The sequence below is a fragment of the Paraburkholderia sp. EG287B genome (assembly GCF_040965595.1).
GTDB lineage: Bacteria > Pseudomonadota > Gammaproteobacteria > Burkholderiales > Burkholderiaceae > Paraburkholderia.
In genome coordinates this window covers 1-49,494 of the sequence record NZ_JBFRCG010000037.1, presented here as the reverse complement: position 1 = coordinate 49,494, position 49,494 = coordinate 1, and the positions used below count along the sequence as shown (strand labels likewise).

The 49,494-nt window shown below is 59.6% G+C and carries 41 protein-coding genes and 2 pseudogenes; 28 read left to right on the top strand and 15 right to left on the bottom strand.

What is annotated here, in order from left to right:
* Positions 1–127: 127 nt before the first annotated feature.
* A pseudogene (locus AB4Y40_RS40450) lies at positions 128–220 on the top strand (peroxiredoxin); the annotation flags it as partial.
* A 458-nt stretch (positions 221–678) separates the two neighbouring features.
* On the opposite strand, the gene AB4Y40_RS40445 reads toward AB4Y40_RS40450, so the two are convergent.
* Complete coding sequence (locus tag AB4Y40_RS40445; RefSeq protein WP_368692625.1) at positions 679–1,131, bottom strand: MarR family winged helix-turn-helix transcriptional regulator; 453 nt, start codon at positions 1,129–1,131, stop codon at positions 679–681.
* 257 nt (positions 1,132–1,388) lie between these two features.
* Positions 1,389–2,051, bottom strand: a complete 663-nt coding sequence (locus tag AB4Y40_RS40440) for a GntR family transcriptional regulator (RefSeq protein WP_368692624.1) — start codon at positions 2,049–2,051, stop codon at positions 1,389–1,391.
* Between the two features lie 108 nt (positions 2,052–2,159).
* Between AB4Y40_RS40440 and AB4Y40_RS40435 the strand changes: the two genes are divergently transcribed.
* The 8 genes from AB4Y40_RS40435 (at position 2,160) to AB4Y40_RS40400 (ending at position 14,002) form a co-directional block, all read left to right on the top strand.
* Complete coding sequence (locus AB4Y40_RS40435; RefSeq protein WP_368692623.1) at positions 2,160–3,362, top strand: MFS transporter; 1,203 nt, start codon at positions 2,160–2,162, stop codon at positions 3,360–3,362.
* Between the two features lie 34 nt (positions 3,363–3,396).
* Positions 3,397–3,990 carry a cysteine hydrolase family protein gene (locus AB4Y40_RS40430; protein WP_368692622.1) on the top strand — a complete coding sequence of 198 codons (594 nt, stop codon included), beginning with the start codon at positions 3,397–3,399 and terminating at the stop codon, positions 3,988–3,990.
* A 1,159-nt stretch (positions 3,991–5,149) separates the two neighbouring features.
* Positions 5,150–6,079 carry an IS110 family transposase gene (locus tag AB4Y40_RS40425; protein ID WP_368692621.1) on the top strand — a complete coding sequence of 310 codons (930 nt, stop codon included), beginning with the start codon at positions 5,150–5,152 and terminating at the stop codon, positions 6,077–6,079.
* Between the two features lie 527 nt (positions 6,080–6,606).
* Positions 6,607–7,860: an MFS transporter gene (locus tag AB4Y40_RS40420; protein ID WP_368692620.1), complete on the top strand. Its 1,254-nt coding sequence runs from the start codon at positions 6,607–6,609 to the stop codon at positions 7,858–7,860.
* Between the two features lie 602 nt (positions 7,861–8,462).
* Positions 8,463–9,584 carry a porin gene (locus AB4Y40_RS40415; protein ID WP_368692619.1) on the top strand — a complete coding sequence of 374 codons (1,122 nt, stop codon included), beginning with the start codon at positions 8,463–8,465 and terminating at the stop codon, positions 9,582–9,584.
* Positions 9,585–10,034: 450 nt separating this feature from the next.
* Positions 10,035–11,036 (top strand): alpha/beta fold hydrolase, encoded by a 1,002-nt coding sequence (locus AB4Y40_RS40410; RefSeq protein ID WP_368692618.1) that lies wholly within the window; start codon positions 10,035–10,037, stop codon positions 11,034–11,036.
* A 328-nt stretch (positions 11,037–11,364) separates the two neighbouring features.
* On the top strand, positions 11,365–12,831 hold the full coding sequence (locus AB4Y40_RS40405) for an NAD-dependent succinate-semialdehyde dehydrogenase (RefSeq protein ID WP_368692617.1): 1,467 nt from the start codon (positions 11,365–11,367) through the stop codon (positions 12,829–12,831).
* A gap of 244 nt (positions 12,832–13,075) precedes the next feature.
* On the top strand, positions 13,076–14,002 hold the full coding sequence (locus tag AB4Y40_RS40400) for a pyridoxal-phosphate dependent enzyme (RefSeq protein WP_368692616.1): 927 nt from the start codon (positions 13,076–13,078) through the stop codon (positions 14,000–14,002).
* 361 nt (positions 14,003–14,363) lie between these two features.
* Here AB4Y40_RS40400 and AB4Y40_RS40395 read toward each other — a convergent pair whose 3' ends face one another.
* From AB4Y40_RS40395 to AB4Y40_RS40385, 3 genes are all read right to left on the bottom strand, one after another.
* Entirely contained in the window at positions 14,364–14,474 is a 111-nt protein-coding gene (locus AB4Y40_RS40395; RefSeq protein WP_368692615.1) for a hypothetical protein, read from the bottom strand.
* 117 nt (positions 14,475–14,591) lie between these two features.
* Positions 14,592–14,789, bottom strand: a complete 198-nt coding sequence (locus tag AB4Y40_RS40390) for a hypothetical protein (RefSeq protein ID WP_368692614.1) — start codon at positions 14,787–14,789, stop codon at positions 14,592–14,594.
* 371 nt (positions 14,790–15,160) lie between these two features.
* The gene (locus tag AB4Y40_RS40385) at positions 15,161–15,913 is read right to left on the bottom strand and encodes an SDR family NAD(P)-dependent oxidoreductase (protein WP_368692613.1); all 753 of its coding nucleotides are present in this window, start codon (positions 15,911–15,913) and stop codon (positions 15,161–15,163) included.
* 119 nt (positions 15,914–16,032) lie between these two features.
* On the opposite strand from AB4Y40_RS40385, the gene AB4Y40_RS40380 reads away from it, so the two are divergent.
* Positions 16,033–16,632, top strand: coding sequence for a TetR/AcrR family transcriptional regulator (locus tag AB4Y40_RS40380; protein WP_368692612.1), 600 nt, complete (start codon positions 16,033–16,035; stop codon positions 16,630–16,632).
* A gap of 747 nt (positions 16,633–17,379) precedes the next feature.
* Positions 17,380–18,552: a branched-chain amino acid ABC transporter substrate-binding protein gene (locus tag AB4Y40_RS40375; RefSeq protein WP_368692611.1), complete on the top strand. Its 1,173-nt coding sequence runs from the start codon at positions 17,380–17,382 to the stop codon at positions 18,550–18,552.
* A 124-nt stretch (positions 18,553–18,676) separates the two neighbouring features.
* Here the strand turns inward: AB4Y40_RS40375 and AB4Y40_RS40370 are convergent, their stop codons facing one another.
* The 7 genes from AB4Y40_RS40370 to AB4Y40_RS40340 all read right to left on the bottom strand — a co-directional run bounded on the left by AB4Y40_RS40370 (position 18,677) and on the right by AB4Y40_RS40340 (position 27,040).
* Positions 18,677–19,429, bottom strand: coding sequence for a FadR/GntR family transcriptional regulator (locus tag AB4Y40_RS40370; protein ID WP_368692610.1), 753 nt, complete (start codon positions 19,427–19,429; stop codon positions 18,677–18,679).
* A 178-nt stretch (positions 19,430–19,607) separates the two neighbouring features.
* Complete coding sequence (locus AB4Y40_RS40365; RefSeq protein ID WP_368692609.1) at positions 19,608–20,360, bottom strand: SDR family NAD(P)-dependent oxidoreductase; 753 nt, start codon at positions 20,358–20,360, stop codon at positions 19,608–19,610.
* A 32-nt stretch (positions 20,361–20,392) separates the two neighbouring features.
* The gene (locus AB4Y40_RS40360; RefSeq protein ID WP_368692608.1) at positions 20,393–21,133 is read right to left on the bottom strand and encodes an SDR family oxidoreductase; all 741 of its coding nucleotides are present in this window, start codon (positions 21,131–21,133) and stop codon (positions 20,393–20,395) included.
* Positions 21,134–21,166: 33 nt separating this feature from the next.
* The gene (locus tag AB4Y40_RS40355) at positions 21,167–22,363 is read right to left on the bottom strand and encodes an NAD(P)/FAD-dependent oxidoreductase (RefSeq protein WP_368692607.1); all 1,197 of its coding nucleotides are present in this window, start codon (positions 22,361–22,363) and stop codon (positions 21,167–21,169) included.
* A 38-nt stretch (positions 22,364–22,401) separates the two neighbouring features.
* Complete coding sequence (locus AB4Y40_RS40350) at positions 22,402–23,232, bottom strand: NAD-dependent epimerase/dehydratase family protein (RefSeq protein WP_368692606.1); 831 nt, start codon at positions 23,230–23,232, stop codon at positions 22,402–22,404.
* 10 nt (positions 23,233–23,242) lie between these two features.
* Positions 23,243–24,925: a hydantoinase B/oxoprolinase family protein gene (locus AB4Y40_RS40345; protein ID WP_368692605.1), complete on the bottom strand. Its 1,683-nt coding sequence runs from the start codon at positions 24,923–24,925 to the stop codon at positions 23,243–23,245.
* Between the two features lie 3 nt (positions 24,926–24,928).
* On the bottom strand, positions 24,929–27,040 hold the full coding sequence (locus AB4Y40_RS40340) for a hydantoinase/oxoprolinase family protein (protein WP_368692604.1): 2,112 nt from the start codon (positions 27,038–27,040) through the stop codon (positions 24,929–24,931).
* 514 nt (positions 27,041–27,554) lie between these two features.
* Between AB4Y40_RS40340 and AB4Y40_RS40335 the strand changes: the two genes are divergently transcribed.
* The 5 genes from AB4Y40_RS40335 (at position 27,555) to AB4Y40_RS40315 (ending at position 32,313) form a co-directional block, all read left to right on the top strand.
* Entirely contained in the window at positions 27,555–28,304 is a 750-nt protein-coding gene (locus AB4Y40_RS40335) for an electron transfer flavoprotein subunit beta/FixA family protein (protein WP_368692628.1), read from the top strand.
* A gap of 23 nt (positions 28,305–28,327) precedes the next feature.
* Entirely contained in the window at positions 28,328–29,272 is a 945-nt protein-coding gene (locus AB4Y40_RS40330) for an electron transfer flavoprotein subunit alpha/FixB family protein (RefSeq protein ID WP_368692627.1), read from the top strand.
* A 78-nt stretch (positions 29,273–29,350) separates the two neighbouring features.
* Entirely contained in the window at positions 29,351–30,133 is a 783-nt protein-coding gene (locus tag AB4Y40_RS40325; protein WP_324161257.1) for a class II aldolase/adducin family protein, read from the top strand.
* A 273-nt stretch (positions 30,134–30,406) separates the two neighbouring features.
* Positions 30,407–30,811 carry a hypothetical protein gene (locus AB4Y40_RS40320; RefSeq protein ID WP_368692603.1) on the top strand — a complete coding sequence of 135 codons (405 nt, stop codon included), beginning with the start codon at positions 30,407–30,409 and terminating at the stop codon, positions 30,809–30,811.
* 197 nt (positions 30,812–31,008) lie between these two features.
* Positions 31,009–32,313: an amino acid permease gene (locus tag AB4Y40_RS40315; RefSeq protein ID WP_368692626.1), complete on the top strand. Its 1,305-nt coding sequence runs from the start codon at positions 31,009–31,011 to the stop codon at positions 32,311–32,313.
* A 99-nt stretch (positions 32,314–32,412) separates the two neighbouring features.
* On the opposite strand, the gene AB4Y40_RS40310 is transcribed toward AB4Y40_RS40315, so the two are convergent.
* A complete protein-coding gene (locus AB4Y40_RS40310; RefSeq protein ID WP_368692602.1) occupies positions 32,413–32,607 on the bottom strand; it encodes a hypothetical protein in 195 nt (64 codons plus the stop codon).
* Positions 32,608–33,014: 407 nt separating this feature from the next.
* On the opposite strand from AB4Y40_RS40310, the gene AB4Y40_RS40305 reads away from it, so the two are divergent.
* The 4 genes from AB4Y40_RS40305 (at position 33,015) to AB4Y40_RS40290 (ending at position 34,922) form a co-directional block, all read left to right on the top strand.
* The gene (locus tag AB4Y40_RS40305; RefSeq protein ID WP_368692601.1) at positions 33,015–33,320 is read left to right on the top strand and encodes a hypothetical protein; all 306 of its coding nucleotides are present in this window, start codon (positions 33,015–33,017) and stop codon (positions 33,318–33,320) included.
* A 1-nt stretch (position 33,321) separates the two neighbouring features.
* Entirely contained in the window at positions 33,322–33,645 is a 324-nt protein-coding gene (locus tag AB4Y40_RS40300; RefSeq protein WP_368692600.1) for a hypothetical protein, read from the top strand.
* A 504-nt stretch (positions 33,646–34,149) separates the two neighbouring features.
* The gene (locus AB4Y40_RS40295) at positions 34,150–34,350 is read left to right on the top strand and encodes a hypothetical protein (RefSeq protein WP_368692599.1); all 201 of its coding nucleotides are present in this window, start codon (positions 34,150–34,152) and stop codon (positions 34,348–34,350) included.
* 2 nt (positions 34,351–34,352) lie between these two features.
* On the top strand, positions 34,353–34,922 hold the full coding sequence (locus AB4Y40_RS40290) for a hypothetical protein (RefSeq protein WP_368692598.1): 570 nt from the start codon (positions 34,353–34,355) through the stop codon (positions 34,920–34,922).
* A gap of 105 nt (positions 34,923–35,027) precedes the next feature.
* Here AB4Y40_RS40290 and AB4Y40_RS40285 read toward each other — a convergent pair whose 3' ends face one another.
* Positions 35,028–36,851, bottom strand: a complete 1,824-nt coding sequence (locus AB4Y40_RS40285) for a phage integrase family protein (protein WP_368692597.1) — start codon at positions 36,849–36,851, stop codon at positions 35,028–35,030.
* A 2,496-nt stretch (positions 36,852–39,347) separates the two neighbouring features.
* Between AB4Y40_RS40285 and AB4Y40_RS40280 the strand changes: the two genes are divergently transcribed.
* From AB4Y40_RS40280 to AB4Y40_RS40250, 7 genes and pseudogenes are all read left to right on the top strand, one after another.
* A complete protein-coding gene (locus AB4Y40_RS40280; RefSeq protein WP_368692596.1) occupies positions 39,348–40,169 on the top strand; it encodes a hypothetical protein in 822 nt (273 codons plus the stop codon).
* A gap of 72 nt (positions 40,170–40,241) precedes the next feature.
* Complete coding sequence (locus tag AB4Y40_RS40275; RefSeq protein WP_368692595.1) at positions 40,242–42,992, top strand: Mu transposase C-terminal domain-containing protein; 2,751 nt, start codon at positions 40,242–40,244, stop codon at positions 42,990–42,992.
* Between the two features lie 22 nt (positions 42,993–43,014).
* On the top strand, positions 43,015–43,650 hold the full coding sequence (locus AB4Y40_RS40270; RefSeq protein ID WP_368692594.1) for a Mu transposase C-terminal domain-containing protein: 636 nt from the start codon (positions 43,015–43,017) through the stop codon (positions 43,648–43,650).
* A 238-nt stretch (positions 43,651–43,888) separates the two neighbouring features.
* Positions 43,889–44,587 carry a hypothetical protein gene (locus AB4Y40_RS40265; protein ID WP_368692593.1) on the top strand — a complete coding sequence of 233 codons (699 nt, stop codon included), beginning with the start codon at positions 43,889–43,891 and terminating at the stop codon, positions 44,585–44,587.
* A gap of 72 nt (positions 44,588–44,659) precedes the next feature.
* Complete coding sequence (locus AB4Y40_RS40260; protein ID WP_368692592.1) at positions 44,660–45,772, top strand: hypothetical protein; 1,113 nt, start codon at positions 44,660–44,662, stop codon at positions 45,770–45,772.
* Positions 45,699–46,205, top strand: a pseudogene (locus AB4Y40_RS40255) (TniQ family protein); the annotation flags it as partial. The gene AB4Y40_RS40260 and the pseudogene AB4Y40_RS40255, both read left to right, overlap by 74 nt.
* 174 nt (positions 46,206–46,379) lie before the next feature.
* Positions 46,380–47,081 carry a hypothetical protein gene (locus AB4Y40_RS40250; RefSeq protein ID WP_368692629.1) on the top strand — a complete coding sequence of 234 codons (702 nt, stop codon included), beginning with the start codon at positions 46,380–46,382 and terminating at the stop codon, positions 47,079–47,081.
* Between the two features lie 38 nt (positions 47,082–47,119).
* Here the strand turns inward: AB4Y40_RS40250 and AB4Y40_RS40245 are convergent, their stop codons facing one another.
* The gene (locus AB4Y40_RS40245) at positions 47,120–47,884 is read right to left on the bottom strand and encodes a metallophosphoesterase (protein ID WP_368692591.1); all 765 of its coding nucleotides are present in this window, start codon (positions 47,882–47,884) and stop codon (positions 47,120–47,122) included.
* Positions 47,885–47,981: 97 nt separating this feature from the next.
* Here AB4Y40_RS40245 and AB4Y40_RS40240 point away from each other — a divergent pair, with 97 nt between their 5' ends.
* Positions 47,982–49,262, top strand: a complete 1,281-nt coding sequence (locus tag AB4Y40_RS40240; protein WP_368692590.1) for a TniQ family protein — start codon at positions 47,982–47,984, stop codon at positions 49,260–49,262.
* The last annotated feature ends 232 nt before the right edge of the window (positions 49,263–49,494 follow it).

Below are 49,494 nucleotides of genomic sequence, written 5' to 3'. Positions count from 1 at the left end.
ACCGTCGACGACTACGACGCGTTGCTTCCCTGGAAAATGCCGGCCGACCTCCGCTGACCCGCATCACTACCACACCTCACGCGCTCCGCCACCTTACTCTGAGGGGCGTCGTTCGTGGATCGCATACGTTGAAGATGCCGTGGTCAAGACGCTCAACGTCGAGGCACCCGGCAGGTTTGACGTCAGCGACGCTCAGAGTATCCTTGCGACATTGCGCTGATCAGGAGGGCGCGCGAGCCGCCGGCGAAGGGCGCCGCCAACGCCTCGCTATCTGCAACGACATAGCGTCGATGACCGAAAAACACCTTCATTCCGGTCGTCAGCGCTTTGAGATCCAGGGCGGGCGATTCACCTGGTCGGCAGCTCACATTGCTTCCTGATGCCTGAAGCAGCGTAGTGGACTGGCAAATCCAGCACGGTCTATTACCATGCCAGGAGTCATCCGAGGCCGGGAACGTTCGGGCACCAGCGCGCTTCGCAATACGCCTGTCCTCAATGCTCGTGAGGGCTGGAACCGCGTGAATAAGGGGCGACCGGACATCTGGATAGCGGCTACCGGACTAGCGCGTGTAGCCTGGACCAGCAGGCGGATTTGAAAGGCTTTAGGCCGGCGCGGAGACTATTCCGGCCGCACTCGAGGATGCCTTGGCGAGCTACTCACCAAGGCATCACGACGAACTATTCACGCGTGTTGATAATTCTTTTGATAAGCGACAGCCCTCGCTGCAGATCCTGACGATCATCGTCGCTCAGCTTTTCAAGGATCACTGACGTCAACCAGTCCTCCCGCACCGCAAAGATGCTATCCAGAGTCTTGCTACCTTTGCGAGTCAGCTGAACAAGCTGTGCCCGCCCATCTGTCGGATGCGGGCGACGCCCCACCAGTCCGGCCTTTTCTAGCGCCTGGACGGTGAGTGACATCGATTGAGGGCGCACGCGCTCGGCAGCTGCAAGGTCATTCGTGCTCATCGCACCGTTGCGTTGGAGGTGACCAAGCACCGTGAGCTGCGATAGCGGCGGACCGGACTCGACCCGTATAAGTCTCGCCCCCCTTCCCAGAGTCTCGCGAAGGTCGAATGCGAGCTCTGCTACGGAAGAAACCTCGGCAACGGAATTTCGATCAACGTTCATATGTGGTGAAATCTACGCTGTAGGTGCCGTCATTCTTCAACACGGCTAACGCTCTAAATGTAACATAACGCGCCGCACCCAAACGGCCTCAATGCGATCATGGATAGCGATATCACTGCCGCTATGGTCGCTGCGCGACTCAGGTCGAGGGCTGCGTCTTTTTGGCTCGAATCTATCCTGGCAACGCCGCGACACGACGCGAAAGATTGTGCAGCTTGTGTCTGAGCCTCTGGGCAAGCGTCAGTAGTAAGCGATCCTCAACTCTCTCCCGAGACAACGATTCCGCGAGCACGCAAGCTCCGCCGCCGCGCAGTCAGTGCATCCAGCAGCCTCTCCCGCGCCGCGCTGATATGCCCCCTTGTCAGCTCAATTGCACGTCCGACGTCGCCGTCCCTGAGAGCTTGCAACAGGGCACGGTGTTCGGCCCATCCCTCGTGCGCGGCGTCGATCTCAAACCAGCGCGCGCGAGTCAGTCGGGTCATGCAATCGGCGATGCCTCGACTCACAAATTCATTTTTTGCGAGACTCCCGATCCGCATGTGAAATTGACGCGCCGCATTGTCGCGCTGCTCAAGCTCGGAGTCCGGCCTGATGGAGTCGAGGATGGCCTCCATTTCAGCAAGCTCAGCCTGACTTACCGTGCTCCCGCCGAGCTGGATCGCCGCAACCTCAAGGATTTCACGATAGACAAACAGCTGCTTGACCTCGTCGGGATCGATTGGCGGAACGATCCAGCCGCGGTCATTTCTGCTGACAAGTCCCTCTGCCTCAAGTCGGAATAATGCGGTGCGCACGGACGTCCTCGATGTCTGGAACTGTCCTTCGAGCCAGCGCTCCGTTAGCCGCTCGCCGGGACCGATGTCCATGTCGAGAATCATCCGGCGAAGCCGATCCTCAACCAGCTGTGTCTGCGTCGTCAAATTTCGTCTCCGTTCGTTCGGTGGCATCCCGCCCCTTTGGGAAGTTGTTGCACCGAGTTGGTATACCGAGTTAGTATACCAACGTTGGTCACTAGTGCAAGGTTGTTTATGGATTCCGACGCTAACGGATACTGGCGACGTAACCTCGCTATTTGCCTGTTCGGGTCATTTTCGACCGTCTTCGCAATGACGCTGGTCCTGCCGTTTCTGCCGATTTACGTCGGCGAACTCGGTGTGAAGGGGCATGCGGCGGTCGTGCAGTGGTCAGGGATCGCCTATGGCGCCAATTTTCTTGCGGCCGGGCTGGTTGCTACCCTGTGGGGCCGATTGGGGGATCGATTCGGTCGTAAGCCCATGCTGGTGCGTGCCAGCCTCGGAATGGCGTTGACCATGCCTCTCATGGGCCTTTCAACGAATATATGGCAGTTTGTCGGGCTGCGATTGCTGGCTGGAATTGCCGGGGGGTACTCTTCGGGCGCCACCATCCTGATCGCTGTTCAGACTCCAAGGGAGCGCCTGACGTGGTCGCTTGGCGTGCTTGCTTCGGGAGTAATGGCCGGAAATCTGCTCGGGCCGCTCGCTGGTGGTTCGCTGCCCTCGCTGATTGGCATTCGGGCGACATTTTGGGCGTCTGGCGCGCTGATCTTCATCGCCTTCATTGCGACAGCGCTTTGGGTTCGTGAGGCGCCGCAGGAAAACCGGACTGCGGCTGAGAAGCACAAAGGCGGGTGGTCGCAGATACCGAACCTGGGCGTAGTGATCACCATGCTCGCCACAGGGCTGCTCCTGATGGTTGCGAACATGTCCATTGAGCCGATTATCACGGTATATGTTGCGACGCTGGTTCCGGATCAGGCTCATGTCAGCTTCGTCGCCGGTCTCGTGATGTCAGCCGCCGCGCTCGGCAGCATCGTCTCGGCCTCGCAACTCGGCAAGCTTGCGGATCAGCTTGGCCCTTCGACCGTGATCATCCTGGCGCTCACGGCCGCCGGACTGTTGCTGATACCACAGGCGTTCGTGACCTCCTACTGGCAACTGATTGTGCTGCGTTTCCTGATGGGGCTCGCCCTTGGCGGCCTCCTCCCGTGCATTGCCGCAGTGATTCGACGCAACGTGCCAGATCATTTTGTCGGGACCGCCATGGGCTATTCGCTGTCTGCGCAATTTGCAGGGCAGGTGGCGGGGCCCTTGATAGGCGGTTTCGTTGGCGGCCAGATCGGCATGAAGGCGGTGTTTTTTGGCACCTGCGTGCTGCTGCTGATTGGTGCGGCATGCAACTGGAAGGTCGTTGGCTTTCCAAAACGCGCCTAGCGCGTAATCTTTAATCACCCGAACCGAGTACGCAATGTCCCAACCGCTATCTCACAACCCGAAGAAGTCCGCACTGCTGTTGATGGATTTTCAGTGTTTCATTCTCGACAATTTTCTGTCACCTGCGGCGGCCGCCACGGTGGTGAACAATGCGTCGAAACTGCTTGGCGCCGCGCGTGCGGTCAACATGCCGACGATCCACGTCAACGTATCGTTCCGCCCTGGCTATCCCGAAATCAGTCCCCGTAACGCATTGTTTTCCCAGTTGAAGGAGAGCGGCCTGGTCGCTCCCGGCAGCGAAGGCGCGAAGATTCACGCGAGCCTGGCGCCGCTGGATTCGGAACCCGTCGTCGCCAAGCACCGTATCGGCGCTTTCGCCGGCACCGATCTGGAGCGGTTGCTGCGTGCGCAAGGCATTGAGACGCTGATCATCGCTGGCGTGACGACTGCTGGCGTCGTGCTGTCCACAGTCAGGCAAGCTTTTGATCTTGACTACGCGCTTGTGGTGGCAAGTGATGCATGCGCAGACCCAGACGACCAGGTCCATTCCGTTCTGATGGAGAAAGTACTTTCCCAGCATGCGAGTGTCGCTCTGACCAAGGATATCGAGAGCACCTTCCGGCAGTAACACCGAAGCCGGCTGAAAGTCTGCGCCGGACCGGAGTGATGTGCCACAGCGGACGTACGTCACTGCCTACTGGTGAACGACCCCGGTGGGCGTGCCGGGGGCGCTCCAGCACGTTTGATTCAGTATCCGTCGACGATGCGGCGTGTCAGGGAGCGACGAGCCTTGCAAACGCTAACTTTTCGCAGCACAGCGAATATTGTGCGTTGCTCGCGTTGCTGGCGAACAATTGCTGCTCGCGCTATGTCCGTGACCGATGTGGCTTGATTCACGTAGATGCGCGCATGGTCGAGTTTTCCCCGCGCCTCGCGCCCCGCCGAGCCACGGCGCACGCCGCTTTCACTGTGTATCTGACAGACGTCGCGGACTCCCGCAGCATTGTGGATGCCACATGACATGGCTCTCCTCGAGCTCTAGGTAAATCTACCTACATACCACGCAAATTTAAACAGGCAGACTGATCAATATGAGCAGTCTGCCTGTACATTCTGTTCGCCGTATCGCTGGCGCCACATTCCTGATGGAAATGACGCGCAGCCGATCCAGTTGAATCACGTAGTCGATGCAGGTCAGGTGCTACCGGCAGTTGCACTGCCATTAGCCAGGGGAACGACGATGAGTACCCACCAGGCTTCCTTGCGATCAGTGGTAGAGAAGTGGCTAGGTGCCGAATCAACCTCCACAGCGCGGGTGACGCACTTTTGCCACACCCGACGCAAGCCGTGGCGATATGTCTGCGTAAAGGCGACACGGCCGTCCGGCACTTTCGAGCTTGTCTTTTTCCGGCACGAGGATGGTTCATGGTGTGTGTTTCCGCCTGATAACCGACGGCCAACTATGAACATCTCCAGAATGGAACCAATAGCAACGCTATCTGCGCAAAATAATAAGGAATTCGAAATAGCTGGGTAGTGGTGACAGACCTGATCCTGGTCACATCGATGTGATCTCGTGAGGCGCGAAAGGTTTCCCTGCGACCGGAGAGCGAAGTTGCGTCTGTCTGTGGAAGTCACGCAAGCGGGCCTGGGTTGTGTGCGTGGCGCGACTGCAACGAAACAGGGGCGAGCCCGCACCCGAATTAGTAAGGACTTTCCCGATCTCATGGCATAGCGATATGCCAGGATGGTTGGTGCTGGACAACCCATCTGAGAAGGGGAAAGTCATGGACAAGATTACTCGTATCGGCGTGGATCTGGCCAAGAACCTGATCCAGGTGCACGGCGTGGACAGCATGGAACGCGTGGTGGTCAAGAAGGCCATCTCACGGCAGAAGTTTCTCGAATGGTTTGCCAACATCGAGCCGTGTCTGGTCGCAATGGAAGCGTGCAGCGCAGCCCACTACTGGGGGCGCAAGCTGCGCGAGCTTGGTCACGAGGTTCGCCTGATTGCGCCGCAGTTCGCCGCGCCATACCGCAAGGGCGGCAAGCACGTGAAGAACGACAGGCTGGATGCCGAGGCCATCTGCGAGGCCGCGGGGCGGCCGCATATGCGCTTCGTGGCCATCAAAACGGCAGACCAGCAAAACGTGCTGTTGCTGCACCGGATGCGGAACGGTTTCGTCGAGGAGCGTACCGCGCTGGTCAACCGGCTGCGCGGTGAACTGGTCGAGTTCGGCATGTTCTTGCCGCAAGGCATCAATGCATTTCGTGCCCGCTTCGTCGAGGCACTGGAGGATGGGGCCACTGAACTGAACGGTGTCGCGCGCACTGCGTTGGCGCGAGGCTGGGAGCACCTGCAGGCCCTCGACCAGCAAATCGCCTCGTGTGACGCGCAGGTCGCCACGCACGTGAAGCACGACAGCAGCGCGCAGCGCGCCATGGCGGTCATCGGCATCGGGCCGCTCACCGCGTCGGCCGCAGTGGCCACCGTTGGCGACGCGAGCGTGTTCAAGAATGGTCGCCAATTTTCCGCCTGGCTTGGCTCGGTGCCCAGGCAGGCGAGCAGCGGCGGCAAGACCCGCCTGGGCCGCATCACCAAACAGGGCAACACGTATCTGCGCACGCTGCTGTTTCAAGGCGCACGCTCGGCCGTAACGCTTGCAAAAAGGGAAAGTCCTTATAGGTTGTACTGGCTCACAGAAACGGGCTCCTAAGAGGAGGGCAACACCGTGCCTCGTTGCCCACTGCGATCCACGCGGACTATGGGCCGGCTGCTCGTTGCGAACCTCGCCATCTGGCTCGACGGGGCAAATCGAACCCGTGACTCCGAAGCTGTCGCGTCCGGCAGCGTCGTGAGCGCTACAACGTCGATGCTTCGATAGAACGACGGCGACGTACACCGGACTTAAGTAGATTCCCTTACATACGCGCGTATTTTATGCAGGCAGACTGAGTACATTATGAGCAGGCAGCCTGAGTATCGAAAAGGGTGTTGAATCATCGTAGCTCTTCCGAACATATCAAGTACTAGAAAATATGGCACGACACCACGCTACACGACTTGCCGATCTTGGTTCATTTCGTGTGGCGATGAGCGGCTAGTTCGGAGGGGTTAGGCGAATGCCTCAACGTGCTTTTTTAGAGTTCCGCGTAGCGCGTGTCGGTGGTATCCGCACTGTGCGAGCCGGGTTGATCTGCAACGGATTTTATTAGTTGATTAGAGACAAAGGAGACTTTTCAAATGAGCGACCCTGCAGCAACCAATCATCAGAAGATCGAGTCTGTGCTCCTTGATCCTCCTGCAGGCAGCGGAAAGCAGCGCGTGGGCATCTGGGCAGCGTTGCCTGTGATTGCGATCGTGATGATCGGCGTCGCCGGACATGCCGCCGGCTCTCTTAAGCCACTGATCATTCAAGCGTTCGTCCAGTCTGTCGGCTTCGACAAGGCAACCTCCGGTTATCTCCTGGCGATCGAAATGATCTCAACGAGCGCCGGGACTGTTGTAGCGACGGCTTTTCCTTTCGCGCTGCGTCGGCGTGAGTATTTGTTCGTTGCTCTCGCGTTGATGATGTTGGCCAACCTGGTGAGCATGTCGTTCAAGAGTGATCCAGGGCTCGTGCTATACGCGCTGCGCAGTTTGTCGGGGCTAGGCGCTGGCTTTGGCCTGGGACGCCTCGGGATCCTGATTGCGCTCTCGGGACGTCCGGGGAAGACCGCTGCTCTGTACTCGACAAGTACCCAGTTGTACGGTGCCGCCGCAGCCTTCGCGATGCCATTCATTGATCGGCTCTGCGGTGCGAATTCCATTTTTATCATCCTTGCCGGGACGGTTCCGCTCGGCCTTGTACTCATCGGGTGGATTCCGGAGAGCCATGAGCAGATCGTAAAGAAGAAAGCGATCGCGGTCGAGAATGGACACGCGCTGGGCCTGGGAGAGAAGGTCATACTCGCTACAACCTTCGGCGTATTTTATCTTGGCGTCGGAACCTTCTGGCCGTTCATCTCAGTTCTGGGCGAGACCGCCGAGATTGGCCATGCGCAAATGTCAGCGCTTCTAGGGTGGGGCGCCCTCGCCAGCGCGCTGGGATCGGCGATGGCGGTCTTCGCAGGCGATCGGAAGGCGTCAGCCCCAATCATCACCCTGTTCTTTTTCGCACTGTGCCTCTCGGTTGCGATGCAGCTTGTCGTTCCGCGGTCGCTGTTCGTCTTTGTTGCTTCCGTCCTGCTCTTTGCCTTTGCCTATTGGGTTATCAACCCGATGATCCTGGGGGTGATGTCCAAGCTTGATACGACGGGACAGATGAACGGGGTTTACTATATCGTCGCCGTCGCTGGCATTTCGGCGGGTCCCGCCTTGGCTGGCTGGGTACTTACTCACCAAGGCGACCGGTTCGTGGGTGCTGAGTTTCTCCGGGTGCTCAGCATCGGCCTGCTTGGCGTATCCTCGGCGGTCCAGGTCTACTACGCTTACCGCGCGCGGCGCCTGCCGGACTAGTCCGCCTCATACGGTGGCCGGAAACCCACATCGGATTGCCGGCCCTATCCAGAAACGGATGGTTGTGCAGATAGTGATAAATAAATCAGGATAACGAATTTTATGCCATCCGTCACGGCAGACAGAGAGCCTGCAGTACTGTGTCTCGCATAGAGCGCGTGGGACTAGGGCGATATATCGGGTTGGTCGCCCTCCGTTTGACAGGTAACTTCCGGCGAACTGGCGGGGTTGAGTGGGCGGATTTTCACGTTGCGACGTGACTGAGCCTCATAGAGGTGCATCGACGGTTCGCCCATACTGGAGTTGCGTGACCGACCATTAAACATTCACGCAAGTTCTGAACAGCCCACTGTTTTCCAGCGGAAATCTGCTCGGATTTCCTCCTCGTTTGCCGGCTTGAGACTGAGCGGTTCATTGGAATTGTCGGTCTTGACAATATTGTGAGGCGACCGATCCGCTCGCGAGCGAGTTACTCTCGAATCCGAATTGCGAGCGTTCGTAGAGATTCATTTGTTTCATTGGCAGGTGTTGGAAAGGGCAACATATAGATTGCCCGAACGGGTTTTTTACCGCAATTTGGTTATTTTGGAAATCTAACGAAAATGAAGGCGAAAAAGAGTCTTGTGGCACTCGCGGTCCTCGGCACACTGTCTGGTGCTTCATACGCTCAAAGCAGTGTCACGCTGTATGGCATCGTTGATGCCGGACTCCTCTATACGAGCAATGTGAAAACCGCAGAGGGTGGCAAGGCTCTGCTGCAACTCGCAAGCGGAAATTTGAACGGCTCACGCTGGGGCCTGCTGGGTTCGGAGGATCTGGGCGGAGGGCTGAAAGCAATCTTCCGACTTGAGAACGGTTTCAATGTGAACAACGGTACGCTTGGTCAAGGCAATCGCCTGTTCGGTCGTCAGGCGTATGTCGGCCTGGCCAGCAACACGTATGGCACGTTTACGATGGGTCGCCAATATAACGCGCTCCAGGACTACGTCGCGACTCTCCAGCTCGTTTCGGCACTTACCCAGTTCTCGACGCATCCGTATGACAATGATGACCTGAACAACACGTACCGGACTGACAATACGGTAAAGTACGCGACGCCGAAGCTCGCGGGCTTCCAAGCGGAGGCTCTGTACGGATTTTCGAACTCGACCAACTTCGCGAACAACCGCGCATATAGCCTCGGTGCGAACTACAGCAACGGCTCGTTCAATCTTGGGGCAGGTTACGCACGGTCACAGAGTCCTGGGGCAATTGGCGGAGCCATTGTCGGGAATCCGTCGTCAGCCACGCCATCGAATCCGCTTCTCGATGCTGCGCGTGTGGACCAATGGGGCGTGGCCGGTACGTATGTGCTGGGCTCGTTGACTCTCGGCCTCCTGTACAGCGGCTCGCTCTACACGAATTCGACCTTCACGTTGGCTGCGCCGCGAGGCACGATCCACTTCCAGAACTACGAAGGCAGCGTTCGTTATCAGGTGTCGCCAACGCTGATGCTTGTGCTGGGTGAAACATATACGACCGTGCATCAATCCGGCGAGTCGGGGCACTACCTGCAAACCAGCGCCGGAGCGGACTACTATCTGTCGAAGCGCACCGACCTCTACCTGAACGCGTTCTATCAGAAGGCATCGTCGAACCTTCAGGCGAATATCGATGGCGCCGGCGGTGCAGCGAGCGGCTCATCGCAGGCTGTTGTCGTCGCCGGCATCCGCCACAAGTTCTGACCTGTCGTGCGGATGGCTGGCCAGGCTCGCAGGGTTGCATGGATGAATCGATTCAGATCGTCCGCGCGAGATTTGCCGATTGTTCGAACCTGAGTGAGCGACATGCATTCGCTCGACACCTCGCGTCTTGGGGGCGACCGCCAACGCGGTCGCTGACCAACGGAGGAACACGGAACTTTTATCGTGTCATCTGCATGGTTCTCCGGCGATGGAGGTGTCCACACGGCTTGGCACACGCTACGTCACGCTTTCCTCGTTTGGGAGCGAGCGGCTTGTCAGACTTGCTGCCGTGCTGACAAGAACCTGGTTACGGTGAAATGTGCAGCCGGACTGTACCGGCCGCGCTATTGGTGCATCCCAACGCAAGATGCGGCGACGCACGACCGCCTTGATGCAGCACTTTTAGTTTTGGTTAGTTCGTTCGCATTTTTAGCACTAAAGGAGCCAAAAATGATTGCAGATGTAGCGGCCGATGCGCAGTCCCTTTCGTCACTGTTCCGAGCCGAACTTCGGCTCGAGGTTGCAGAGGAATCGAAAGTATCGATCGCAGCGACCATCGTGGCGCCGACCAATACTTCCGAATGCAGCACCGTAGTGTTTGCTTTTCCGGGTGGCGGATACGGACGCCATTACTTCGATCTTCGCCACCCGCTGCTCGAGGGAGAAACGCAGGCGGAATGGCATGCGCGGCGCGGGGTCGCTTTTATTGCGCTAGACCCCTACGGCGGGGGCGACAGCACCGAACTCGATCCGTCTCGTTGCGGGATCGCTTCAACGGTCGGCGCTGTCCACGGAGTGGTGACCGAGGCGATCGAACGGCTCTCCAAGGGCACGCTAGCCTCTGGACTGGGACCTGTTTCCGTGGAAAAGAGCATCGGTATCGGGCATTCCCTCGGCGGAATGCAGCTCATTGTGCAGCAGGCCGAGTATGCGTCATTCGACGCCATCGCGGTGCTCGGATTCAGCGCGATCCAGACCGTAGTGCCGACCCCCGACGGAATGATTGCACCGCATTCATCGTCTGAGGACGATTCGAAATCGTTGGAGGAGGCGTGGTCGGGTCCATTCGTCGACGAATTGGCCAATCTTCGATACGCGTACCATTGGGAGAATGTCCCTCGCGCGCTTGTCGACGAAGACATGAATGTTGGCTTTCCGGTTCGGCGGTTGTCGGCACTTCCCGCATGGATTACCAGGACGTTCCCGCCTTTTGCAAAGATCTGCCTTCAGGAAGGCATTGTTGCGCGTGAGGCAGCGAATATTAGCGTTCCTGTGTTCTTGTCAGCCGGTGAACGTAACGTTCTGCGTGACCTTAGACAGGAGCCAACTGCCTATCGTAAGAGCGTCGACATTTCGCTTTTTGAGATCACCGAATGCGCACATATGCATAATTTTTCGCCAAGAAGGGAAGCGGCCTGGCGGAAGCTCCAGACCTGGATGGACGGCATTTGATCGAAGCCGGAGCCGCAGTCCGGGATGCTTGTCGGCGTGATGGGGCATCGTAGTGCATTCATATCTTTCGTTAGCCGCCCGCTTTCGGGGAAGGTTTGCATGATTTCGCGAACATTTTAAGCCAGACCTACCGTCGTCCCGAATTGCCAAACCGCGAGCTACTGCTTGCTCAAAGTGCTCTCCGACTGCGTTACGCACCGCGGGTCACGCTAGGTGGACCGAGCGGGCAATAGCAACACTGCGGGGGATCTTGCGAGCAACCGTGATCGCGACGCTTCGTGTCCCAACTGATATTCGAGTCGCTGTATGTAGCATTATGGATCGAGGAATGATAGTGGAATTGAAAACCGTCTTGAAGGACGCGACTCTCTTACGCCGTGAGGCTTATATCGATGGGCGGTGGTGTGCCGCCGATTCTGGCGCGAGTTTCGACGTGTTCGACCCGGCGACGGGTGCAACGCTCGGCAGCGTACCTTTGATGGGCGAAGCCGAAACGACGCGGGCCATCGAGGCAGCCAATGCCGCGTGGCCAGCATGGCGAGCGCGCACGGCCAAGGAGCGTGCGGCAGTCATGCGCCGCTGGTACGAGCTGATGATCGAGCACGCCGACGACCTCGCGCTGATCCTGACGGCGGAACAGGGCAAGCCGCTCGCGGAAGCGAAAGGCGAGATCGCCTACGGCGCGTCGTTCATCGAATGGTTCGCCGAGGAAGGCAAACGCGTGGCGGGCGACACGCTCGCGACGCCCGCTTCGGACAAGCGGCTCGTTGTCATCAAGGAGCCGATCGGCGTTTGCGCCGCCATCACGCCGTGGAATTTCCCCACGGCCATGATTACCCGCAAGGTGGGCCCGGCGCTCGCGGCAGGCTGCCCGATCGTCGTGAAACCTGCAGAAGCCACGCCGTTCTCCGCGCTCGCATTGGCGGTGCTGGCGGAGCGGGCCGGCGTGCCCAGGGGCGTGCTCAACGTTGTCACTGGCGATCCCAAGGCGATTGGCGGCGCGATGACCAGCAGTCCCGTGGTTCGCAAGCTGTCGTTTACCGGTTCGACGGGCGTCGGGAGATTGCTGATGGCGCAAAGCGCGCCCACAGTGAAGAAGGTGACGCTCGAGCTCGGCGGCAACGCGCCGTTCATCGTGTTCGACGACGCCGATCTCGACGGCGCGGTGGAAGGCGCCATCGCCTCGAAGTACCGCAACAACGGACAAACGTGCGTCTGCACGAATCGCTTCTACGTGCATGAACGCGTGTACGATGCGTTCGCCGGGAAACTGGCGACTGCCGTAAAGGGGCTGAAGGTCGGGCACGGTACGGAGGGCGGCGTCACGCTCGGACCGCTCATCAACGAGGCAGCGGTCAGAAAGGTCGAAGCGCATATCGCCGATGCAGTGGGCAAAGGCGCGACGCTCGCCACGGGCGGAAAGCGCCACACGCTCGGCTACGGCTTCTTCGAGCCCACGGTGCTGACTGGCGTCACCGCGCAAATGGATGTAGCGAGAGAAGAGACGTTCGGCCCGCTCGCGCCGCTGTTCCGTTTCTCGAGCGACGAAGAAGGGGTGAAGCTCGCCAACGACACGGAGTTCGGCCTCGCCGCCTACTTCTACAGCCGCGATATCGGCCGCATCTGGCGCGTGGCCGAGCAGCTCGAATACGGCATGGTGGGCATCAATACCGGCTTGATCTCGAACGAGGTGGCGCCGTTTGGCGGCGTGAAGCAATCGGGTCTGGGCAGGGAAGGGTCGCACTACGGCATCGATGACTATCTCGTCATCAAATATTTGTGCATGGCGATCTGAGGTCCCCCCTTTTCTGAAGAGAGTGTCCACACCGTGAATAAGCGGTTTTTTATGCTGAAATGGGGATTTTCCCCGTGAACAGGGTCGGGCCGGGAATCCGGACATGTCGGAGGGACGTGAGTTCGGCATAGTCGCTGACCCGCAGACTCTCCGATTTTTTATAGGTTAGCCTTCCTCCGACACTCTTAGATCAGCACGAGCTTGAAGTCTGTTGTCGCAGTCGCAACCCCGAAAGTCCATCGCCATGAAACTGCACTTTGAAACCCCATTGATGGAGTCTCGTCCCTTGAGCGTCATTACGGGCCATTCCGTATGGCTTAAGCTCGACGCCCTGCAACCGTCCGGATCCTTCAAGATCCGGGGCATCGGCCACGCTTGCACGGTCTACAAGAGTCAGGGAGCTCAACGCTTTGTATCGTCCTCTGGGGGCAATGCCGGTCTTGCCGTTGCTTACGCGGGACGCCGTCTGGGCATCCCTGTAGTGGTGGTGGTGCCGGAAACGACCACAGAGCGCGCCAAGGAATTGCTCCGCCAGGAGGATGCTGAGGTCGCGGTGCACGGCAACTCGTGGCAAGAGGCAAATCAGTTCGCGCAAACATTATTGGGGACGACGGATGCTTTTCTGCATCCTTTCGACGACCCGCTGCTTTGGCACGGACATGCCTCAATGATTGACGAAGTTGCCCGAGCAGAATTCAAACCGGACGCCGTACTGCTTTCGGTTGGAGGAGGCGGTTTGCTTTCCGGTGTGGTAGAAGGCCTGCAGCGCAATTATTGGCACGATGTGCCGGTCCTAGCTGTCGAGACCGAGGGCGCCGCTTCGTTTCATGCAGCCGTTGAGGCCGCTCATCCAGTGGAATTGGAGCGCATTTCTAGCGTTGCCACTTCACTCGGCGCCAAGCAAGTGTGTGAACAGGCATTTCATTGTGCACATGAACACCCTGTGCGTAGCCTCGTTGTGTCGGACCACAACGCCGTCGTTGCCTGCGAGCAGTTTCTCGCGGATCATCGCATTTTGATTGAACCGGCCTGCGGCGCAGCACTCTCCATCGTTTACGACAGGAATCCGGCGTTGGCCGACTACAACAGAATTCTGGTTATCGTATGCGGTGGTGCCACGGCAACAATCGATCAGATACGTGCCTGGGCAGATCAACTAAACGCCAAGTAGTGGCGTGCCGAGGATTTGGCCGCGCTGCGCAGGCGCTCCTCGCTGCGCAGCGAGCGTATGGCCGCGATCGATCAGCGCGACTGTTCCTTCGGCCGACAGTTCAAGGTGTGCCTTTGATTTTCGTGCAGGGTTCCGGCCAGACGGACCCAAGTGTGGCGGGGGTTTGCCTTGCGGTCCTTATTAAATTGTCTTTCGAATCAAGCATCTGCTAACTCCCTGCTGCACGCGACTGATCGGAAGGGATCCGATGCCTCGCGTTCTTGCCTTCGGTATTGCCGACGGGCGCGCCGAGGCATCTGTGCAGGCTGGTCACGAAGAAATCGCATCAGAGCACACAAACGCTGACGGGCAACTGCGCGAATCATTGTGCCGCGTCAACGATGGTCACGATGCCGCACTGTCGCGCGAGCGCGGTAAGGTGCGCGATAGGCAGCACGCTGCCTGTCCGGTGAATCATGTGCGTCAGGTGCATGATGCTCCTGGCGGGACGAGTCGCGGATGAATACGCTGCGACGATGGCTTCATCGCTTGCCACTAGATCGAACGTCACCCGTTCGACGACGATGCGCTACCGCATTTCGCGTTGCTGTCAAACTGCCAATGCACTCGGATAGCCCCGGGGCGACATAAGCGCGCGGTCGTCGGCCGACAACGGGATGCCGGAGATTGCAACGCTGAGTCCTTCGCTCGCATTGCGATTCGGTGCGATTTCGTCGGCGGAGCAATCGGCACGCGTCGCCAACTGCCGCTTGATGTTCGGAAGCCGCGCATCGAGGCCGCTGCGCATGTTGACGTCCGGATTTTTGCCGACGAAACGGTATGCGTCGATGACCGCCTGCTCGACGACGAGCGAGGGGCGGACTTACGGCTGCGTTGTTTAGCGGGATATGACTCGCGCGAGTTTGTCGCCGATTGACTTCGACGCTTGTTTCGCAGGAGATACGGTCGAGCATGCCTCGCTCGGTTCCAAGTTCGATGCGGCTCGCAATTGCAAGCCGAAGACAAATTTTCGAGGCAACAGGCAGCCTGCATAGTCATGGTGGCTCAGCAAGCCACACGAACACCGGGCCTTTAGCAGCGCTGCCGCTAGCGACTCACATGCTCGCTGTCGCGCTTCTTAATCGAGTGTGACAGCGAGCAATATATACGCCCGTCGTCTCACCAGGGAAGGCGGCCGGCGGCGTTGGTGAAAGTTCCCGTCGGGCCGCTTGCGTCAAGCAGGGCGAGGCGAACGGGTTCTCGTGCGGCATCCTCGACCGATCCGGCGCCAGGAGCATAGTTGCTCAGATCCGTTGCGGTGAACCCCGGACAGACCGCATTGACCTTGATGCTGGTTCCCTCCAGTTCAATGGCAAACGCTTGCGTCACCGCATTGAGTGCTGTTTTCGACGCTTGATAAACCCCAACGTACTGTCGCGAGTAATCCGACGGGTTGTCCTTTAGCGTGAGAGAGCCACCTGCGCTCGAAACGTTGACAATGCGGCCGGCCGGTGCTTTTCGAAGAAGCGGCAGCAGCGCCTGCGTGACTGCGACGACCCCAAACACATTGGTCTCAAACACGATGCGCATATCGTCGACTGACACACGGCTCACCTTGTCACCCTCTCTCATCTGTTCGACAGACGTCCCCGGCTTGATCGGACGTGAGATCCCCGCGTTGTTGACGAGCACATCGAGACGTCCCAACGTGCCCTCGATCTGCCTCGCCGCGGCGACAATCGACGCCTGATCCGTCACATCGAGCTGGATGGCCTGCGCGGCTGCTCCAACGCTGTTCGCTGCCGCGACGCCCAGGTCCAGCTTGCGTGCCCCGACGAGTACCGTGAAGCCTTCCGAAGCAAGTTCTTTCGCAATCTGAAGACCGATTCCCTTGTTTGCCCCGGTAACGAGTGCCACGGGTTTGCTGTGCATGTTTGCTCCGTTCAATGTGATGGGCGAGAGCAAGTCGCTTACGGTAGAATCAAAAGCGGAACTTCGCTCCGGTTACGGACTATACGGAACCACGTTCCGGTTAGCAAGGAAAAAATGAATTGAGCATCAAGACGAACAAGCCCATCAGCAAAGCCGCACCGCGTTCCGTGCGCGCTGACGCGCAGCGGAACATTGATACGCTCCTGCGAACGGCACTGGCGGTTTTCGAATCTTCGGGGATCGATGCACCGGTGCGCGAGATCGCGCAAAAGGCGGGAGTAGGCATCGGCACGATTTATCGTCACTTTCCGCAGCGCTCTGACCTCGTCGTGGCGGCGCTGTGCAGCGAAGTGGATGCCTGCGCGGATGCGGGCGTTGAGCTTGCCGCCACGCTCGATGCCGGCGAGGCATTGGTGGGATGGATCGGACGCTACGTGGACTTCGTGACGACGAGGCGAGGGCTTGCGGCCGCCCTGAATTCGGGCGACCCGGCCTTCAAGGCCTTGCCAACGTATTTCCTCGAGCGGCTCCGCCCGGTCGTTCAGAGGCTCCTCGATGCCGCGACCGCTTCGGGCGACATTCGCAAAGGAATCCAGCCCGAGGAGCTTTTGTGCGCAGTAGCTGCCCTGTGCGCTCCGCTTGAATGTCCCGATCCCCCCGACGCCCGGAGGTTGGTGGCTCTGTTTGTCGACGGATTGCGCTATCGAGCCGGCCCATAGATTTCTATAACCCTGCAGAAGTGAAGCCGCGCGAAAAGGCCAAGGCTTCGACTTCGACACAACAGTCAGAGCGGCATGTGTGCGCTCGCGGATGAAATGACATCCGAATGCTCAACCTAACGTCACGACGAACGACTATTTTTGTTGTGCATGCGTAAGCTGGGCGTGGCGTAGTGGCGTTTCCACGGTAACGCGGGGCCGGTTACCTGGTGGTGGTCGTGGCTGCCCATTCGTCGGCACGTAGCAGGTCGCGATTCTGATGCCATGCCACGTCCCTTTGCCGTGACCCGGCTGCCAACTAAAGTAGACTGTCCGTATTGACGGCAGCAGGTGTTTGATTGGAAAGGAAATTCATACAGGGCCACAAGGCAGGCCCGTACCAGACTTGGGTGTGCCTAACGGGAAACCTGCACGAAAATCAAATGCCCTCCGATGGTGATCTGCGGCTCCACGTTCGGGATTCAATCAACATTTAGTTGGTGCCTGCAGATTCCGTGGGTGAGCAGGCGGGATGTCGACACCCATGAAATCCCTGGTGAGCGGGCGCTTTTTGACCGATTGACATATGACGTCTCACCTAATACCTTGACGACTAAGCCGACTCGATGACGGCGGTCGCCGCAGGCCTCGCGCTTCTCTGGAAGGTCAGCGCACGTCCAGGTCATCGGGAGCTGGCGAGCCGGTTTTGTCTGGCAAAAGCGGTTCGACCGAATAGTTCTCCCTGACCACAACACGTTGAGGTTTCCCATGAAAGTACCGTTTGCATACAAGCGCGTCGCGCTCGCCGTTTCCGTGGCGGCGGGCGCCGCGTCGTTCAGCGCAGCCGCCTTCGCCGGCGACGTCGTGATCGGCTTCGCCGCGCCGCTGACCGGCGGATCGGCGCACTACGGCATCGATCTGAAGCGCGGCGCGGAACTGGCGCTCGACGACGCCAATGCACAGAAGCTCGTCATCGGCGGCCAGCCCGTCCATTTCGTGCTCGATGCGGAAGACGATCAGGCCGACCCGCGCGTGGGCTCGCAGGTGGCGCAAAAGATGGTGGACGCGAAGGTGGCCGGCGTGGTGGGGCACTTCAATTCGGGCACCACGATCCCGGCTTCGCGCATCTACAACTCAGCGGGCATTCCGATGGTTTCGCCCACGGCGACCAACCCCACACTGACCTCGCAGGGTTTCGGCAACGTCTTTCGCGTGGTGAACTCGGACGCGCAGATGGGTCAACTGGCGGGCCACTCGGCGGTGGAGGCGCTCAAGGGCAAGAGCATCGCCGTGATCGACGACCGGACGGCATTCGGCCAGGGCATGTCCGACGAGTTCGTCAAAGGCGTGACACAGGCGGGCGGCAAGATCGTGGACCGCGAATTTGCCACGGACAAGGCCGTCGACTTCAAGGCGCAGTTGACCCGCATGAAGTCATTCAATCCCGACGTGGTGTTCTGGGGTGGCCTCGATCAGCAGGCGGGCATGCTCGTCAAACAGATGCGCCAGCTGGGCATGCGCGCGACCTTGCTGGGCGGCGGCAGCTTCGAGAATGAGACCTTCCTGAATGTCGCCGGCGAGAGCGCGAACGGTGCGGTGTCGTGGGACTACGGCGTGCCGCTGTCGAAAATGAAGCAAGGCAAGGATTTCGACAGCAAGATGAAGGCGAAGTACGGCGAAGGCGTCGTCGCCTATGCGCCCGCGGCGTATGACGCGACATGGGTGCTCGTCAATGCGATGAAGAAGGCGAATTCGACCGACCCGAAGGTCTACGGCCCGTTCATCAAGTCGGTCGCGTTCACGGGTATTTCGGGCAACATTGCCTTCATGCCGAACGGCGATATGAAAGACCCGGCTGCGACGTTCTACAAGGTGATCGACGGGAAGTGGGTGCCGCAGGCGGTCGCGTACGGCGAAAAGGTCTCGGCGCTGCAGAACTGATTGCGTAGCGGGTGTCGCGCCTGATTATCGTCTGATTAATCAGGAATGCAGATAAAAACTCGACACCGCTTCGCTATCGATCCAACTGCCGCATGTGCGCGGAGCGTTCGTTCCGCGCACATCTTTACTCGACGCGCGTACTCGACAGATTGTGGTACCGCTCGAGGCTTTCATTCAGATGGCGGCGCATGGCGCGACGCGCGGCCGCCACGTCCTGCTTTTCGATGGCGTCGAGAATATCCGCATGTTCGCGCTGGATGCGCCGGATATAGGTCTTGCGCTCCTTCGCATTCGCTTTCGCATGTTTGAGGCGCAGGTCGATGGTGATTTCCTGACCCAGCGTGCGCAATATAGACGTAAAATGCGGGTTCTCCGAGCACGTCGCGACGGCGAGGTGGAATTCGAAATCGGCACGCGCGCATTCGGCGTCGTCTTCCACTGAGACGATTTCCATGCGTGCATAGACTTCCTTGAGCGCGCGCAGGTGCGCTTCGGACCGGCGCTCCGCCGCGTAGGCCGCGGATTCCGTTTCCACGCCAATGCGCAATTCGAGCACGTGCATCGAATTGTTGAGCGTGGTTCCGTCGATGAAATCCGGGCTCGCGGGCTGATTCGTGGCTTCGGAAACGAACACGCCCACGCCGTGCCGCGCAATCAACCGGCGGCCGAGCTTGAGCGAGGCAACGGCTTCCCGTACCACGGTGCGGCTCACGCCGAATTCTTCGCACAATTCCGGCTCGGTCGGCAACTTGCCGCCCGGCGGGTATTCGCCCCGGTCGATCTTGTCGTTCAGTGCCTGGATGACGAGTTCAGTCAGGCTGCGCCGCTTGCCGGAACTCGCGGCATTCTTCAGTAGGGTTTCAGCGTCCAGAGTCATCCCGAGTGCTCCACACCGGATCAGGAGAGCGCTGCAATTCACGGATGCAGACGTACCGCGTGGCGCGGCAGTTGCTAGTCGCGTCTGACCTGCGCCGTATGACATACTATGACTGTAACACAGTCCGGCGCAGGCCCCTCCCGCCGGCCATTGCGGCCGAAGCGGGGATTGATTTTCATCAAGCGTAGATATAGCCGCCGCTGACGATCACGTTCTCACCGGTCGCGTAGGTGTTGCGCTCGCTGGCCATCATGACGACCCACTGTGCGATCTCTTCGGGTTCGGCGGCACGGCCCAGCGGATTGGCGCTCGCGAGTTCGCCGAGGAAGCCGAGCTTCTTCGCGCGGTCCGTCGCGAATCCCGCCGGCGCGACCGAGTTCACGAGAATGCCGTCCTTCGCGACTTCCTGCGCGAACGACTTCGTGAGGCTCACGACCGCGGCTTTGGTCGCCGCATAATGCGCGTTTTGCGGGTGCGCCTTGAACGCGTCCACGGACGTGATGTTCACGATGCGTCCGGCAACGTGCGCTTCGACCTTCGGGCGGCTTCGCATGTGCTCGATAGCCGCGACCATCATGTGGTACGTGCCTTTGATGTTGACCGCGTTCTCCAGGTCCCACTCGTCGTCGCTGATTTCGAGAATAGGGCGGCGCGGATAGATCGCCGCGCTGTTGACGAGGCAATCCACGCGCCCGAGCGCGTCCAGCGCCTTGGCGAAGACGGCGTGCGCGGATTCCTTGCGCGTGATATCGCCTTCGGCGCCGAACACCGTATGGCCTTGCGCCTTCAAGGTGCCCACGGTTTCCTCGAGCAACGGGCCGTTCTTGTCGATCAGCGCGATGCTGTGCGCGCCATCGGCGAGCATCAGTTTGGCGACAGAAAGGCCGAGACCCGAGGCGCCGCCGACGATCACCACTCGTTGATTTTTCATGATGCGTAGATATCCGGTTTTGAAGCAGGGTTTCAGTCGACCGTGACGATTTGCGAGCCGCCGGCTGCCTGGTCGGTGGGGAAGACTTCCATGCGCGAAACGTCTACCGCTTCGGGCAGGGCGAGCGCCGTCGCGATCAGTTCCGCGATGTTTTCGGGCTGAATCGAACGGTAGGCTTCGTAGAGCTTTTCGTTTGCGCCTTGCTCGCCGAGCGCCGTGCGATAGAGATTCGTCTGCACGCGGCCCGGCGCGATTTCGGTGACGCGCACTTTCGTGCCGAGCAGGTCGCAGCGCAGCGAATCGCAGAACATGCTCACGGCGGCTTTGGTCGCGCCGTAAACAGCGGTGTTCGGATGCGGAAAACGGCCCGCGCTCGAACCGATGAAAAACAGATGGCCGCGCTTGCGCCGCACCATGCCATCGAGCGCGAGTTGCGCGATATGCAGCGGCGCACGCAGATTAATATCGATCATGTTGTCGATATCGGCCGGGGTAGTTTCGCCGAACTTCGCGATAGCCGGCAGCAGCCCGGCATTGTTCACGACGACGTCGATCGCTTCACGCCCGAACAATTCGCGCAGTGGCGCGATATCGTGCAGATCGACAGCGAGAGGCGTGACGCCGCATGCGCTCGCGAGCGCGTCGAGCGCCTTCGCGTCACGGCCTAGCGCGTAGACCTTCATGCCGACTTTGACGAGCCGCTCGGCGATCGCGCGGCCAATGCCGCTCGATGCCCCGGTAATCAACGCGGTTTGATACGAATGGGAACTCATGTCAAAAGCCTTCGTGGAAGAATGGAGAGGGCATCAGATCACGCCCTCTTCGAGAAACGGCTTGTTCTCGACCACGCGCGCATAACCGAGCGGCGTGAGATCGAGCGAGCGATAGCCGCCGTACACGATCAGTTCGCTCAGACCGCGTCCGACCGCGGGCGACTGCTGCAGGCCGTGGCCGCTGAAGCCATTCGCAAAGAGGAAATTCGTCACCTCGGGATGCGGCCCGACGATCGCATTGTGATCGAGCATGCAGAAGTCGTAGTGACCGGCCCACGAATTCACGACCTTGATCGCCTCGAATGCGGGAATGCGTTCCGCGAGTGCGGGCCAGATGACTTCTTCGAATTCCGCATGAATCACGTCGAAGTCGTTGACGTCCGCGAGCGGGTCCGGGTCGGGGTAGCAGCCGGTGAGGTAGTACTTGCCTTCGGGGCGGAAGAAGATGCCGGTCGTGTCGATGGTGAGCGGCACGACGCCTTCCAGCGGCGTGCGGCAGTCGAACACGAACAAGCAGCGCTTGCGCGGCTCGACGGGAATGTCCAGCCCTACAAGGCGCGCCATTGCCGGGCCGCAGGTGCCCGCGGCGTTGACCATCAGGCCGCAGCCGATCGTCTCGCCGCTCTTGAGCACCACGCCCGTGATGGTCGAGCCTTCGCGCAACACGTCGACCACTTCGTTTTCGATGTATTCGATGCCGAGCGAACGCGCCTTGCGGCGCATGCCTTGCAGCAGGCCGTAGCTGTCGAACCAGCCTTCACCCGACTGGCCGTAGACACCGTTGACGAGCCCTTCGGTGTTGAGCCACGGAAAGCGGGCTTTCAGCTGGTCCGGATCGAGCAGCACCACGTCGGCGCCGCATGACTGCTGTGTGGCGCAATTGCGCTCGAACATCGGCGCGCCGTTCGCATCGCCGAGATACAGGTAGCCGTTTTCCTTGAAGCCGAGTTCGGGCGCATCGCCATTCACGGCCACGCGCGCATGAAAGTCGCGGATGAACTCCGTGCCGAACTGCGAGATCTGGATGTTCAGCGGATTCGAGAATTGATGCCGGATCGACGCGCTCGACAACGCGGTCGCCGACTTCGCATAAGTCCAGTCGCGTTCGATCACGAGAACCGAGCCGTTGAAGTCGGGATTCTCCGCGAGGAAATACGCAGTCGCGCTTCCAACGACTGCGCCGCCCACGATCACCACGTCGTAGTGAGGCTTGAGTGCATGCTGTGCCATCTCGGTGTGTTCCAGATAGATCGTTGGGGAAGCGGGGCTCAGTTATCTTTCGGGTCTTCGAAGTGGCCGTCCGCCGCGAACTGGCCGCCTTGAAAGCGCACAGCCGGGTTGCGCGGATCGCCCACTTCCGTGTTCGCATAGACTTCGGCGCGATACGCATCGGCGGAATCCTTCGGGCGGTAACCGAGGTACGCGGCCTGCGTGTTGTCCCAGAAGTTCGCGCTGTTATTCGAGTTGCCGTACACGATCATATGGCCGACGCTCGGCGTCATGATCGACTGCACGCACAGGTGCGAGAAGTCGTCATACGAAAGCCACGTCGCGAGCATGCGGCGATCGACCGGCTTCGGAAAACACGAGCCGATGCGCAGACACACCGACTCGATGCCGAATTTGTCGAAGTAATAGCGCGAGAGATTTTCGACGAAGGTCTTGCTCACGCCATACAGGCTGTCCGGGCGCTGGGGCGAGTGCGCGTCGATCGTCTGCGTGCATTCGTAAAAGCCGATGGCGTGCACCGAACTCGCGTAGATCACGCGCTTCACACCGGCCTGGCGCGCGCCTTCGTAAATGTTGTAGCTGCCGACGATATTCGAGTCGAGAATGACCTGAAACGTGTTCTCGCGCGGCGCGCCGCCCATATGGATGACCATGTCCACGCCCTTGAGCATTTCGAACACGGCGTCGCGATCGGCGAGGTCGCAGATGAAGTGCTTTTCGTTCTCACGCACTTCTCCCAGCGACTGACGCGCATTGAGGCTCAGCGTTTCGGCATAGGGGCGCAGGCTTTCGCGCAGCACGGAGCCCAGCGCGCCGCCCGCGCCCGTGATCAGGATGTTCTTGAACGGCGGCTTGGTGATGTCGGTCATGCGTTGCTCCTTACTGTGGGTTCGACGCCGCGAGTGCGTCGAGCGTGAGGCCGTAATCGTCGCGCAATTGCGCTTCGGAGATGTATTCGTTGCGGATGTCGCGCAGCAGCGCTTCGCGATCGCGAAGCGCTGGCGCACCGACGCCGCCGCCGCCCGGCAGCGAGAGCGTGACGCGCTCGTGCTCGCCGACGAACTGCGTGCCTTTGCCCTTCATGCGCGTGCCGTCGGACAGCGTGACCTGTCCGGCCGCGCCTTCCTTGCCGCTCGAGCGGCCGCTCGCGGGATGATCGATACGATCGAACATTGCGTTGAAGCGGAACTGGTAGCCCTCGCGCGGACCGATTTCGACGATCTGGCCGAGGCCGCCGCGATGCTGACCGGCGCCGCCCGAGCCAGAGCGCATTTCCTTGCGCCAGACGACGATCGGACCGACCTGTTCGGTGGCTTCTACCGACATCGCGTGCACGCCGCTTGGAAACGCCGTAGCCGAAAGACCATCGAGTTCTGCGCGCGCACCAGTGCCGCCGCTGTTGAACATGAGGATTTCGCTGCCCTTGAGGCCCGAACCTTCCTGCGCGGCTCGCGCACTCACGTGCAGATTCCAGAGCGCGCCCGCGCCCTCGGCCGGCACACGATTCGGCAGGATCTTGTTCAGCGCGCCGAGGACCAGGTCCGGCACGAAGTGGCCGAGCACATGGCGCACGGCAACCGGGCTCGGCCGTTGCGCGTTGAGAATGCAGCCTTCAGGCGCCTGCACGCGGAAGGGTTCGAGCGAGGCTGCATTGTTCGGCACTTCTGGCGCGATGATGCACTTGAGGCCGTAGCATGCGTAAGCTTTCGCATACAGCAGCGGGACGTTGATGCCGAACGGGCTCGAAGGCGACGTGCCCGCGAAATCGGCGAGCAGATGATCGTCGGCGACCGTGAGCGTGACGTTGAGCTTCACCGGCGTATCGTAGCCGTCGAGCGTCATCTCGTTCGTCTGCGTTTGCTTAGGCAGCGCGGCAATGCGTTCGAGCGTCGCTTCGCGGCTGCGGGCAAGAATGAATTCGCCGATCCCTTCCACGTCCTTGAGCTCGAACTCCTTGAGCATTTCGATCAGGCGCTTGTGGCCGGTCTCGTTGCACGAGGCGAGGGCGTAGAGATCGCCGACGACCTTGTCGGCTTCGCGCACGTTGTTGCGCAGGATGTTCACGAGATCGCGATTCACTTCGCCGCGCTCGATCAGTTTCATGATCGGCACGAACAGACCTTCTTCGTAGATCTCACGCGAGTCGGGACCGAAGCCGCGCCCGCCGATATCCACGACGTGCGCGGTGCTTGCGAAATAGCCGATCAGTTCGCCATTGTGGAAAGAGGGCGAAACCACAGTGAAATCGTGCAGGTGGCCGGTGCCTTTCCACGGGTCGTTCGTGAGGTACACGTCGCCCTCGTACATGCGCTCGACGCCGATGTCTTTCATGAAATGCTCGACGGCTTCGGCCATCGTATTCACGTGGCCGGGCGTGCCGGTGACGGCCTGCGCGAGCATGCGGCCGCGCTGGTCGAAAATGCCCGCTGATAGATCGCCCGCTTCGCGCACGCTGGTGCTGAACGCGGTGCGGATGAGCGCCATGGCCTGTTCTTCCACGACGGAAATCAGGCGGTTCCACATGACCTGCATGTGGATCGTATCGAGATTGCTGAGCGACATGCTTTACTCCTGATTGGCCTTGGCGGCATTCAGTTCTTTGGCGACGACGAGCAGGCAGCCATCGGGCTGAACCATGGCGTCGAAGGAGGAGGTGACGAGCGTCGACGTTTCCGGCTCGACGATGATCGCCGGACCTGTGACGCTCTCGCCGACCTTCAGCGTTGCGCGCTCGACGATAGCTGCTTCAACGAAGCGATGCAGTGCGGCGTCGAAGATCTTGCGCGTCTTCGGCGGCACGACGGCGTCGCGCGACGTGAGCAGCTTCAGGCGCTCCACGGGCGGCAGCGGGGAGCTGGCCTTCACTGCCCAGCTGACGATTTCGATATCGAGGCCGTCGATCGGGCGGCCGAAATATTGCGTGTAGGCGCGCGTGAACGCTTGCGTGAATGCGTCGCGATCTTCGGCGGTGAACTTGCGCCAGGGGAACGCCACGGGAATTTCCCAGCCCTGGCCGACATAGCGCATGAACGCCTTCACCTCGACTTCGGGCTCGGCGTCGCCCGAACCCTGGCGCGCGAAGCGCAGGGCTTCCTCGCTCAGTTCACCGACGATGTCGTTGAGCACCGCAGCGTCGAAGTCGTTGAAGCGCATGGTTGCACTGCGCACGCTTTCGTAGCCGAAGGGCGCGCGCAGGAAGCCGATGGCGGATCCCACGCCGGCACCCGGCGGCACGATGAACTTCTTGATGCCGCTCTTTTCGCACAGACGCGCGGCGTGCAGCGGACCCGCGCCGCCGAACGTGATCATCGTGTAGTCGCCGATGTCCTTTCCGCTTTCCACGGCATGCACGCGCGCCGCATTGCTCATGTTCTCGTCCACGACTTCGGCGACGCCATACGCCGTTTCATCGGGACTCAGATGGATCGCGCCGCCGACCTGTTCGACCATCGCGCTCGCTGCCTTGTCGGTGGAGAGCACGATGGTGCCGCCCGCAAAATTCGCGGGATCGAGGCGGCCGAGCAGCAGGTCGGCGTCGGTCACGGTGGGCTGCACGCCGCCGCGCTGATAGCACGCGGGGCCAGGCTCCGAAGCCGCGCTATGCGGGCCCACGCGGATCTGCCGCATCACGTCGAGCGAAGCGATCGAGCCGCCACCCGCGCCGATTTCCACCATCTCCACGACGGGAATCGAGATCGGCATGCCGCTGCCTTTCTTGAAGCGATAGGTGCGCGCGACTTCGAACGTGTTGGCCGTCTTCGGTGTGAGGTCGTCGATCAGGCAGATCTTGGCCGTGGTGCCGCCCATGTCGAACGAGAGCACCGTGTTGAGATCGTAGCGTGCTGCGATATGCGCCGCGAAGATCGCGCCGCCCGCAGGACCCGATTCGACGAGGCGCACCGGAAACTCCGACGCGCTTTCGATCGAGACGATGCCGCCGCCCGAGTGAATGATGAAGATGGGGCAAACGGCGCCCGCCGCGCGCACCTCGCCGACCAGGCGGTCGAGATACGACTTCATGATCGGGCGAACGTAGGCGTTCGCGCAAACGGTGTTGAAGCGCTCGAACTCGCGGATCTGCGGCGACACTTCGCTGGAGATCGACACCGACACGTGCGGCAGACGCTTTTCGAGTGCGTCGCGCATCATGCGCTCGTGCACGCCGTTCACGTACGCGTGAATGAAGCCGACTGCGACGCTTTCATAACCGCGTTGCTCGATGCGAGCCGCGATGGCATCGATCTGCGCTTCGGTGGGGGCGAGCAGCACGCCGCCTTGCGCGTCGATCCGCTCGGCGAGCGTGAAGCGATCACAGCGCTCGATGAGCGGCGGCGGCAGCTTGATGTTCAGATCGTACTGTTCGAAGCGGTTTTCCGTACGCATCTCGATGGTGTCGCGGAAGCCCTCCGTGGTAATGAAGGCCGTCTTCGCGCCGCGGCGCTCGATGAGTGCGTTCGTCGCGAGTGTGGTGCCGTGAATGATGACGCCAATGTCCTGCAACCCGATGCCAGCCTTCGCGGCGACGATGTCCACGCCCTTGATGATTGCGCGCTCGGGCGCCGTGTAATCCGTGAGGACCTTGGTGGAAAAAAGCGCTCCACCCAGCTCCAGCGCGACATCGGTGAACGTTCCGCCGATATCCACACCTACCCGTGCCTTGTCGTGACTGGCCACCATGACTCTCCTGTTCAAAGCCTAAACGTATGCGGAATGCGTGTTCCGCGAACTGCTGTTGACGATCCTTGTGAGGGGGCGCTGGCGTGCGTGCCGCACCTCGATTTTCGCGTGCTCGTTGATGCGTGTCTGGCGTCTCCGAACGTTATTTTTTGCTCGTTGACATATGATGAGTGACGTCTTACAGTGCTGTCAACACGAACAAAAAGATTTTCATGTTTTACGGTTTCTTGCTGTGTCGCATAACTTCCGCAGATCATTGTTTTTTATAGATTATTTGTCGTGCGCCGGCACCGGGGAAGACTCGCTTTGACGGCGTTCTCGGCGTAAACACTGATAGGTTGTAGTCGCGTAAAAACTTAACTTTTCATGGAATTTTAAGGCGGACGGCGACACCACCTGTAGCAGTCGCGTGTTTCGATGAAAGATGCATGAATTAGGACAATGAAATATTCGTGTCGCCGCACCGTGTGTATCTTGCCGTCGACGTGAAAGGGTAGGACGAAAGGGAACAATGATGAAAGTTCTGGTAGCAGTGAAGCGGGTCGTTGACTACAACGTGAAGGTTCGTGTGAAGTCGGATGGCACGGGCGTCGACATCGCCAACGTGAAGATGTCGATGAACCCGTTCGACGAAATCGCCGTGGAAGAGGCGGTGCGTCTGAAAGAAGCGGGCGTGGCAACGGAAGTCATCGCCGTTTCGGCGGGCGTGACGCAAGCGCAGGAAACGCTGCGCACGGCGCTGGCCATCGGCGCGGATCGCGCGATCCTCATCGAGTCGAACGAAGACCTCCAGCCGCTGGCTGTGGCCAAGCTGCTGAAGGCGCTGGTCGACAAGGAACAGCCGCAACTGGTCATCCTCGGCAAGCAGGCCATCGACGACGATTCGAACCAGACCGGCCAGATGCTCGCTGCGCTGGCGAACCTGCCGCAGGCTACGTTCGCCTCGAAGGTGGTTGTTGCCGACGGCAAGGCTACTGTGTCGCGCGAAGTGGACGGCGGTGCGGAAACGCTGTCGCTCAAGCTGCCCGCGGTCGTGACGACGGACCTGCGCCTGAACGAGCCGCGCTACGTCACGCTGCCGAACATCATGAAGGCGAAGAAGAAGCCGCTGGAAATCGTGAAGCCGGAAGACCTGGGCGTCGATGTCACGCCGCGTCTGAAGACGCTGAAGGTTGCCGAGCCGCCGAAGCGTAGCGCAGGCGTGAAGGTGCCGGACGTGAAGACGCTGGTCGAGAAGCTGAAGACGGAAGCCAAGGTGCTGTAAGGGGAGCCAACAGAATGACGAATCTGGTGAGTTTGGTCATAGCCGAACACGACAATCAGTCGATCAAGGCCGCGACGCTGAACACGGTCGCAGCAGCACAGAAAATTGGCGGCGACGTGCACGTGCTGGTCGCGGGCCACAATGCGCAAGCCGCAGCGGATGCCGCCGCGAAGATCGCAGGCGTTGCGAAGGTGCTGCTGGCCGACGCGCCGCAACTCGAGCAGGGTCTCGCCGAGAACGTCGAAGCGACGGTCCTCGCGCTTGTGGGAAATGCGGCAAAGAACTACACGCACATCCTCGCGCCGGCAACGGCACCGGGCAAGAACGTCACGCCGCGTATCGCCGCGAAGCTCGACGTCGCGCAGATCAGCGACATTACCGCCGTGGATTCGCCGGACACGTTCGAGCGTCCGATCTACGCGGGCAATGCCATCGCGACAGTGCAATCGGTCGACCCGATCAAGGTCATCACCGTGCGTACGACGGCATTCGATGCAGTTGCTGCCGAAGGCGGCAGCGCAGCAGCCGAGAAGCTCGACGCGGCAGCGGACAGCGGCCTCACCCAGTTCGTCGGCCGTGAAGTGACGAAGCTCGACCGTCCGGAACTCACGAGCGCGAAGATCATCGTCTCGGGCGGCCGGGGTCTGGGCAGCGGCGAGAACTTCGCGTTGGTGCTGGAGCCGCTCGCGGACAAGCTCAACGCCGCACTTGGCGCATCGCGCGCAGCCGTCGATGCTGGCTATGTGCCGAACGATTATCAGGTCGGTCAGACTGGCAAGATCGTCGCGCCGCAACTGTACGTGGCAGTCGGCATCTCGGGCGCGATCCAGCATTTGGCCGGCATGAAGGACTCGAAGATCATCGTCGCGATCAACAAGGACGAAGAAGCGCCGATCTTCAGCGTGGCCGACTACGCTCTGGTGGACGATTTGTTCGGAGCCGTTCCCACCTTGACCTCGACTCTCTGACACATTCCCGCAAGGCTCGCCCGCGCGAGCCGACCGAAAGAAAACCGTTTTTACTCTTATCAGCGGAGCAATTCAAACATGATTTCGACGACCGATCCACACATCAATCGCAAACCCAGAAATATTTCGGATGCCGAATGGGATGCTCGCGTCCAGGTGGCGGCTGCGTATCGGCTGGCCGCGAAGTTCCAGCTCACCGATCTGATCTACACGCATATTTCCGCGCGCGTTCCGGGTACGCACGATCAGTTTCTCATCAACCCGCACGGCTGGTTCTTCGACGAGATCACCGCGTCTTCGCTGGTGAAGATCGATGTGAACGGAAATCCCGTCGACGACGACCGCTTCGAAGTCAACGCAGCGGGCTTCACCATTCACAGCGCGCTTCACCAGGCGCGTCACGATGTGGAGTGCGTGGTGCATTTGCATACGACCTACGGCATGGCAGTTGCCGCAATGGAATGCGGCCTGCTGCCGCTGAACCAGATCAGCATGCAGTTCTATAACCGGGTGGCGTACCACGAGTACGAGGGCATTTCGCTCGAACTCGACGAGCGCGAGCGCATCGTCAAGTCGATCGGCAAGCGCGACTATCTCATCCTGCGCAATCACGGTCTGCTGACGACTGGCCGCTCGGTCGCCGAAGCGTTTACACGCATGTTCTACCTGAACCGCGCTTGCGAGATTCAGGTCGCGACGCTGTCGGCCGGTCAAAAGGTCGTCATCCCATCGCCGGAAGTCTGTGAGCACGCGGCGAAACAGCACGACGACTACGCGTATCTCGACACCGTGCACCTGGACCGCGAATGGACGGCGCTGCTTCGTCTGCTGGATCGCGACGGCGCCAATTACCGCAGCTGATCGGCTGGTGGCCGCATCGGTCGGGCAATGGGGCGGGAATACGTCACGCCTCATTGCTCGGGCCGAAATCTGAATCACCTTTAATTCAATCGCCATCGACTGGCACTCGCTGATATTCGGCGGTTCGCCGTGCACGTATACCGATTCGACACGACGCGTGAGACGCAATTGAAGGGCTTGCGATTTCCCTTCGCTTTGGCGTGGCGAGCCGAAAGAGGGCGCCACGTGCTCACGAGCCGACTCGGCGGAAAGCCATTGGGCTTGAATGTGCCAATGCGCGTTGGTACCGAGGAAATGTTCGACGTGTGCGCGATACCCGACGAGACCGGCGCGGCCAGCGGCTGGCTGCAACTGGAAATCGACGCGTGCACGACGGCAACGGAGCCGGACTGGAAAGGCCTGACGCAAGCCTTCTCGCGCGATGGTGGCGGCTTTGGACTTGCATTGGCGCAAGCCATGTTCCGGCTGCCGTGGTACGCGTGGCGAATCGAAGACGTGGCGCGGACACTGGGTGTGACGCGGCGCTCGCTTCAGATGGCGCTCTTTCGCGAATCGTATAGCTTCGACGCCGCATTGCGGCGCTGCCGGCGGCTCAATCAACTGCTGCGCGAAGGCGATGCGCGGTGTCGCTTCGCGCCAATTGCCCGAAGCGCGGCGCAAGAACCGCCGTTCCGATGAAACGCCTGCGGGCAAGGATGACAGGAAGAGACATGCACGAGACCCCACAAGGAATCAATCGAGGTGACACGGCCATCGCTCTGGCAGAGATGGATTTCGCTCCGCATGCGGAGCACCACAAGCGGCGCGACGAGACGCGCTCATCGAACGTTCCCGCCGGTTCGCTCGGCTCCAGCCTGAAGCAACGCCATGTGGTCATGCTTTCGATCGGCGGAAGTATCGGGGCAGGGCTTTTCGTCGGATCCGGCCACGCCATTGCCGAAGCGGGACCGGGCGCGATCATCGCCTATCTGCTTGCCAGTCTGCTCGTCGTGCTCGTGATGCGCATGCTGGGCGAGATGGCCTGCGCGATGCCGGATTCGGGTTCGTTCTCGACCTATGCAGGCCGGGCGATCGGCCCGTGGGCAGGGTTCATGATTGGCTGGATGTACTGGTGGTATTGGGTGCTCGTGCTGCCGCTCGAAGCCACAGCGGCGGCCAATATTCTGAATAGCTGGTTCCCGCAGATCGAGGTGTGGAAGTTCTGTGTGGCGGTGACGCTTACGCTGACCATCACAAACCTTGCGAGCGTCAAGCATTACGGCGAGCTTGAGTTCTGGTTCTCGGTCGTGAAGGTCGCGGCGATCATCCTGTTCATCGTTGGCGGTGTGGCGGCCATTGTGGGTGTCATTCCGGGCGTTCACGTGAATGTCAGCGGCAACGTGTTCGGGCAGGGCGGATTTCTCCCGCGTGGTTACGCGCCTATCGCGGGGGCCATGCTCACCACCATGTTCACGTTTCTCGGCACGGAAGTCGTGACGATTGCGGCCGCCGAATCGGCGAACCCGGAAAAGGAAATCTCGCGCGCCATCAGTTCTGTGGTCTGGCGCATCTCGTTGTTTTATATCGGATCGATTTTCGTGATCATCGCGGTGGTGCCGTGGAATGCGCCGGAACTGACGCGTATCGGCTCCTATCAAGCCGTGCTTCAGGCGATCCACGTTCCTTATGCGAAGCCCCTGATCGATCTGCTGATTCTCGTTGCCGTCTGCAGTTGCCTGAATTCTGGGCTCTATACCGCGTCGCGCATGATTTATTCGCTCGGAGAGAAAAAGCAGGCGCCCGCAATGGTCAAACGCACGACGCGTTCCGGCGTTCCCGTGATTGCCGTCCTCGCTTCGACATCCGCGGCATTCGCCGGCTGTGCGGCCAATTATCTGGCGCCCAAATATGTGTTCGAAACGCTGCTGTCCACCACAGGAACCATGGCGTTGCTCGTCTATCTGGTGATCGCCGTGAGCCAGTTGCGCATGCGCCGCGCCTTGATCGAATCGAACAGGCTGCGGGTGCGCATGTGGCTGCATCCGTTCCTCGGGCTTTTCGTCGTGGGGCTGATCATTCTCGCGTTCGTGGTGATGGTGTGCGGACAGGCGCATCGTAGCGAAGTCGTGTCGACTCTGGGACTGAGCGCGATGCTTGCGATTACCGGGATGCTAGTTGAGCGGCGCCGGCGGAAGCGCTAGATAGTCTCGTTGATCCGGAAAGCGAAGGTAAAGCGGATAAAGGCCTGTCGCATCGACGGGCCTTTATCTTCTGTTCATCATTTTACATAAATATAATGATCAATGTTTTTCTTGTCTTTCGCCTAATTTATAAGTAATGCCAATTTTCTTGTTCGCTAGGAACGAAATATCGACACCGACGACACGTTCATCCCGTTCAGCGGAGAGCGCCAAGGCTTCCAGCATCTGGCTCAGAATCGGCTCCGTCTGGAAACGTTCGAATGCGGGAAAGCGAGGTGCTACGACGTGAACCATCGTGCCGTGAAAGCAACGCCAATCATGACAGCGGGCGAACTGGCACGTCGAGCCGTCCGACGTGAACGTCGCATAGATTGGCGAACGGATGTACTTTTCTCACGTGGCGGTAGAGACTTGCCCAAAAACGATTGCAGACGTCTGGACAAGTAAGTGGATGGCGTTGGAGTGCGAGGATCGTTGGCCGCCACGAGTGGCTGTATGGCACGCATGTCGGGAGTCTTGCCACGGTAATCGGTGTATGCTGTTTCGGCGCTTCGCAATTCGTATGAGGAAGTCCAGATGCACGGATTTGTACGACAGCGCACTTACGGCATCATCAGCGAATGCAATGTTCACGATGAGAAGGGCGCGAAGTGGAGCGCGACGACGTCAGCGGATCTTTGAGATTCGTGCAGGAGATACACATGGAGAGCATAGACTCGGATGACGAGAAGGGTGATGATCTGCTCATTGCTCAACTTGAACAGCGAATCCTGGCAGCAGTGAATGATTCCGCTTACGTGTGGCGAACCGTGGAGGGTCTCGCAAGAGATACGGGGCTTTCGGGCGACGAGGTTGACGAAATCATTAATCGATCAGATAAGTTCATCAAGGCGAGACGAAGTAATCAGCATGGACAGTCGCTATATTCAACAAGAGAAAAATATGAAGCTGATGCTGGAATTCGTGAGCGGCTTCTAAGCGTCATCACAAACAGGCTTGGAGGATGATATGGACGCGCCGCAGCCGCATATAACTTTTCAATTGTTAATAGTGCTGGCTGCGCTTGGCGGGTTTGTCCTTAACATGATGAACTTATGGGAGGACAGCAAGAAACCGAGAAAGGAGCGCATCCCAAAAGATTTCCTTTATTTCCTGTTCTTTGTCTTTTGGCCCTTCGCGGGCGCGCTGTTGGCATGGGTATATGCACTTGATGGATCAGTCCTGCGTCCGCTTCTAGCATTTTCGATTGGCCTATCGGCGCCGACGACGATCCAAGCGCTCCTAAGAACGGCGAGCAGCAACTCAGGACCTCCGCCGAAGTCGGAGGAGTGAGTATTGTGTAGTGGTCGCCAAGACCGATAGTGTGTCGTTCCTCGTCGGGGTAGTGTCGTCCGACGCGGGGATTCCCGCCTTGATACGCAGCGCGTGAATATGATTCAAGATTGAGCTTAGTGTCAGCTCTCCACGAAAATAATCCCTTTTATTCCGCGAACCGGCTGCATTGTGTCTGCCTTCCTGGTGAGTCCCACGCGGCGAGTTGGCGGCAAGATCTCTGTGATGCGTGGGTCGAGATTGGGCTCACATGTTTTTAAACGGAGGGTAGATTTCAAGCGCGCAGTTCAACGGATAGCCGCTACGCATTATTATGCCGAATGAGTAAAATTCGTCCGCTGATTTCTGGTTATTTATTCTTGCGTAGTCTAGAGTGATCGAGGAATAGCAGTTTTCCGCGGTGGTATCGCCGCGTTTTGTGCTCCTGGCCTGTGAGTCCTGTCAATTGGCCTGCGGCGCTGCCCGACTTCATTTGCGAGTGACGAGCGAGGCGGAGAAGTCCCCATGCTTAGCGCAATCGAGTGCGCCTGCATCATGAATCATTTGCGGGTGAGGCTGCACTGCGAGGAGTTTGCGTACAAATACTTCAAAGGCAAGGAAAGTGAAATATATGTCGCAACGGTGCAAAAATCTCGGCCGGCGATCGCAAACCTTATTCAAGGCGTGAGTCGAGACTTAATCGCCAATTTTGGACGGGTGGAATAATCATGACAGAAAGTGATTTCCTTAACACCGTGCTGCAGGCCGCGGGCGTCCATCCGCAGAATCTTTCTGGAGAGCCCAGCGAATTTGCGAAAAGCTGGACGTCGCAAGGCCCTTGGGAATCGGCCGCACAGGTGCAGATCGCTTACCATCTACATAGGTTGGGAATTTCCGCAAAAGTTAGAGAAATTCCGTATCCGCACCCGTACAGTAGCGAGATGGTCGACTTCTATTTTAAGGATGGAGGGGAGACCTATGCCGTTGAGATCAAAGTGGAAAGCACAAACGGGAACTTCGGCGGAATGAGCTTGCAGGAAGCGATCACACGCGACGTGAACAAGTTGCATGGATTCAAGGCGGACAATCGATGGGTGGTGGTCGTCGCAGCAAGCGCAAAGAACATCGCATTGCTCGAAAAAACACTTAACAGAGGTGATTCGTGGATAACAGACCAGGAGGGAGTCTTCGCCGCGTATCTATGCAACATCGACACTTTTCCCCACGGTCTGCCGATAAAGCGATATGTGCAATTGAACCCACCTTATAACTTCATCACCACACATCACAACACTTGAGGCATCCGTGGCGCAACTGGAATGCAATCGATGGAACAATGGTTCGCCGTCTCGACTATTTCGAAAGAATGACACGCTTTCTGGAATATGCGAGACCCGGCGTGGTCAGCGGGGCGGCTGGAACACGGGTTGGCAATGCCGTCTGGGCGGCGTTGCACGGCGGAACGCCGCACCGACCTGGCGCGCGCGTTTTACCTCATCGCCGTGCAGGTAAGTCGAGGTTGTGGCAATGGAGGCATGGCGCAGGTTGTCGCGCACCGCGACAAGTTCAACTCCGGCGTCGAGTGCATGCGTGGCGTGCGTGTGCCGCAGCCAATGCGGGCTGGCGAGCCGCAACTTCGTGGCGAGCACCGGGTTTCGTGCTTCCTGGCCCACTGCCGCTTCCCGGAAAAACTCACCGATAATCTGCCGCAGCCGCGCCGCGCTGATGCCTGCCTCGGCCAGCGCATTGCGCGCACCTCGCGCTCGCTTTCCGTGATTCCCGTCGAGTATGCCCACCAGCGGCGTGGCGGGATCCCACCGGGCGCGCATGACCGGCAGGCCCCGCGCCTTCAGATATGCCCGTAGCGCGTCACGCGCGAGCGGCGGCAGCGCGACGCGCCCCGGCTTCGTGCCCTTGCCGGTCACGTTGAGCCACCACGTGCCGTGCGCTTCCACACCGATGTCGCCAAGCGCCGCGGCCACGAACTCGTGCGCGCGCAGGCCCGTGGCATACCCAAAATCCAGCACGAAGCGCAGGCGCTGCGCGGCGAGCGGTTGCCAGCAGGGGCGGCCAGCATGGCTGCGCTCGAGCCGGTCCGCGAACGCGCGCACGGTCTTCCACTCGCGGTCATCCAGGGCGTGCGCGAGGTCGAACGGGGCGCGCGGGCGGGCGCCGCGGACCGTCACGCCGGCAAAAGGATTGAGGACGACATAGTGCTGGTCGACGAGCCACGCAAAGAGCGCGCGCAGGACCGTGAATGCATGGGCCGCGGAGCGCGCGCTCAGTCCTCGCGCGAACGGGCGCCACGCGGGCGAGGCCCGTGGGCAGGGTGGCCCGGTCCAGCGCGAGGCGGGGACGGGGCGCCGGAGGAAGGCGCGATAGGCGGTCGCATCCTCGGTGGTCAGCGACGAGAGTGGCTGACGGCGCTCGACGACGGCCCACAGCAGCAGCCGTTCGGCCTCGCGCCGGTAGGCACGTACCGTGTGCGGCGACTCATGCAGCGCGAGCCATGCGGCGACCGCCTCCGCATCGGTCGTGGCGGCGAGGCCGCACGCCTCGCGCGGCGCACGAAAACGCCCCTGCGAGCCGTCCAGTGCCACGGTCAGCGAGACCAGGGACCACGGCGGGACCGGCTGGGCCGCCACCGTTGTGCAGGCAACTACGTCGGCGGCGCGCCGGGTGAGGTCCGGGTAGGCCGCAAGGAATGCCGCGACCGCCTGTGCACCGGTGGCGCCCAGTCCGGGCACCCCCTGCCACCAGCGGCGCCGGCGCGGCATGACAAGCAGCAGGTCGGCGAGTGAGCCGATGCCGGCGGCAGCGAGCGCGCGGGCCGTGCGCGGGGCGAGCCACCGGTCGACGGCGTCCGCGGGCTGCGGGGCCGGGACGCGGGTGACACGCATCGCATCGAGTGCCACGACGACCTGCGCGGCACACGCCGTACGGGCCGCAGCGGGGCCCGTGAAGAGCGGGATGAGGTCGTCGCGCTGGCGGCCCCGGGCGCAGGCGGTGAGCTGCCGGCGGATACGGGCGATCACGCCGCGGGAAGACTGGCCGTCGCCGCGGAGGTGGGCGAGGTAACGCGTGACAGCCTCGCGTGCAGTCAGCCCCTCATGCCAGGCACGCAGCGCGGCGAGCGACGCGAGATCGGGAAGCTCAGGCAGGGCAGCGGGCGTGGCGGGGGACGGGCCGTTCCCCTGTCCGGCGGCCGGGACAGGAGTGGTGTTCATGCAGACAGTTTAGTTCGCGCGGAAGGTGTTTGCGATAAGCCCAGTTATCGCAAACGCTGCAACCGGCCATGCACCCTCCGGCACGATACCGGCCCCGGGCCGGTGCCGGCAGGGCACTCCATGACCGGCAGGGCGCCGCCGGGACAGTGCATCCGGCGCGCCGAAGGGTGCGCCGGATGCCATCCCCCGGGCTGCGGGCCGCCGCCAGACGAGGGAGCCGGACGCCGCCGGGCCCGAATCCGTCAGCAGCCGTTGCCGGTCCCGTCAGGCGAACTGAAAACAAGGTGTCGTGACAGCACGGGGCTCCCCATGGATGACGGTTAGCCGGTGAAGACGGTCCGTGAGGTGCCGGAAAAAGAAGAAAGAGAAAGGGGGCGCGGTCCGCCGTGCGCCTTCCGGCGATGGAGGCGGCGGCCGCACCGTTCGCCGTTCCGCGCGGTTCCGGAAAAGCGCGTCCGGGCGCCGTAACCATCCTGGTTCACGGGCTGGAGCTGGCCAGCCGATCCGGAAACCGTCACTGGCCCTGTCTTTGAAGCCTGGAAGCCGGGCGACCGCTGCGTCCCGACGCGTGCCTGGAGCAGCTGGCGGGTGCCCTGACCGCGCAGCTGGCTTGCGCTTGGCGGTGCCATCCCGGCGGAGATTCGCCGTCTGTTTTAAATGGTTAACTTTAAAAACTCTGGATTATTGCAGGGAAATGGAATTTTATTTCCGGCGATCGAAGGCACGTCCCGTTCCCGATTTTCGTTATCTATTACGTACAATTTGGCCTGTCGGCGTGGTTTATTCTTCATTCATTTAATTAGACATGCAGATTAAATTTCTCATGCAAGGGAACCTGAAACACTCAACCTGCATTCCGCGAACTTCGCCATTCCTTGCGGTCGATCACTCACGACGCTGCAGGCCGGTCCCCACGCTGTTTCCAGTTCCCCGGTTGAGGTTCACCGGGGCTCTCCATGGCTTCCTGTGGGGTTCTCGCCAGTTTCTTACTGCTTCGCATGTGTCCTGACAGCAGAACAACGCACGCAGACCACGCCTTTACGCACCGAGTCATCCTTGGACTGCGACTGACGGCAGCGGTGAAGTCCGAAGTTCTGACCTGTGTTGAAGATTCAACAACTATTTATGAGGGGTAAATTCGAACTATTTGTTGAATCTTCAACAAAAACTCTCTCTAAGATGTTTGTTATCGGACGGTCACGCCCGGGATCGCTCAGGATGGCTGGCTGTCCAGAACCGGCCTTGAAATTCCTGCACGCGTGAATAGACTGCGTTCGACCGATGGCAGACACATCTGACTGGAGCTAGCCATGGACAGGCGAAAGAACGGTCGCGGTGTTGCGAATCCGGTGCGGGCGCGTCTGTGTGCGTCGACGCGGCCACGACCACCGTTTGCCTCGCCGTGGCTGCACGGCGGCCGGCGGAGCAAAAAACAGGTGATAAACCCCGGACAATCTGGCCGCGATGAAAGCTTGCCGCTCCCAAAGCAGCGACGCGGGAGGCGCCCGGGTCAATCGGGTAGTGTGGGGCCCGTTGCTGGCGGTGTGGGTCAGGGCTGGACACTGGACTGGGTGGTTGACCCGCTCACGTTGCGTTTGATGACCACAGTCGCCTGGTGGCATCGCGGCTGCCCGGGTATCGAACCGGGCTTCCCACCTACCGGTGCCAGAGTCGCGCGCGCGCCGGAATGGCCTCGCCAGCACGGACCCAGGCCAAAACTGCGACTGGTTGAGAGACCACCCGAATTTTGCGGCAGGGTGCCGGAACGGTCCCGCCACCACGGAGCGAGGCCTCAATTGAGACTGGTTAAGAGGCTGCCCGGATCCGCCTGGGGGGAGCCGGATGCGTTGGTGCACGAGCGTCGCGCCCCGCGGCGGCTCATCCCGCGCGGGAGGCCGGTTGAACGCTCACGTGCCTTAAGTCTCGACGACCGGCTGCGCGAAGGGCGTTTGAGCCAGCCTGTGCCCGTTAGCCTCAACAACGCACGCAGACGGTTCGATCTGCGGCGCGCCGACTGCAGCCCGGTGCGTCCGCACAGTGCCCTCGCGCACCTCGACTGCTTCCGGCAACCGAATCAACCGGGAACCGCCAAGTCAGCTTACATACGGATGTTCCAGATGGACATAGTTGAGGAAGTCTGGAGGGCATTGATGCTGCGACGAGCGCAACGGGGGCATCCGAAAGTCCCAATTGGAGCGGGTCTGCTCGCCTTGCTCTGCGTGGTGAGCCGGGATAGGCAGCGGCATCTGCCGAACCCGTTTGCCCTGTTCGTCGCATCCAGCTTCCACGGAAAACCGTAAGAAGTTGGCAACGCGTCTTCCGTAGCGAGAGGGGTGACGGAACGTTAATTCGTAATACTAAATTGTATCACCTATTGTCGGCCCGATCCACCGTCGCGACCGCAGGAGCGCCCTCGTATGGATAATTCATTGGATTCAGGTGCACGCATGCCCGCGAAGCCTTCAAGTCCGCCGCAGGGCGGTGATGAGGTGCATCGTGAGCCGAATTAACTCCGACCTCCTCGACGCTCTGCTTCGACGCGCGCTCATAACGAAGCAGGGGATCGAACTCGTACACGCGATCCGCGAGGAGCAACCTCTGGAGCCAAGACCTCGGGTTCAGATTGGGGGCATGCGGGGAGAGCACATCAGTGCCCTGATGGGTTTTGCCGTCCGGCTTAACCACTTTACGCTGCAGTCAGCGTTGTTGCATGAGCTGGACGATCCGCTCTCCAGATGTCGCGGATACTATAGCTGGCCGATCGATATTGGGGGCGTTCGTTACCCCGTTAGCTTTGGGACCCGCACGCAGGTTGACGTAGTCAGGCCATTTGTACTCGTGATAAGGGAGGGGTGGTGCGGATTCATCGATGTCTTCCCGACGTCGATGCTGGAACGCAGCGCGATGGGGGGAAGCGCGCTTTACGAGAAAGTCGATGAGGGACACTGGACATGTCCTGCAGTCGCGGAGCGTTTGTCACCAATGGGCCTGCGGTACCAGATACTGACAGAGAAGCACTTTGGTCGCTGGTATCTGCAAAACATCGCGTTGCTCAGCCCCTACCATCAGCCTCGCTACACGGTTCGTGATTCCGCAGTGTGCGAGGTTGTGGTGGGGATGGTCAAGGCCAGGGGATTCATGTTTCGTCGCGATCTGCTTGACCAGCGACTGATCAGTGCGGATGACCTCAACCATCTGATCGTCACGCGTCGCGTGTTCTTCCCGCTGGCGTTGCAGGATGTGACGGATATGCGTTCATCCGCAGTTTTCAGGGACGCCATCGCATACGAAGCCTTCAAGGCGGCCAAGAATGGATGATTCATTGGATTCGGGTGGCACGCGTGCCCGCGAAGCCTTCAAGTCCGCCGCAAGGCGGTGATGAGGTGCAACGTGAGCCGAATTAACTTCGACCTCCTCGACGCGCTGCTTCGACGCGCGCTCGTAACGAAGAAGGGGATCGAGCTCGTACACGCGATCTGCGAGGGGGAGCCTCTGGAGCCAAGACCTCGGGTTCAGATTGGGGGCATGCGGGGAGAGCACATCAGTGCCCTGATGGGTTTTGCCGTCCGGCTTAACCACTTTACGCTGCAGTCAGCGTTGTTGCATGAGCTGGACGATCCGCTCTCCAGATGTCGCGGATACTATAGCTGGCCGATCGATATTGGGGGTGTTCGTTACCCCGTTAGCTTTGGGACCCGCACGCAGGTTGACGTAGTCAGGCCATTCGTCCTCGCGATAAGGGAGGGGTGGTGCGGATTCATCGATGTCTTCCCGACGTCGATGCTGGAACGCAGCGCGATGGGGGGGAGCGCGCTTTACGAGAAAGTCGATGAAGGGCATTGGACATGTCCTGCCGTCGCGGAGCGTTTGTCACCAACGGGCCTGCGGTACCAGATACTGACAGAGAAGCACTTTGGTCGCTGGTATCTGCAAAACATCGCGTTGCTCAGCCCCTATCATCAGCCTGGCTACACGGTTCATGATCCCGCAGCGTGCGAGGTTGTGGTGGGGATGGTCAAGGCCAGGGGATTCATGTTTCGTCGCGATCTGCTTGACCAGCAACTGATCAATGCTGATGACCTCAACCATCTGATCGTCACGCGTCGCGTGTTCTTCCCGCTGGCGTTGCAGGATGTGACGGATATGCGTTCATCCGCAGTCTTCAGGGACGCCGTCGCATATGAATCCTTCAAGGCGGCTAGGGCAGCGAACGAAGGTTACCTGTCACTCGAGACCAGCGGCAGCACGCCGTCGACGGACACTACATCGAACTCCGAGCCAGACTTCATCGAGCTCGTGTCGCCCGAAGCATACGACTATGCCCTGCATAAGCTCGCAACGCTCTCCGAGCGAATCTCTTACTGGTGGCCCGGGAGTGGTCCCGAGCGCGAGGGCAAGCTCATACCGCCCGCGACGAAAGCACTCTGGCAGTCACAGGCGGAGCTGGGGGAGCTGCTATACGGCAGTGCGGTATTTGGGCTCCTCCCCCGATGGCACGAGCGTGGTTTCAGGGCGAAGCGGTTTCCGGAGAGCGAGCGGCTCTGGGACCTTGTGTTCCTGAAACACCGCCTTCTGAAACACTGGAGTCTTCGTGCCACGCACGGCATGTTCACTGCCCTGGCAAAGCGTTTGCATCTGCCGGCTTTTTCGGAGAGGACCGCAAAGGCGCGCGACAAGGATTGGCGCAAGCGGAGCATCTTCGTCCAGTTGCGGGATGGGAGTGCCGCTCGCTACGCCATCGCTGGATTCGCTCCGCCTGGTACGTTAAATCCCCTCTATCAGACCACGACTCCGTTCATCCTCGCGCATGTCGACCACACGCCGCTGGCAATCAGGATCGAGAATTCGGCCAATCGTCGGCGCATCAAGGTTCAGGTGTGGCTCACGGTGATGATCGACGCTGCGACTGGGTTCAAGATCGCCTGGACGATTACATTTGGGAGGCCGGGCGCTGCCGCGGTCATGACGGTCTTGTTCGAGTGTATCGACAGGCACGGATGCCTGCCGCTATTCATCGTCGTCGACAATGCGCCGGAGTTCGATTCGCTCGTTATGCACCGCGTCCTGCGGATAGCAGCGTCGCATCTCCTGTGGCGTCCTCCCTATCAACCTCGCTATGGGGCCCCGGTCGAGGCCGCCAACAACAAGATCACCGTTCAGTCATTGCAGATGCTGGCGGGCAACACCGTGGCGGTGAAGAATCTGCATGACTATTCGCGGACCTTTATTGCGCGCAATCCGGAACTTATGACCCTCACGCAATTGAGCGCGTTCTTCAAGGGGGTGTTCGACGAGGTGGAACTGGAGGCGGGATCTGCGCGGACCGGGGATGAGCCCGTCAAGGACTACATCGCGCGCCGGAAGGGGGAAGTCGGTGGGGAATATCGAAAACATGTTGATCTCACCGTCTCATTGCGCCGCCTTTGCATGCCACCTGCCTCGCACGAGGGGCTGCGGACGGTTCGCGACGAAGGATATGTTGCAGTGGATAACCTGGCGTACTTCTCAGAAGACCTGAAGCGATTCCGGGGACAAACTGTGCGTGTTTTTCCTGATCTGATCCATCCCGGTCGCGTCTACGTCTATGTGAGCAAGGAGACTGGGTGGATAGACGCGAAATGCATCTACGCGGAGTTCTTTGCGCTCTATTCCAGGCGTGAACTGCTCAATGTCCTCGCTGAACTCAAGCTTGGGAGGCTGAGGGGCGTCCGCGACCCGGCTTTCATCTCCAGTGCGCTCGCGGAAAAGATCCTCGAGCTTGAGCGCGACCCTGCGCGCAAGGATCTCCTTGCCCAGCAGCTTGACAGGTTGCACAACAGGGCGCCGTCTCTTCTCAAGACAGAGCCCGATGCACACAACTACTTTAACGCGCCACCGGACACTGGGGCGTGTGCCATGCCCACCGAAGCCTGCGGTGCAACTGCCAGCCAGTGCGCAGAAATGCCAGGTAACGCACAAGCGGTCCCGGGCGCTGGAACCGCTGCCGCCGGGGGGGCTACCCCGCAAGTGGACGGGAACGCCCCAAACGCAGGCTCCAAAACCCTCGACGCGGCAGATAGATCTCGCAGTGATACACAGGATGCGTCAAAAAATGATGAGGAATTCGAAGTCACAGTTCGACCTTCTCGACTGTCTTTCTAGTTTTAACCGAAGGAGGTGTTTCATGGAAAAGCCTGACTACGTAGTGATGGTCCAACAGTCAAATCTGGCGTCTCACGATGAGGCCAAGGCTGTGTTCGACGGGGGGGAGCGGGAAGTGTGGGCCGCGCGGAGGTTGCCCTATCGCATGGCACGCTCCTCATATGGGCGACTGCGGCGGGTTCGCGACGAAGGATATGTCGTAGTGGATAACCTGGCGTACTTCTCGGAATATCTGAAGCGATTCCGGGGACAAACCGTCCGCGTTTTTGCTGATCTGATCCATCCCGGCCTTGTCTACATCTGTGCGCGCAAGACGCTTGGGTGGATAGTCGCGAGATGCGTCTACGCGGATTTCTTCGCGCGCTATCCCAGGCGTGAACTGCTCAATGTCCTCGCTGAACTCAAGCTTGGGAGGCTGCGGGGCGTCCGCAACCCGGTCCTCATCGCCAACGTGCTCGCTGAGAAGATGCTCGAGCTTGAAGGTGACCCTGCGCGCAGGGATCACGTTGCCCGGCTGTTCGACAGGGTGCACAGGTTACAGCACAGGGCGCCGCCCCTTCTCAAAGCTAGCCGGATTCACACGACTACGTCAATGTGCCGCCCAGCAGTGGCGCGGGTGCTACGCCCATCGAAACCTCCGGCGCGACTGGCAGAGTGAGTGCAGGAATGCCAGCCAACCCACAACCGGTGCCAGGCACGGAAGGCGATGCGGCTGGGCGGGCCACATCGCAACTGGACCGGTAGGCGTCGGATGCGGATGCCGACCCCGTTGACGCTGCCACCAGTAGTGCTCTAAAAATCGAGAGAAAGTGTCAAAGAATGTTGAGGATTCCAAATTCATAGTTCGAGATTCTCGACCGTCTTTCTGGCTTGGGTCCGCAAACTGGAGGTGTCTCATGGAAAAGCCTGACTACGCAGCGATATCGCAGCACTTAAGTCTTGCGCCTCAGGAGGTAGTCAAAGCAAACGAAAGGATCAGGAAGTGGGCCTGTCTGCATCCCACTTTTGCGAAGCTCCTGCGGACCATTCTCGATGGCATTAGCGGACGCTCCCGGGATTCGCTAATTGTTGTCAATGCGTCTGCCCGAGCCGGAAAGACAACCTTGTCCGAGACAATTGCGCGAATAGTCGATGAGTTGGCGCAGCGGCAAGGGAAGAGTCGCGGCTGCCTCAGATTCTCGGTGCCCTCTCCCGACAAACTGGGCCGCTTCGACTGGAGAGCGGCTATTACACTAGCAAATGCGTCAAGTGGACAAGTCTTTCCCGCCGAACGGGGGGCTGCGCTATGGCAGTCTTTTGTCGATAACCTCAAGTCGGAACGGCTCGTTACGATCGTCGACGAAGGCGACATGATTCCTGCTACGCAAGCGGGTATTCAGGTGAAGCGGGCAATAGACCGGCTCAAGTATATCGCCGCCCAGACGCAGCAGCCAATCCTGATTTTTGGCGCTCGTTCTGTCAGGCATATTGCCGAGAACGACACCCAGCTGAAAGTGAGAACCAGAGTGATAATGTTAGATGCCTATGGTGATCTGGAAGAGACGAGGGATGGTTTCATTACCATCCTCAACACTCTCGGATGCACCAAGAAATAATAAGGATGCCAGAGTCATAGTTAAATTTTCTCGACTGTTTTTCAAGCTCCAAGCACAACCAGGAGACGTATCATGGCAAAACCTGACTACGCAGCGATGGTAAAGCAATTGAACCTCACGCCTCAGGAGGTCGTCGATGCAATCGACGACCTTAACGAGTGGGTATGTTTGCACGACAAATTTGTAACGCTGCAGCAAACGATCATGAATGCTGTTGCCGGACGTTCTCGGGATCTGCTGATTTTTGACATTGGGCCAGCCCGCGTCGGAAAAACGACGCTGTTCGAGTCAATAGCGGGGATGACCGATGAGTTGGCACGAAAGGCCGGAAAGAAGAGGGGGTGTTTCAGATTCTCGGTACCCCCACCCGACAATCAAGGCCGGTTCAACTGGACAATCGCAATCACGGAAGCTTATGTGAAAAGCGATGAAATCCTTCCATTCAGCAAGATCGCATACGGCGATATTGCCGAGGGCGCGCCCCGGCACCGTCCGGTGACCGCTTCGGTCTCCAAAACGGACAGGGAGAAGGCACTGTGGCAGAGTTTTGTCAAAAACATTCAGCTAGAGAAACTCTTCCTTATCGTCGATGAGGGCAACACGATCCCCGTCACGCTAACTCCACTTCAGGTCGCTCGGGCAATAACCGCTTTCAAGTACATCGTTGGCCAAACCGGACAACCACTCCTGATTGGAGGAACGTCTGACATCAGGCAGATTATCGAGCATGACACTCAGATGAAAGTCCGTACGATGGTGTTGCGGCAAGATGCCTACGGTGACAATGCCAAGGACAAAAAAAACTTCCATGAGTTCATGGTGCAAATGGAAGTGCGGCTTGGTCCGAAATTCTGCGAACCTGGCAGTCTGTCATCGCGTTCAGATGACATTCGTGCAGGCCTGGACGGTCGGTGTGGTCTGGCGGTTCGAGCCGCGACCGATGCGCTAAGCCAGTTCAGCGATAAAGGTCCATTGAAATGGCCACTTTATCAGACACATGTCATCCGACTCGAGCAATACGCAGGACGCGACCTTGCGCTTGAGCGGGAAAAGACAAACGCACCGATTATTGCGAACGCGGAAGCTCCCACTACCAAAAAGGTTGCGAGAAATGAAAAGGCCCAGCGAAATGGCCGCGTCGGAGCAACGAAAAATACCAATGCGCCCAACCATCCCTTCGAGTAAGGTTGGCCTCATTGAGGCGATTGGCATCGGCACCGGCCTTGTCGAGGCGTGTTCGAGTCTCTGGAAGCGGGCAGCAGAGCGTGCGTCCGTTGGTTTTGCGGATTTTGTGAGGTGGGCATTTGACGAGTGGCGTGCCCCCGTCGAGTACTCACGCAGAGTCACGGGCGAGCTCGTTCTCCTGCGACGGATGAAGGGGATCGATGGACTAGGCGCCGTTGCAGACCTATACCTCGGCCCGCTGAGAAGCCTTGTGGCATCGGATCGCCTGGAGGCGTGCACGCTTCTTCCGTTCGTCGGTCTCTTGTCCCGAATCGGCCTCCTGCGTAGCCACCGAGCCTGGTGTCCCTTATGTCTCGCGTTGATGCTATCGGGGCCGGGTGTCTTTGAGCCCTTGTTGTGGCGCCTGCAAGCCGTTACGGCGTGTCCGGTACACGGAGTTGAGCTCGTTACTGTTTGCCATGCATGCGGGGTGCCGGAACAGCAGGTGATTGGGCACGCTTCCAGGGTAGGCTGTTGTAACCGGTGTGGCGCGTGGATGGGAACCGAAGACGCCGCTCGTGGCCTTCGGCATGCCGACGAGTCCGAGATGAGGGTGTCACGCGCTATCATGAGTTTGCTGGCACAGGGTGCTCGGTTTGAGAATCAAGGCCATGATGGGCGCTTTACATATAAAAATTTGTTTGCAACAAGGGGAGTGCGTGAACTATTTTTATCGAAGCTTGAATTTTCTTACGCAACAATTTCGGACTACGAATATATGCCGCAAACACCCAGACTGGCAATCCTGGCAATGGTGGCTTCTGCTTCGCGGCAGCCACTGCATAGAGTGATTCTGGGGCAGCTTGGATCGTGGCGTGGCCCGGATACGTCAAGTATGGAGGATCCGAAAGAACCGAGGAAAAGGGACTGGCAAGCGCTCGAACGTGAGTTTGAAAATCTTGCGAATAGTCACACGTTCATCAACCTGGGAAGTTCTATCAAACAGGTTAATATATCCAGTGCAACGGCACGAAAACATTTTCCAGATATAGTCAATCGAATCACTCAGCGAGGTAAATTATTAAGATCGGAAAGAACGGTGGCGAATAAACAGGTGAGGCTGGAGAGAATTCGCGATGCATTCAGGATGCTAATTGCAGATGGAGTTTATCCGTCATACAGGAAAATTTCCAATCTCTCTGGCGTTGACCGTAGATATTTCGATAGGGACTGCAAAGCACTTATTGAGGAGTGGCTTCGCGTTGAAGGAGAGATCAATTTTAAGAGGAGAGGACGCGCGAGTCCACCTATCAATCAAATGCGGTCGTAACAGAACTCGTTCTTCTCGCGTGGGCGTGCTTCACCCACTTAAATCTGCACCACAAGTCCACGATCAAAATTCCGATTTGTGATCCATCCAACGCCGCCACGTCGTCCATATCCTGCGGGATTGGCAACAACCCTGCAGCCGCCCCACATGTAGTCGCTGGATTCATGGATGTGACCATGAATCCAGAGATCCGCCCATCGCAACAAACGGCCAAGGTCGCTCGCGAAAGCTGCTGCGCTGGCCCGGCCGCCCTGATAGCCAAGCGACATCGGATGGGGGGCATAGTGCGTAACCACAACCGTTTTCCCCCGGAAGGGTTCACGCAGCTTGCTCTCCAGCCATGCCACTGAGTCACGATGAGTCGCTCTGGTGTCGGCTGGGGTGAGCGTTCTCTTTCCTCCATCGAAAATGATCTTGTAGTCGGGCGCGAAATCCTGGGCGTAGTTCATGGCAGGTCCCGCCATCCCGTGCAGCACAAAGTCGCTCCAGAGGCAGCATCCAAGGAAGCGGACGTCGTCAATTACGCGTTCCTGTCCTTCGAGGAAGTGGATGTTCGTTCGCGCGTACTGTTCTCGCGCATGCCGGAGTGCTACAGCGTAATCCCGGTGATACAACTCATGGTTTCCGTGCACATATACGACGGGGACAGGCCAGTCAGCGAATAGTCCAGCAACCCTTTCCAGGCGGTGTATGTCTCCCGCCAGCACAAGTACGTCTGATCTCACCCTATCCAACAGTGCGTCGGGAGTGGCCATGGGTTCCAGGCGCTCCAGATGCAGGTCGGATGCAATTTGCAACAGCACGCGGTTCCTCCGGGAGTCTCGGTTGTCCAGACTTGCTTGCGTTTGGTGTAGGCATTATATATCGTATAACGACATATAGTGTCTTATTGGGGGCGCCATGGACATCGAGATGGCAACCGAGGTTGGAGGACGCGGGGAACAACTCAGTAGTCTGGCGCTGAGGTGTGCGGAGCGCCTGTCCGTTCCATTTGGTGATTTCTACCGCGAGCTCGTAGCGCCGCGCATTTACGAAGGAAGCGCGACGCCCGCCGTGCAGAGAATCCCTCGCCATGGAACGGTTGATGGCATGCTGCAATCTGCAGATATGTGGGCGAAGGCGATGAACTCCCTTCTGAACCGCTCAGATCTGCGGCGCGCGACGATGCTGTCGTGGCGCCAATCTCTCGCACCGAGAGCGTTGGTGCGAACACACCGTGCATGGTGCCCTGTCTGTCTTCACGAATTCGCGAGTCATGGAAGGATGGTCTACGAACCCCTTGTATGGCGGATCTCGGATGTGGTCGTTTGCCCGCATCACGGCGTGTGTCTTGAGGTTCAGTGTCCACATTGCGGACGCGGCCGCCAGCCGTCATTCGGGGCGTTCACCAGGGTTGGCTGCTGCCGCGGATGCGGCAAGTGGCTAGGGAGACTGATTCCGGGTGAGTCAACGTCTATCAGCGAGCTGGACCTGTTTCTCTCGTGCACGGTAGAAGAGGCGTTGTCGCTCTCCAACGTCAGAGACGACATCGACCTCATCGCCTCGGACGTGGCAGTGCGTGCGCTACGCGAAGTCTTTTTTTGTGGTTCCTCTGCACAGATGGGACGCTCATTAGGACTCCTGCAGCGGCAGGTAGGATATTTTGCCGATGGTACATACCCGGCACCGCTGCAACTGTTTGTTCGCGCAAGCTACGCGACGGGGGTCACCATGGAGCAGATCTTTGTCACCAACAAGTTTGGCGCGGAGGAGAGCGCGAGAAAAAAGCCTCATTTTGAGGTTCATCGAGCAGGTGCGCGGCGGCTACAGTTAGGTCCTGAACTCGCGACGCGGCTTGACGATGCGCTTGCGGATGGGGGAAGGCTGTCAGTTGGCGCGGTAGCGGAGGGGCTGAACATAACAGCAACGACGGTGTGGAGGCGCGAGCGAGAGTTGGCGTCACGTCTTGCACAGATGCATGCGGAATTTATGGCCAGGGAGGCGCAGGCTCAGAGAGAAAAATACCAGGCCAAGGTGATCGCGTTCATCATGGCATGTGCGACACGAGGTATCACACCAACCAGAACTCAGATCGACATGGAATGCGAAGGCGACGGAAGTCTCTCTCTCTTCCGGAAGCAATTAATCATCAAGGCCGCTATTGCCCAAGTTGCTATGCTGGCTCAAAGCATGGACACATAGAAGCTCGCCGTTTCGACAGCAGATGTCGATCGACGAAACGATGGCAGCCGAAACACCAACATGTGCCTGATTCGGTCGTTGAGGTGTCGCGAGATACAGTTGATTTGCAGTGGACTAGACTAAATCTGACAGTGGTTGGTTTCTCATGCTGGTGCGCATTGGCGCGGAGGGCGTAGCCCGTAGCGGCAATGCGCACCGCGAACAGCAAGGAGTCCGCCATGACTCAGGAGCA

Bases quoted from the DNA above. Each gene is read 5' to 3' on its own strand.
- AB4Y40_RS40325 (WP_324161257.1), top strand. From the start codon at position 29,351: ATGATTTCGACGACCGATCCACACATCAATCGCAAACCCAGAAATATT.
- AB4Y40_RS40305 (WP_368692601.1), top strand. From the start codon at position 33,015: ATGGAGAGCATAGACTCGGATGACGAGAAGGGTGATGATCTGCTCATT.
- AB4Y40_RS40425 (WP_368692621.1), top strand. From the start codon at position 5,150: ATGGACAAGATTACTCGTATCGGCGTGGATCTGGCCAAGAACCTGATC.
- AB4Y40_RS40420 (WP_368692620.1), top strand. From the start codon at position 6,607: ATGAGCGACCCTGCAGCAACCAATCATCAGAAGATCGAGTCTGTGCTC.
- AB4Y40_RS40250 (WP_368692629.1), top strand. From the start codon at position 46,380: ATGAGTTTGCTGGCACAGGGTGCTCGGTTTGAGAATCAAGGCCATGAT.
- AB4Y40_RS40295 (WP_368692599.1), top strand. From the start codon at position 34,150: ATGCTTAGCGCAATCGAGTGCGCCTGCATCATGAATCATTTGCGGGTG.
- AB4Y40_RS40430 (WP_368692622.1), top strand. From the start codon at position 3,397: ATGTCCCAACCGCTATCTCACAACCCGAAGAAGTCCGCACTGCTGTTG.
- AB4Y40_RS40405 (WP_368692617.1), top strand. From the start codon at position 11,365: ATGATAGTGGAATTGAAAACCGTCTTGAAGGACGCGACTCTCTTACGC.
- AB4Y40_RS40290 (WP_368692598.1), top strand. From the start codon at position 34,353: ATGACAGAAAGTGATTTCCTTAACACCGTGCTGCAGGCCGCGGGCGTC.
- AB4Y40_RS40365 (WP_368692609.1), bottom strand. From the start codon at position 20,360: ATGAAAAATCAACGAGTGGTGATCGTCGGCGGCGCCTCGGGTCTCGGC.
- AB4Y40_RS40270 (WP_368692594.1), top strand. From the start codon at position 43,015: ATGGAAAAGCCTGACTACGTAGTGATGGTCCAACAGTCAAATCTGGCG.
- AB4Y40_RS40370 (WP_368692610.1), bottom strand. From the start codon at position 19,429: ATGACTCTGGACGCTGAAACCCTACTGAAGAATGCCGCGAGTTCCGGC.
- AB4Y40_RS40240 (WP_368692590.1), top strand. From the start codon at position 47,982: ATGGACATCGAGATGGCAACCGAGGTTGGAGGACGCGGGGAACAACTC.
- AB4Y40_RS40345 (WP_368692605.1), bottom strand. From the start codon at position 24,925: ATGTCGCTCAGCAATCTCGATACGATCCACATGCAGGTCATGTGGAAC.
- AB4Y40_RS40415 (WP_368692619.1), top strand. From the start codon at position 8,463: ATGAAGGCGAAAAAGAGTCTTGTGGCACTCGCGGTCCTCGGCACACTG.
- AB4Y40_RS40260 (WP_368692592.1), top strand. From the start codon at position 44,660: ATGGCAAAACCTGACTACGCAGCGATGGTAAAGCAATTGAACCTCACG.
- AB4Y40_RS40390 (WP_368692614.1), bottom strand. From the start codon at position 14,789: ATGCGCAGCGGCCTCGATGCGCGGCTTCCGAACATCAAGCGGCAGTTG.
- AB4Y40_RS40340 (WP_368692604.1), bottom strand. From the start codon at position 27,040: ATGGTGGCCAGTCACGACAAGGCACGGGTAGGTGTGGATATCGGCGGA.
- AB4Y40_RS40360 (WP_368692608.1), bottom strand. From the start codon at position 21,133: ATGAGTTCCCATTCGTATCAAACCGCGTTGATTACCGGGGCATCGAGC.
- AB4Y40_RS40385 (WP_368692613.1), bottom strand. From the start codon at position 15,913: ATGCACAGCAAACCCGTGGCACTCGTTACCGGGGCAAACAAGGGAATC.
- AB4Y40_RS40265 (WP_368692593.1), top strand. From the start codon at position 43,889: ATGGAAAAGCCTGACTACGCAGCGATATCGCAGCACTTAAGTCTTGCG.
- AB4Y40_RS40335 (WP_368692628.1), top strand. From the start codon at position 27,555: ATGAAAGTTCTGGTAGCAGTGAAGCGGGTCGTTGACTACAACGTGAAG.
- AB4Y40_RS40395 (WP_368692615.1), bottom strand. From the start codon at position 14,474: ATGCACCTGACGCACATGATTCACCGGACAGGCAGCGTGCTGCCTATC.
- AB4Y40_RS40285 (WP_368692597.1), bottom strand. From the start codon at position 36,851: ATGAACACCACTCCTGTCCCGGCCGCCGGACAGGGGAACGGCCCGTCC.
- AB4Y40_RS40410 (WP_368692618.1), top strand. From the start codon at position 10,035: ATGATTGCAGATGTAGCGGCCGATGCGCAGTCCCTTTCGTCACTGTTC.
- AB4Y40_RS40350 (WP_368692606.1), bottom strand. From the start codon at position 23,232: ATGACCGACATCACCAAGCCGCCGTTCAAGAACATCCTGATCACGGGC.
- AB4Y40_RS40315 (WP_368692626.1), top strand. From the start codon at position 31,009: ATGCTTTCGATCGGCGGAAGTATCGGGGCAGGGCTTTTCGTCGGATCC.
- AB4Y40_RS40320 (WP_368692603.1), top strand. From the start codon at position 30,407: ATGCGCGTTGGTACCGAGGAAATGTTCGACGTGTGCGCGATACCCGAC.
- AB4Y40_RS40400 (WP_368692616.1), top strand. From the start codon at position 13,076: ATGAAACTGCACTTTGAAACCCCATTGATGGAGTCTCGTCCCTTGAGC.
- AB4Y40_RS40300 (WP_368692600.1), top strand. From the start codon at position 33,322: ATGGACGCGCCGCAGCCGCATATAACTTTTCAATTGTTAATAGTGCTG.
- AB4Y40_RS40445 (WP_368692625.1), bottom strand. From the start codon at position 1,131: ATGAACGTTGATCGAAATTCCGTTGCCGAGGTTTCTTCCGTAGCAGAG.
- AB4Y40_RS40310 (WP_368692602.1), bottom strand. From the start codon at position 32,607: ATGGTTCACGTCGTAGCACCTCGCTTTCCCGCATTCGAACGTTTCCAG.
- AB4Y40_RS40355 (WP_368692607.1), bottom strand. From the start codon at position 22,363: ATGGCACAGCATGCACTCAAGCCTCACTACGACGTGGTGATCGTGGGC.
- AB4Y40_RS40375 (WP_368692611.1), top strand. From the start codon at position 17,380: ATGAAAGTACCGTTTGCATACAAGCGCGTCGCGCTCGCCGTTTCCGTG.
- AB4Y40_RS40435 (WP_368692623.1), top strand. From the start codon at position 2,160: ATGGATTCCGACGCTAACGGATACTGGCGACGTAACCTCGCTATTTGC.